Source organism: Bradyrhizobium cosmicum, from assembly GCF_032290525.1.
GTDB lineage: Bacteria > Pseudomonadota > Alphaproteobacteria > Rhizobiales > Xanthobacteraceae > Bradyrhizobium > Bradyrhizobium cosmicum_A.
Genome location: NZ_JASXTA010000013.1, coordinates 115,343 through 173,013 on the forward strand (window position 1 = coordinate 115,343; position 57,671 = coordinate 173,013).

The following is a 57,671-nucleotide window of genomic DNA, read 5'->3' on the forward strand; positions in this document are numbered from 1 at the left end:
CGGCATCGCTTCTCCTGGATCAACGAATGGAAAGAGACAGCCGATCTGCACGGGCATGCCCGTGGAATCGAGCTGATCCTGCCCGATTGGTTCTACACGGGCGTTCTCGATGAAGCGCTCGTGCTGACGATTGACCGCGCCTATTTCGATCTGACCGGTGGATTGGAGCGCTGGCTTTATCGCCTCGTCCGCAAGCACGGCGGCCGTCAGAATGGCGGTTGGAGCTTCGATCTCGTGCACTTGCATGCGAAGTCCGGGAGCCTGTCGCCGCTTAAACATTTTGCCTACGACCTGCGTCAGATCGTCCGTCGTCAGACATTGCCGGGCTATCGGCTCATCATCACGCATGATGCGAGTGGCGAAGAGCGATTGAATTTCGCACCAGTCCCAATCGGACTGTTGAGCAATCGACTGCGCAAGCGCGGCCTCGTCCTTCCCGCTGGGGATAAGCTGTGAATTCGCTCGTGCTATCAGGGACCACAACCCTCGTGCCATCGGGGACGCGATGCTCGTGCTATCGAGGACCGGAATCGGAGCTAAGGTTTTGCGGCGCCAAGACTTCCTGCTCCCGTAACTTTACTAACGTGCTGACACTAACTTGTTGTTGTGAATCAGCGCGTTGTGAACAAGCCGGTCGTGCATGCAGCGAGGATGCCTTATGCGCGGATTCTTCCATGCGCAGAACTTCTCTGCAACGCGATTCTTTTCTCCAATCTGCGCGTGCGAACGCGATCACGCGCGCTTCTTCGCGGTCGTTGGCGTCGACTTCATCGCCTGATGCGCGTCACGTCCTTTCGCGGCAGCTCGCTCGTCGAGGAGAACTCGCTAACGTCCCTGGTTGGCACGACGGCCACCACATGCCGGAATCTGGAGCATGGGCGGTCAGGCTAACCAGCGCCGTGCTTGATGGCTTCAAAGGTGTGCATGAAGCCGCCGGCAAGAAAGGTTGTGATCTCACCAACATCGCCGTTCTCTCGGGAGACGCCGCTCCGCCGTGGCGGAAGGAAAAGGCGCGCGTGGAGGCGGCCGGGTCGCGGAGGCCTTTAAGCCGCCGCAGCGACCCGGCCGCGCTTGCCGCTGGCGTCAAACTGGAAGTTCGAACCACCGATCCCGATCCTGTGCTGCAGCACGGCGGGCGCGCGCGCCACTGCCGTCGCCGCGCGCTTAAGACCCTTCTTCCTGGCCAGCCGCAGGCACCACAGCCGCAGCTTAAAAATCTTCGGAATGCGCGTGAGGATCGCAATCGCAGCCTCGTGCAGCATCGCCCGCGTCAGCTCATCGCTACATTTGGAGATGCTGCCGATCCGGTCGGCCTGCCCCGACTGATAGCGCCGTGGCGTCAGCCCGAAATGGGCGCCGACATTGGTCGTCTTCTTGATTCGCGCCCGATTATCGACGGTCGCGCGAAACGTCAGCGCCACGAGCGCGCCGACACCGGGCGCGGTCCTCATCCGTCGCACGGCGCTGTCGCTGCGCGTCGCCATCAGGACCGTACGGTGCGGTTTTGCCAGCTGCAGACGCATCGCATTGCGGGCGTCCAACAGCGGCGCGACGATCGCTTCCAATTCCTTCTTCCCGGCCAAGAGATCGCGCACCCGCGCGTCAAAACGGCCGACCGAGATCTCGCCGACCTTGAGGCCGAACGGGCGCAACAGGCCGAGGATCATGTTCTCCATGTACGGCATTCTGCCGCGCATCGTCTTGTGCCCGACCAGCAGCGCGCGCGACGTCTGTGCGCTCTCCGACTTGACATGAACCGCGCGGAACCAGCCGGTCCGCGTCGTTTGCGCGATGCCTTCGGCGTCGTTCCTGTCGGTCTTGTTCAGCATCGCATTCACCGCCGCCTTGGCGTGCCGGGTCTCGATGCAGATCACGGGCAGGCCCTTGTCGGCAAGCGCCGTGAACAACCAGGCACTGTACGAGAACGCTTCCAGGTCGACGCGCTTCAGTTGGATCCCCCATTCCGCCAGGAACAGCTCGATCGCGTCCGGATCGGTCGCGAGTTTCGCTTCCCGGACGACCTTGCCGTCGCCGTACACCACGCAAACGTTGGCCGCCTCCAGCGACACGTCGAGCCCTGCATAGAAGTCAATCATGCGCCTCCACCGCCGATCGCCGGCACGCACCGCGCGTTCCGTTCGCGGGTCGTTGCGAAGCATTTTCGCAGCAGCGCGGCCGGCGAGGGGGCACAGGTCAGTACCCCGGCTAACCTGGACTCCTTTGGATTCCTTGTAACGAATTGGAGCCATCCGGCTGCGATCCTCGGCAGCAGCAGGAGCGCTGCATCGCTTCGACAACGCCGATCATCGACGCTTCATCACGACCATTCTGCCGAAACCAAGGCTCTGACTTCGATGCGCAGGCGGCAGCGCACCCGTTGGCATGTCCAAAATTCCTTTCATGACTATGGAGTGGCCAGGTGAGCGACCTCACAACTGTTGAACTCTTGTGGCTCGAGAAGCGGATCGAGAACCGAATCCGGTTCGGCAAGCCTATATCGGAAAAGGTCATTGACCATCACAGGCGCATTCTCTCGTTTGTGCCAGGCAGCATCTTTGCGTTCGTGCGCTGGACGTCCAATGACTTCGGAACCATCCTGTCTCGCATCGACATTCTGCGCGCGATCACGCCGGGGCAGCGGTATTCGACCGTGCCTTGGGTCAGCCCCGGCGGCGAAAGCCTGCTGCGACTGGCTGGCTGGCGAAAGGTCGAGCGCGTTCTTCAGTTGATCGACGCAGTGGAATCACTCGGCATCGATCCTGCCGATGCAGCCCCCGAGTATTGGCATCACATCCACAACCGTCTTTCCGTAAACGAAACGCCACGACCTTATACGCGTGCGCGCCACCAGGCCTGGCTTCGCCGCTGCAGGATAGTATACTGATGGGACGGCTAAGGACCATTCTTGCGATGTGTGGTGCCACAACGCTCGCGCTTTGGCCGGTCAACGACACCTCGCTATCGTACATCTGGAACGCTTCTGAAAGTGTGCCGATCGGCCTCTACCGTTTGCAAGAGACCGCTCGCTTGCACATCACTGAGCTCGTGGCCGTTCGGGCACCAGAGCCGCTTGCGAGCTTCCTCGACTTCAACGGCTATTTGCCGAGCGGTCTTCCGATGCTCAAGCGCGTGCTGGCGTTGCCCGGGCAAACCGTCTGCAGAACGGGACTCACAATCGTCGTCGACAGCATCGAAATGGGCCAGGCACGGGAGCGCGACCGCCGTGGCAGGCCATTGCCGGCCTGGCAGGGTTGCCGGGTCGTCGCTGAGGACGAGGTCTTTCTCATGAACTGGCAGTCCGCGGACTCCTTTGACGGCAGATATTTCGGACCGCTCCCGACATCGACCGTCATCGGGCAAGCGGTTCCGGTGTGGACCAGGGAGGACTGACAAATGGCGGCATTGCTCCAATGGCTTGCGGTCTCTCTAGTCAGCCGATCGCACCGTCATTCCTCCATCCCGGCCCAATTGTCGGCAATCGGCGCGCGTCGCGGCCGTCTTGCGCCGTCTCAGTGCCGGCCGGGAAGAGCTCTGTCCTTGGCGGCTGTCCGCACATTGCTATCTCGAGCCGCTGCTTGCTTTTTGGGGATTCTCATGACGTTCGCAGCGCCATCAGCCGGCAGAGCGGAGGCTGGATCGCGCGCACAAGGTGCGCGCTCCTCAAGCCTGCTTCCAGGCCGTGCATACGCCGCGTTCGTGACCGAAGCCTCACATAGGTTCGACATCCCGGAGCGTTGGATCCGTGCTGTCATGCACGCCGAAAGCGGTGGTGATGCGCACTCTATGTCACCTCGGGGAGCGCTCGGGTTGATGCAAATCATGCCCGCGACCTGGGTCGAGCTGAGCGTTCGTTACGATCTCGGTATCGATCCGCTTGATCCTCACGACAACATTATGGCTGGGACAGCGTACCTTCGCGAGATGCTCGATCTTTTCGGATCGGCAGGGTTTCTCGCAGCCTACAATGCTGGACCAAAACGGTACGAGGACCACCTGGCCACCGGTCGAGCGCTTCCGGCTGAAACACAGATCTACATCGCTACACTCGCACCATTGATCGGTATTGAGCAGCGCAACAGCGGTGGTTCGTCTGCCAGACGCTTCGCCGCGTGGCAGCAAGCGCCACTCGTTGTTGTGCGGTCCAAGAGCTTATCGGCTGACACCAACTCGGCATCCGGTGTCCGCACAATGAATTCGTCGAAAGCAGCGTCTAGGGCGGGTGCAACTTTACTCGTCCCTCGCGCGACTGGCCTGTTTGTGCGGCGATCAGGCGAGGTGCAGTCCCCATGATCGCAAACGCATTTCGTCGCATGATGTCGAAGCCAGTCGCAACTTTGAGAGTGGTCGGCAGAGAGCCGGGAGTGAGCGACCGGGGAGGGCAGGGTAAAAGCCGCAAGGTGCGGCCGGTCGGTTGGGGGCAGGAATCACCAGCAAATTCAAATCACGCTGCAAACATTGCCAATGTCCGGCAAACTTTGCGACTTTCGGCAACGCGCTATTTTGGTTCAGCTTTCGACACCTTTCGGAGCAGACGATGGCCGGTAACGATGATTTCCGCATCCGTCCCGGCCGCATCCGCTCGACGCGCCCGGCTCGGACAAAACCGTTCCTGGCGCAGGCCCTCAAAGCCGCGCAGAAGGCCGGCGGCCTCTCACATGGTGGCCGCAGCCATGGCAGCACGTTTGGGCGCGGCCGCGCGGCGAGCCTTGCCGCGACCCGGCTCCTCAACAACCGCGCCCGCAGCGCCATCGTCAAGGCGCGCGTCGTGCGCCGGATGCGTTCGCCAGGCGCGCTGCGTGCCCATATTGGCTATCTCCAGCGCGACGGCGTCACCCGCGACGGAGCGCCCGGCAAGCTCTTTGACGCTAGCGGCGATGAGGCCGACGGCCGCGCCTTCGCCGAGCGTTGCGAGGACGATCGGCATCATTTCAGATTCATCGTCTCGCCCGATGATGCCACTGAGCTGGAAAGCTTACGAACCTTCACCCGCGAACTGATGGATCAGGCTTCGCGCGACCTTGGCACCAAGCTCGATTGGGTGGCGGTTGATCATTGGAACACGGAGCACCCGCATATCCACGTCCTCGTGAGGGGCCGTGGCGATGACGGCAAGGACCTTGTCATCAGCCGGGACTATATCTCGAGGGGCTTGCGCGCCCGCGCCGGGGATCTCGTCACGCGTGAACTCGGCCCGCGATCAGAGCTGGAGATCCGCCAAAACCTGGACAGGGAAGTGACGGCTGAACGTTGGACCAGACTCGATCGCGTGCTGGCCCGGGAAGCAGGGGCGGCGGACGGGGTCATTGATCTCCGGCCGGACCGGGAAGCCGCGCGCGACCCGTTGCGGGAGATCCGGATCGGAAGGATGCGCAACCTCGAGCGGCTGGGCCTGGCCGAGCCGGCCGGGCCGGCGCGCTGGGTGCTGGCGGCTGACGCGGAGCAGCGCCTGCGAGCGCTTGGCGAGCGTGGCGATATCATCAAGCGGCTGCACAAGAGCCTCACAAAGGATAGCGTCACGCGCGCATCGTCATCCTGGGCGCTCGAAGGCGAACGCCATGGCGAACCCGTGATCGGCCGCCTTATCGCACGTGGGCTTGACGATGAGCTCAGAGGCACGGCCTTCGCCGTTGTCGACGGCGTCGATGGGCGCGTGCATCACCTGAAACTCCCCGAGATCGAGGCGGCTGGTGACGGGCCAGTTGGCGGCATTGTAGAGCTGCGGCGTTTCGAGGATACGAGGGGCCGCCAGCGGATCGCGCTGGCCGTCCGCTCAGACCTCAACCTTGACCAGCAGGTGGCGGCGGAAGGGGCGACCTGGCTCGATCGCCGACTCGTCGCGCGTGAGCCGGTCGAACTCTCCCGCGCTGGTTTCGGTGCCGAGGTCCGCGACGCGCTCGACCACAGGATCGACGTGCTGGCGGAGCAGGGGCTTGCCCGCCGTGACGGCGACAAGATCACGGTTGGTCGCAACCTGATTGGCACCCTGCGCAACCGCGAGCTCGAGACCGTGGGGCGGCGCTTGGCCTCCGAAACCGGGCTGGCGCATTTGGCCGCGGAGGCAGGAGAGTCCGTTTCAGGGGTTTACAGCCGGAGGCTATCGCTCGCCTCCGGCCGCTTCGCCATGATCGACAACGGCCTCGGTTTCCAGCTCGTGCCCTGGTTACCGTCGCTGGAGCGTGAACTGGGCAGGCAGGTGAGCGGCATTGCCGGTCCTGGCGGGGTGGATTGGAGTTTCGGCCGCAAGCGCGACCTGTCGCTCTGACCCGCCGATCTCCGCGCCAACCTGCGCGCGACTACGATGCCGAGCGGATCGCCGTTGCGCTACCAGCTGGCGTTGCCGCATTGCCTCGGTCCATGTCCGCTACAAAGATTGTCTGGAGCCAACTGATCGTCGTCTCGCTGGTCGTGCTCGCCTTCCTCTGGACGGCGACCGAGTGGACGGCCTGGCGTCTGGCCTTCCAGCCGCAGCTCGGTCGCGCCTGGTTCATGATCGGGCACTGGCCAATCTATCAGCCAGCCGCGTTTTTCATCTGGTGGTTCAAATTCGACGCCTACGCGCCCGTCATCTTCATGCAGGGCGCATGCATCGCGGCTGGAGGCGGAATAGCAGCCGTTGGTGTTGCCATCTTCCTCTCGGTCTGGCGGGCCAAGGAAGCGCAGCACGTCACGACCTATGGCTCGGCGCAATGGGCGGATGCGCGGGAGATTCGGCGTGCTGGGCTTCTTGGCCCCGACGGCGTCGTGCTCGGCCGCTTTGGCCGCAACTATTTGCGACACAACGGTCCGGAACATGTGCTGTGCTTTGCTCCGACGCGCTCGGGCAAGGGCGTCGGCCTTGTCATTCCGACACTTCTGACCTGGCCGAGTTCCACCATCGTCCACGATATCAAGGGCGAGAACTTCCAGCTGACATCGGGCTGGCGCGCCCGCTTTGGCCCCGTGCTCCTGTTCGATCCGACCAATCCGGCAAGTGCCGCCTACAATCCGCTGCTCGAGATCCGCAAAGGCGACTACGAGGTGCGGGACGCCCAAAATATCGCGGACATTCTCGTCGATCCCGAAGGCGCGCTCGAGCGCCGCAACCATTGGGAGAAGACCAGCCACTCCTTGCTCGTCGGCGCGATCCTGCATGTCCTCTACGCGGAGGCCGACAAGACACTCGCCGGCGTTGCCAATTTCCTGTCAGACCCGTCGCGCCCGATTGAGGCGACGCTGAATGCAATGCTGGCGACCCCGCATCTGGGAAAGCGCGTTCATCCCGTGGTCGCCTCGGCTGCACGGGAGCTCCTCAACAAGAGCGAAAACGAACGTTCCGGCGTGCTATCGACGACGATGAGCTTCCTGGGGCTCTATCGCGATCCCGTTGTCGCGAAGGTCACCGGCCGATGTGATTGGCGCATTCGCGAGCTCGTCGACGGAGCTCGCCCCATCTCGCTCTATCTGGTGGTACCGCCCTCCGATATCGCCCGCACCAAGCCCTTGATGCGGCTCGTGCTCAACCAGATCGGACGGCGCTTGACCGAAAGCCTCGACACCAACCGCCGGCGGCAGCAGCTGCTCCTCATGCTCGATGAGTTCGCAGCACTCGGCCGGCTCGACTTCTTTGAGAGCCAGCTCGCCTTTATGGCAGGTTACGGCATCCGCAGCTTCCTGATCACCCAGAGCCTGAACCAGCTCGAGCGCGCCTATGGGCCGAACCACGCTATTCTCGACAATTGCCATATCCGGATCGCGTTCTCGACCAACGATGAGCGCACCGCCAAGCGCGTGTCGGACGCGCTCGGAACCGCGACCGAGATGCGGGCGATGAAGAACTACGCCGGGCATCGCCTCTCGCCATGGCTCGGCCACCTGATGGTAAGCCGCCAGGAGACCTCCCGGCCGCTGCTCACGCCCGGGGAAGTCATGCAGCTCTCGCCCGATGAGGCGGTCGTGATGGTCTCGGGCGTGCACCCAGTGCGCGCCCGCAAGGTTCGGTATTACGAGGATCCGCAATTCCAAAGCCGGATGTTCAAACCGTCGGGCACAGATCCAGCCGCACCGATCGCTCTGCCGGATGAGTGGTCGGGCCAAACGCCGATTCCGCCCTCCGTCGAGCTTCTCGCGACCTTAAAGCACAGAGCCCGGGATACGAATGGCGGTATTCGCCGCGAACCCGAACTGCCGCAACATGAGGAAGTGGTGATCAGCTCCCCCCTTGCCGAAGACGAGTTCGACACCGCCCCCGACGATGGCGACGCCGACGTCGTCCAGGCGCAGGCCATGAGGCGCTCGATGCAGGGTCTTGCACGTTCTGTCAGCCTCGACCCTGACGACAAAATGGGGCTTTGAGCGGTCGTCATGAAAAAGGTCCAGCTGAGCATCTACCTCGATCCCGGCATCTTCGGCAGCCTGGAGGCCCTCGCAAAACGTCACGGCAAGCCCAAGTCTCTGGTCGCCGAGGCCGCGATCTCTTCATTCCTCTCGCCGGACGACTCCGACCGGCGGGAGGCTGCCATAGCCAAGCGGCTCGACCGCATCGTACGCATGCTGGAACGACTCGAACGGAATGACGGTGTCACGCTGGAGACGATCGCATTGTTCGTCCGCTTCTGGCTGACGTCTACCCCCGCCTTGCCCGAGCAGTCGAGCCCGGCAGCGCGCGCCAAGGGCGGTGAGCGCTACGATCGCTTTGTCGAAGCTTTGGGGCGACGACTTTCTAGTGGATCGACGGTACTTAAGGAAGTGAGCATGGAATCAAGCGATCCTGGGAGTACGACGCCAGTCACAGGCGATCCCGGCTCTCATTGATCGACCGACCATCCTTTCTATTCCTACGCCAGAACACGAGCGCCGTCTCCTGTCGCTTGATATCGTTGCGCTGCTGCCTTTCTGTCGCCGCCACTACTCATCAATCCATGCGGAGCATGGGTGCTGCGGCCTTAGACGGATCACAGTCGACCACTCTGGTGGTGAAGTTCGTCGAAGAACGCGACTAAACGCAGGTTTTAAGCGAGAACATGCCGCTCATTGCACTAATCACATGCCGATCAGTGGCCATAATCGGTGCCAATGTTAGGGCGGCGGATCTTATAGCGTCGATCCTCGTTGGGACCCCTTGCAACAGAGCCGCAAGTTCAAGGAGAGATGGCAGCTTTTTGTACGAAACGCTTCAATCTGAGCTCGAGACGACACAGTGATGGAAGAAGCAAGATTGTTCGTCGCTAGTACTGTGATTGCTGAAGAGAAGGTCACCCCAAATTAACCATCGCCTCTGTACAAGGACGACACATCCAAATCATCGTTCATGACCACTCGACCTGCTTGAGCTGGCAAGCTGCGCCAAGCGCGCCGCACCATGCTCAAGCCTTCGACGGGAGCGGTGACACTAGCGAGGAAAGCGTGCTGAGCGTCTATGAGAAATAACGTTGCAAAAGCAGCGGCTTATGCGATGGTTCGGGGGCTGTCTGCAGCCAGACGCGTCTCGACCGTCCGCTTGGTGCAGCACTCCAACAAGCGCAGCTGTGTCGCGGTCACACCGGACGGACCCGAAACAATTGCTCGTCAAGGTCGTGTCGCTCCTTGTTTTTGATTGTGATGCCGGTAAAGCTAACCCCATATGGGGGGCGAATTGAGCGACGGGGGAAATCACTTCACGGCTGCGGCATCAGCTGTCGGGTATCTCTATCAAGCTCGACTGGCGCTGCTGTTGTGTATTCCTCATATGAACAGTGGTGCGGAAGTTGAGGTTTCGATCGAGCGCCTCGACGACATTTCCTTCGAGAAGGACGGCACCGCCTTCGAGCTTCTTCAAACCAAACATCACATTGATCGCGTCGCGAGCCTCAGCAATGCGAGCCCTGATCTCTGGAAAACCCTTCGGATCTGGGCCGAGGCGGCCAAGGATGATCCGTCGCTGCCGTCGCGCGCGAAATTGGCTCTTGTTACCACCGCAGCCGCTAGCGCCGAATCGGCGGCCGCTTTGCTTCGGCCGCCGGGCGCCTATCCAACTGGGGCAAAGCGAAATCCGAAATCTGCAAGCGAAATCCTGACGGAAGTCGCGCAGACGTCAGCAAACGAGGCGCTAGCGCCGGCGTTCGCGGCTTTCCTCGCGCTGGCCGAGCCAATGCAGTCTGCACTCCTCAGTGCGGTGGAGGTCCTCGACAACCAGCCCTTGATTGCCGACTTGGATGACGAACTGGAGCATGCTCTTAGGTTGGTCGCCCCCGCCGGCAAAGCGGCCGCCGCGCGTGAAGCACTCGAGGGGTGGTGGTGGCCTAGGGTCTGCGCCGCACTGGTGAAGAGCCCTTCTGAGCCCATTCCGATTGGCCTAGTGGAGGCGAAGCTCGACGACATACGGGACGCATTGAAGCGAGATGCCCTAGTCGCCGATTTCGAACATGCCGAGCCTGGTGAAGCGGAGTACGCCGAGTATGATGGCTTTCGCTTCGTACAGCAGTTGCACGTCATCGGACTCGGGGGGAACCGTCTGCGCTTTGCGAAGCGCGATTTCTATCGGGCCTTTGCGCAGCGCTCAAAATGGACACGAGAGCATGTCGTGCTCGACGACGAGGTCGGGCAGTTCGAGCAACGGTTGGTTGAGGAATGGCAGCCGCGATTTGAGGCTATGTGCGACGTTCACGGCGGTACACCCCTCGGGGAACCAACGCTCAAGCAGGATGGGCAGGCACTCTACCAATGGGTCGAAAATGACGCTCGGTTCCCGTTCCGCTCCTTGACTGCCCGGTTCTTGAACGTGGGGTCCTACCACATCCTGGCCAATGACCTTCGGGTTGGCTGGCACCGGGACTACGTCTCAATTTGCACGGAAGAGAAGTGAGATGGCCGGGCTCACGCGCTTCGAGCTGGCTTGGCGGGACAGACCGCAAGAAGAAGCGGCTCACTTCAACCCGGCGTTCTGCGGTGAATTGCTGGCTAGGATGATCAACGAGTTTCACAAGCGGGCAGGCGGCGCGATGCCACTCGCCTACGCATTCGTTGCCTTGCCGTTGGTCCTCCATCCCGGAGCGCGGAAGGCGCTCCCCGGCACGGCCAACACCGCGTTCGCTTCCTGGGCTGGCGAAAACACTACCATGCTCAGCACGCTTCCCGACCGGACAGTGCGGCTCAGGCCCGTGACGCGGGAGGCGCTCATGTTTCTCGCGCAGCTCGACGCGATCAAGGTCAGTCCGGACGGCGTGATGGTTGGGAAGCGGCCCATCAAATTGGGTACCAAGCCTTCGGCGACAACGGACGACGTTGATGCGATGCGGCGGGCCGCCGGTTTGCTGGGCCGCTGGTTCGGCAACCAGTCGGATTCCGCCGCCGTCCTGCAAACCTTGGGAGTGCGAGTTTGACCGTTCAGATCAGAGCCATCGCGATCTATTCGCACGACGGTGAGCGCCGGGACGTTCGCTTCAATCTTGGCGCGCTGAACATCGTCACCGGCGCGTCCAAGACGGGGAAGTCGGCCCTTTTGGATATTGTCGATTATTGCTGGGGCCGTTCAGAATGCACGATCGCCGAGGGCGAAATTCGGCGAGGCGTCTCCTGGTTTGCAGTGCTCTTCGACCACGACGGCGAAGGCATCTTGATCGCAAGGCGAAATCCTGGCTCAGCAGGCAAGGCCAGCGACGAAATTTACTTCGCGCGCAATGCTGATAATTTTCCGGAAACAACCGCATCGCTCGTGAAAAATTCCACCGCCGACGGGTTGCGGCAGAGGCTTTCGGCTATCCTTGGTGTGGCGGAAAACCTGTACGTGCCGGAGCCTGGCGCGACGCGTCGTCCGCTTGAGGCATCGGCCGGTCAGGCAATTTTTTTCTGCCTTCAGAACCAGGACGAAATTGCCAACCGCCGTCTACTCTTCCACCGGCAAGGTGAAGAGCGGATTCCGCAGGCCATCAAGGACACGCTTCCGTACTTCGTCGGCGCCATGGGCGAAGATCACTATCTGAAGCAAAAACGGTACGAAGACGCTCGCCGCCGATTGAGGAGCTTGGAGCGTGACTACGCTGACGCTCGGGCGCTGGCCGACGAAGCATCCGGGACGGCTCGCAACCTCCTACAGGAGGCCAAGCGCATCGGCTTGCTGCCGCTCGACGTCTTGGCTGAGTCGCTCGAGGGGGTTCGGAGCCTCCTAGGTCAAGCGGCCGCGCCGCGGTCTCTAGAGTATGCGAAGACGGACGATCCGGCGGCTGACTTGACGGATCTGGAGGATCGGCGCCGCCGCATTCGCTCTGAGCTTCAGGAGTTGCGGGACGAGATCAAGGATCTGCAACGATTGACGCGAGAGGCATCGGACTTCGAAGCCGAGGCTGGCGAGCAGCAGGCGCGACTGGCATCGATCGGCCTGGTTGGACATGGCGCGGAGGGGCATGAGACTTGTCCGCTCTGCGACAGCCAGTTGGCTGTGGCCGTGCCCTCGGTGGACGAGATTCGGCGTTCGCTCGATCGGATGGACCGTCAGCTTAGTGCCGTGCGACGGGACAATCCGCGTCTGCAGGGCCAGATCGCGGAGCTCGAAACGAAACGAACGACGCTGGAAGAGGAGTTGACGATCGTCCAGCGAGACATCACGACCCGGATCGCCGACAACGAGCGGCTTCGCATCGAGCAAGACCTGTTCACCGAGCAGGCCCGTGTGGCGGGCCGCATCGGCTACTACCTCGAGAATGCACGCACGCTGTCGGACGGCGAGGGGCTTCGCCTGCAGATCGCTAGGGTGAGAGCCGAAGTGGTCGAGTTGGAAACCGCCCTGGACCAGGAGGCGATGGAGGAGCGCTTAACGACGGCCCTCAGCTTGGTCGGACGCGACATCACCGAATACGCTAGCCGGCTTCAGCTGGAGCACGGCGAGAACAGCCTCCGCTTGGACCGAAAGAACCTCACCGTCGTCGCTGACACCGTGCACGGACCGCTGTCTCTGCCCCAAATCGGCAGCGGGGAGAACTGGGTTGGATATCACGTGGCCGCGCACTTGGCTCTCCACAAGCTCTTTCGCACACTCGATCGGCCAGTGCCGGCGTTTCTAATGCTCGACCAGCCCTCCCAAGCTCACTATCCAAAGGACAAGGACCTCGGTGAGATTTCCGGCGCTGAAGACGAGGATCAAGCGGCGGTTGCCCGCTTGTACAGGCTGCTGTTCGAATATTGCACGACCATGGCCCCCAACATGCAGGTCATCGTTGCGGACCACGTTGACCTTCTCCAGGCGTGGTTCCGAACTTCCACGGTTCAACGCTGGCGCGACGGCATAAAGCTCGTGCCGATGACGTGGCTTCGCTAATGCACTGTGTTTTGTGAGAAGGCCCAGCCGGCAATCCAACCGATTTCGATTAAGTTTAAGCAATGCATACATGCCCACCACCGATCAACGCCCTGGACCAATGGCTTGAACCCAATGGGACGGTAGAGCGGAACTACGGGCACCTGCTTCTCGAACAGAAGGGCAAGATCGACCAGGACCTCATCGACGCGTTGCGTCCGTACTTTGAGTCCGCCCACCTCGATGCGCGCGAATATTTCCATGAACAGATCGGAATATCTCTTCATCCCGACGCGGCGGGCGGGCTGCTTCCGATCAGCTATCCCAACTGCTTGCCCTCAAAAGCCCATCGCGGCCTGTTCGGTGAGGTGGTGGCCGGCCTGGTAACCGAGGCCTACCAGAACGAGTTCGTCGGCGGTCACGAATGGCGAGTACCGATCTTCCTCTTTCGCGAGCACGACGACGTCGAGAAATATCTCTGGGCGCTCCGGTTCGATCCAAACCGCACGCGCGAAATCTATGGCCGTCACGGCTCTGACTTCATCGGCATCGCCCTCAACGCTCAGGGCGAAGTTGCGCGCGTAATCGCCGGTGAAGCCAAGTGGCGCAAGTCGCTGACGGTTTCTGTCGTGAAGAGCTTGCTTCTCGGCCCTAAGGAGGAGGACGAGGACACCGGTGAAATGGTGCACAACGGACGGGGAATCTGGTTCGAGGTGAACCGGGACACGCCAGTCCCGCACGGCCTTCGGCAGTTGCAAAAGCTATTGGAGCAGCGAGATCCAGACGGGCATGCCAATGCAATCCTGTCGATCGACCGTGCGGTGTTCGGTCAGGGCCCGCTGCCCGGTCGAAGCAACTTGGTGCTTCTTGTTGGGAACGGGGCGAGACGACGCGAGGCTTTGAGCTGCCTGATCCCCTGGGAAGAAGCTCCGGCGGAGTACACGGCGCCCCACGACCTCCAAGTTGTAGAGATTATCCTCGAGTGCGGCGACGGGCTTATCGACCAACTCTACGCTACCTTGTGGGAGGACGCCTGATGCCGCAACGCGACCAAGACCGGCTCGAGGCCGCCGAGCGCGTACGGCGCGAACTCGCCATCGAAAACCAGTTGAGCCGGGCTCAGGCCAGGACCTATGTCCGTTGCCTGCAGGCGACCTGGCAGGTGCCGACGATCCTGTGGACCGAGCGCGATTCCGCGCGTCAGCTCGCCGACGCACGCCGGCTTCTGCATGCGGCGCACATCTTTCGCTCAATAGAAGGCGAGGCGTCGCAGCGCGCTATCGACTGCTATCGCCGGACCGGCGAAATCCTTGAGTGGCTCTCACGCGCCGCCGACACCATCCGGAGTGTGGTTCCTATCGAGCTACTGGCCGCAGGGGCCTATCAGCTCGGAGGGCTGCCCGCGATGGCGTTCGGACTATTGTCGCAAGTGCGCTCGGATCACGAAGGCGTTCGGCTCTACAGCGCCTTTCTGAGAGCGGACTTCGACGGTGTGTTGCGTCGCGCCGCCTTGTTCTGGCACCGCTACCCTGACCTCACGACAGCCGACGCCAGCGCGTTGCTGCTGATTGCCATGCGCAGTGAGACGCCCGACGGCGAAGCTGGCCCGACGGTTGGATGGGCGTTCAGCGTGGAGCTGGTCAGAAGTCTCGGGCTGCTCGCCGACTGTCTGCGCCGCGGTGATGACGAACGGCTCGCGGTCGCGATGGGCAAGCTCCGTGCGCTCGACGCCGTGGCAACCCGCACTTTCAGCGACGACGCCTCGCTAGTTATTACCATCATGCGGGCCGTCGCCGACAGCTTCGTCGCAGCTACTATCTACCGGCCGCTACGGGCGCTCGGCGCCCTGCGGCCTGAGCGGAGCTCGCGGCTGCTGGCTTATGCCCGCGACCAATTCAGCCGCGGCCGCGGGATCCTCTGGACCTCACAACAGCACGGCCTCCAACGCCTGCTCGAAGAAAGCTCCTTCGCGCTCTGCACCCCCACGGGTTCGGGGAAGACGTTGGTTGCGAATCTCGCCCTCATTAAGGAACTGCTGCTGCGGGAGGATGAGGGCTTGCAGGCGCCGTTGGCGCTCTACACCGTGCCGTCCCGAGCCCTCGCCGGCGAAGTCGAGGCAAAGCTGACCTCAGAACTCGGCCACGACATCACCGTCACTGGTCTTTACGGCGGGGCAGACTGGGGCATTACCGACTTCTGGCTGACCAGCGAACGGCCCGTCGTGCTGATTGTCACCGTCGAGAAAGCGGATGCGTTGATGCGCTACCTCGGCAAAATGTTGATGGCGCGCCTGCGCCTTCTCATCATCGACGAAGCCCACCAGGTCGTCCCTGAGGCCAACGAGCCTACGCGACTGAGCTTCTCCGACCACAGCAATCGATCCATTCGCCTCGAAGGGCTCGTGTCCCGAATTTTGTCTCAGCGTCCGGACGTTGTCCGGATTGCGCTCACCGCCGTAGCCGGCGGTGCCGCTGGCCCTGTCGCGCGTTGGGTCGAGGGCCGACCCGATGCCAATCCGGTCGGCGTACGCTATCGCAGCACCCGCCAGGTCATCGGAGTGCTCGAGACGGCGCCCAACACCCAAGGGGTGATCCTGCTCGATCTGATGAATGGATTGCCCCTCTACCTGCGCGGCGAGGAGGACCCTGTCTATCTCCGGCTGCAGATAGAGGTGATGCCTCAGTTGCCTGCGCAGTGGCGGAACAGCCTCAATCGATTCAACTGCCTTAACGTCCTCTGGACCGCCTTGCACCTCGCCGACGAAGATCAACGCGTCCTCATCTCGGTGGCGCAAGAGCCTGAGCAAACCATGCGCTGGTTCAAGGAGGCGCTTGAACGGACAGACTGGCAAGGCGCGGTGGGCTTTCAGCCGCCCGAAGGTCCGCTCAGGGCGCGGTTCGACGAGGCTCGAGCGGCCTGTCTAGACTATTGCGGCGCCGACTCCTTCGAGCTCTTCCTGCTCGATCGCGGGATTGCTACAAGCCATGGGCAGATGCCGCAGCGCCTGCGCCGTCTCATGGTCGATCTCATCGATCGCAAGATCTGCCCGATCACGGTCGCGACGGCGACGCTCACCGAAGGCGTCAATCTACCGTTCGATCTCATCTTCCTGACGTCACTCAAGCGCCGTTCATGGGACCCGGTTGAGGAGCAGCAAGTGATTGCGCCGCTTACCACGGCCGAGTTTCGGAACCTCGCCGGGCGCGCTGGGCGGCCGGGCGCGGCCCGCGGCATCGAAGGCATGACGCTTGTCGCGCTCCCGACCCAGATTTCCACCACAGCGGCAGCGGGGAGGGCGACCCAGCGCCGACAGCGCGCGGAATTGGCGGCGGACTATGACCGGCTGCGTGCGTCACTGGTGATCGAGGAACGGGATGCCGACGACGTGCCCGGCCCGCTCGCGCTGCTCCTCAACCACATCTGGGAACGTGCTAACCGACTCCTCGGCGTGGCTCCAGACGCTTTCCTTGATTGGCTCGAGAGGACGGCGCCGACTGTCGTCAGCGCGGACACTGGCACGGGTGCAAGCGACGGGGCGGCGAGGTTGGCCGACGCCATGGACGAACTGGATGCAATCCTTCTCACATCACTCGCAGAGATTGCCCGCGTCGATGAGGCAGCCATGACACGCGCTCGTGCCGAAGCGCAGCTCGCGGCGCTTTGGCGAACAACCTTCACCGCCGTCGCGACCGCTCAGGAACTTTGGCTTGAACAAGCCTTTGTGCGCCGAGGCGCGGGCATCATCGAACACATCTATCCGGACGCAGACGAGCGCCTTCGCCTCTATCAGTACGGTCTTCCGCCGGCAGTGGGGCGGCGCTTCGAGGCCGTAGCACGACGAATGCGGGAGCTGTTGGTCGCAGCGGACAACTACGGCTCGTCCGACCCGACGACGAGGATCGATCTATTTGAGGCGCTGGGCGACCTGGTCTCTGGGGACCGTGGCTTCGGCTTTCGAGTCCGCCGCACGGATACGGACGAGGCGATCCTGGAGCGGTGGTCTGATGTCCTCGGGTGGTGGATGAACGAGCCCGATGTGGCCGGCCCATCCCCCGAGGACCTTCGGTCGTGGCAACGCTTCGTCGCCGACAACCTGGAGTTCCGCCTAGGTGTAGCCATCGGCGCCGTCGTCGCGGAAGCCTGGGCCGACGGTGCAGAAGATGCGCTGACATTCCCCAGTCTGGCGGCTTGGAAAGAAACCACGAGCCTACCTTGGATCGGGTTCTGGGCGCGCGAGCTGCTGCGCTGGGGTACCCACGACCCGTTCGTGGCCTTCTGCCTTGCACAAGGCTTGGCTCATACCCGGGAGACGGCCGGTGCGAGGCGTCGGGAGTTCGACGCGTGGCTGGACGATGAGCAAAATGACCCTAAGAGCGAGGACCGGATCGACCCGCAGCTCTTCCTGCGTTGGCAGGCATCCATATCCCGTGCCGAGGGCGCTGCCGGCGCCGCGTCCCAAATGCGCGCGGCCCTCACCGGCACCACCGGCGCGCGCGGCAGCTACGCCGTTATACCGGTGAGACGGGATGACGGAACGGCTTGGCTTGACCCGGCTGGGTTCGAACTTGCAGTGACGCGCCCGATGGCGCGTGTTGGAACGCGTCCTTCCCGCAGCGACTTCGAGCTTGTCACCGCCGCTGGCGAACCGACGGTGAAGCGCCTATTCAGGCCGCCGGAGGCGCGGGCCAGATAGGCGGCTGAGGATCGCTGACCGCTTGGGGTCTGCTTTGCGCCCCCGAAGTCAACCGAATAGCATTCCGAGGAGCGTGACCAGCACGCTAACCTCCCTTTCCCGAATTCGCCCGGTGCAGACCTTAAGGAGTTTTCGGCCGGCGGCATCAACGACACCTTTGACCTGAATCGCCGACTGGGTGCATACGGGATTACGACCCTTATGGGCCTGATCTGGATCGTCACCGCACCCTTCGTGGGCGCCTTCGCAGACAAGATCCGACCCTCGCGTGCATTCACGCTGCTGCGGCTGCTGCTTCATCGCAACCACCCTGATGCCGCGCGCGGTGCGTACGACGGGTATCGCTGTCGGGTATGCGCTCACGTCACACTATTTGCTGGTGTGGTTGCAGCATGCGCAGATGGCCTGGATATTTCCCGTCTATGGATCTGTGATCGCGGTGCTGAGCGTGGTCGTTGATCACGTCGCAAAGAAGCGTGGTCACGTCTACATCGGCGACTGACGTTAAAGCCCTGTCGCTACGCAATTCTGGCTTCGCTTAGAGGCCAAAACGGTTTCTTGGGAGAAAACGTGAGCAACGACTTCTTCGCCGCGCGCGAGCGCATGCTGACGCGCATTGCGCAAACGCGAGATGCTTCGACAGCTGGCCTGCCACATTGGGCTCGCGCCGAGAATGGAAAATGGACGTTCACATCCGTTGGTGATTGGACCGGCGGAGCCTTCGTCGGCGAACTCTGGCTCGCCCATCTCGCCGATGCGCAGCGCTTCCCGCTATCTGACGCGCATGCCGGGCTGTGTTATTCGGCACATGGTTTGCCCCCCGATCGGCGCCGAAGGTTGACCCAGGCCAACACAGCCTCAGCCTTGTCCTCATCGGCCTTTCTTTTTGCCGGCAACTCCAAGATTCAGGCCAAAGAGGCTTGGCGAGAATGCCAGCGACAAAATGTTGGGTTGACAAATTGATAGGATTAGCATCAAGGTTGTGCATATTCATTCGAGCCTCATTCCTTTGTGATTGCCATGACAATAGGTTTCACACGGCTTCAGGAATATCTCGACGCTATCGCGCGAAAAGCCAATCTCGACCCTGCGAACAGCCGTCACGGGGTATTCTGGCACACCACCTATCTGGCGTTCATAACAGGCAATGTTCCTAACAAGCATTGCAACGGTGACGTCGTCCCCATCATCGACCCCACAAATGCGGTCAACTCCGCGTTCAATCAAATTCTGAGGGGCTCGTGGTGTGCCATGCCGCAGATGCCCAAGACTGGCCCATTTCTGACCGACGACGGCTATTTTGTTGTCCTGGCCGACGGGAGCCGCGTCGATGGCCCGGCAATTCTCGCGGATATTCAAGGCTGGCTAGCGGCCGGTGCGCCGGAGAACGGCGACGATAAAGCACCTCCGCCAGCCCCCCAAGGGTAGCCTGAACGAATACATATTGAATGACTACGGAGATTTCGATGCGCGTGTCGATTGCCATCGTGGCCATCTGCTGTGTCGCTATTTATGCCGATAGCCAGTCGAAAGCGCGGGCGGCTCCTCAGAATTTCTGCCGAACGATTCCGGATCGAGCGAACGCCTCAGATTGGCCGAGCAAGCACGCATGGGATTTGTTCGTATCGCTGAATCATCCAGCGATCGACAAATCAATTGCACGGGGCGTGGCCGATTGCTCCAGGCCTTTTGGAGATCCGGGCTCAACGTCTGTTTGGGAGACCTGGCGCAATGCGCGCACCGAAGTCTACCTGAGTGATGGGCGCGAGCCTCCACTGTGGGACGATACTTCGCTTCCTGACGAGAAAGCTGCACAAGTCCCTCCATTGCCGATCAAGCCACCGCCCGGCGGACCCGTCATATTCTTTTCTCCCGACGATGGCGTTTTTCACAACGCCGGCGGATTCGGGGAAACGAGGCTCAATCGTGCGACTTACGAGTTCGTCCGCTCGCAATGCTTGTTCAGCATCGAGGGACAGAAGCGTTATGCGGCCGCAGTGGATGCAGGCAAGAAGCCACCGATCCAGTTTCCCTCCGATGCAATCGAGGTGAAGGCGGCATGGCTTGATTTTGAGAAGCCGGAAGCGGGCAAGCCGCCGATCCCCGTTGAGAAGCGTGGAACTTACTATACCGCGGAGTTTCAGGGGAAAAAGTTCGGTCTCGTCGCGTTGCATATCCTGACCAAGGATCTGACGAACTGGTTCTGGGCGACATTCCGCCACAAGGATGCACCGACCGAAGATTTTGGCGGCCATGACCTCGACAATTACGGGCCCCCGAAAGAGGTCGCCGGCACCGTTTGGGACAACTATCGCCTCGGAGGCACACAATCCGATTTCTCCAGGCCGACGGGCGAGCCAACCATTGTCTCGGATCACTATGTAGAATTCGGCTTCCAGCGTTCATCCTGCATCACCTGTCACGCCACCGCCAGCATATCGCGAGAGATTGCGCTCTCACCGTCCGGACGGCCCTTTACGTCGTTGCCCAATGGTCAGGCCAAAGCTGTCTGCTCGATCACGCCAGGTACCGGCGATGATCTCGATTCATGCAAACAATTGATTGGCAAGGATGCTTTCAAGCCGGGTTCGGACACGCTCCTCGTCGAACGCGGTGTACCTGATCCGAATTGGTTCCAGAAAGACGGCAAGCCATTCTATCTGCAGACCGACTTCGTCTGGTCAATTCCTTTCCGGGGCCGAAGCGAGGCTGCGGCGCCGCCAAGCCGATGCAATTTTTGATGCCGGACACGACAAGGCCGAACACCAGCTGCGACCTTGTCGTGACAGGAAAGGCCCTCAAGGTCTGATCCGCTCAAGTGCATTACCCGCGTCGATCAGTCCATAGCCAACCGCGATGTTCGGGTGGCCGACTGCGGGAATGCCCTGCGCGCTACTGCCGCGCTCGACTGGCCTGGCGCTCTGTTGCAACACGTCGCGGATTCGCTCGGAGGTCAGGACAATTCCGTCCCGGCGTGCTTGTTCGAGCAATAGCGCGATCAATCCCGCCACTTGTGGAGCTGCACTGCTCGTGCCACTCGAGCAAAGCCAGCCATCATCGGCCTCCGTCTCGTCGCGGTCAGGAAAAGACGGGCCAGACAGATTGTGGTCGAGGATGCTGCCAGGCGCCGACGGCATCGTGATGTAGATTCCTGCCGGTCTCTGACCACAAAGGCCCGCAATGTCGGGAACACGGCGGCCCGGATAGAGGCTGCTGAGGTATCCGCTTGCAAAATTGCTTGCTTCAAGCGTTCCGTCCTGGGCGGAGAAGACGCCGCCAACAGAAATGACTTCGGGCATGCTGCCAGGCCACGCCTGCAAGCCATTTCCGGACGCAAACACGACGATCTTTCCTTCCCGGACGAGCGCGCGGATAGTGGCTTCGAGAATCGGGAATGATTGTTCCTTGTCCCATCCCCACGAGCCGCTGATGATATCGGCTCCAGCGTCAGATGCGGCTTCCAGAGCGTCTTGTGGAGGCTCGGTCTGCTTGAAGCCGAGAAGTGTTGCTCGCGGGGCTACGGTCAACGCATTGAATGCGATGGCGGTGCCGTGTCCGATCAGGTCCTTCTCCGGATCCGGTGCCGTTGCGCTCGCCATCGGGCGGTAGTCGAAATTGCGCGACGTGTAGAATGGATGCTTGAAAAATCCGGTGTCGACGATGGCTACCTTGACACCTTCCCCGGACACGCCTTCCGGTACGTTTAGCAACCGGCGGATGGCAGCTCCATCGAGCGTGAAGTAGTTATGGAGAGGCGGGATGTCGCTCAGTTCGGCAAAGAGTTGCGGGGGCGGCGTGAAAACGAAATGATCGATATGAGGGCTAACCGCGGAGCTGACCGTTAACGAGTCGGACGGGGCCACGTAAAGGTCGACCGCTTCCGGCGCCTGGTAGCTGACCGCGAAATTCTGTGTGGAGCGCACGCTCGTCCTTTGTGGCCGAGCCTGCACAATGAGCTGTACACCCAGAACGTCGGAAACAAGCTCGGAGTGGCCGGCAATCGTGATGCCAAAACGACCACGGCGCAGGACCTCGAAGCCGAGCCGCTTGAGGCGCCTGACAGCTCCCTCGACCGCATCGGCACGAGGCCGGAAATCCTCAATGTCGCGCTCGTGCAGCCTTCCGCGGTAAGATTGAATAAGTTCGCCCGATACGGTCTTCGGTGCCACTGTGAGAGCGACACGTTCGGCGAGGGTGCGCGCCGCCTTGCTTAGAGCTCGGTTTCCCTTGATGTGAGAACTGAGACCCGGCGCATACCATAGCGTCGGCGCGAAAGATTTCGATCGGCTGCTCGCGCGAGCCGGCTTGCCGGCATTTTTAGAGCCAGGCGCCGCTTTTTCAGCGGCCGTGACTCGACGCTTTCGGCGTGGCGGCGCCCTCTTGCTCTTGCGCGATCGTTTTGATGCCATGATGTCCAAAAGAAAATGCTTGGTCAAAACAGCGGCCGGGCTCGGAAACTGCGGGGCCAGACCACGGATCAGCAAACTCTATCCTATCGATCGGAGGACACCAAAATGTTCGCAATCTCTGGGTAATAATGCCGCAGGTTTCCCGCCCACGTTTCGCTAGTCGGGGAAGGGTGCGTTGATCGCCATTCGGAGGAAGCGGGAGCGATCGACGTCGACGACGTCGTCGCGAAGCTGGTAGGCCAGCGGCTCGCTCCCCACCCTGAGCAGGATCGAAGCTATCCTTGGGACACGGTCGCTTTGTCGCCGTCTCCCCGAACCGTCGATCTGCCCGCGAAGACGCGGATTTACAGCCCGAACATGCTCGACCATCTGTTCGGATGGACCTCGGATCTTCCCGAGTGCGACGGCATCTGTTGTTCGGCCGATGCCGGCGGGGAGGCCGTCGTCGACCGGGTGCGGACCCCCATCGCGCTGATCTGGAAGAATGTCGCGGCCGACGCGCTCAGAAAGCGGACTTGGGCGCCCATGGATTTCTTCTCGGCCGCAAGCTTTCAGGTGCCGCCAGGCGAGTTCGGACTCGTCTACGTGAGCTACAACGAAGGCGGGCGATCGGAGGTCGCCGACATAAGGGTGCAGGCTTTCGGCGAGCGCGTCCAGGACTTCGAGCACTCTGCCAAGAGTCGCATCCCTATCGCGGTTCTCTCGCGACTCTATCCTCGCCCATTGCATGAGGGCCAACCCGATCTGATAGAGAGCGGCGTGCGATACGTCAGCAGCTCCTATGGCGATCCCTCGCTATTCGAACTCTATCCGACCCGAATATTCACCTGACGCGGCAGCGGTACCCGTCGGTTTCTCGATCGATGCGATGTCCGTCGAGTAGGTCAGGTCTCCGTTGAGCCGTCCAAAAGGTCCAGATAGGTGTCGTTACCCTTGGAGGCAAGCAGATTGACAATTCTATCGACCTTCGAGGCGACGGTGCCGATCCCACTCCGCTTTCCCGTAACCAGGATGCGTCGGATCTCAGTGCCCTGAACCATCAAAGCGTAACGACCCGTGTGCGGGCTGATCGCTAAAGCATACAGGACGTCCACGACGCGCTCGACTTGTCTCCCGTCGATCGAAGCGAGGTGGCGGATGACGGTGTAGACGTCGTTGGGAGCGTAGCCGGCCGAAAGGACAGCGAGCATCTGATTCATCAACCAATCGACATCGGCGACCCACAGGAACCAAAGGCCGATCGCTCCGATCTCCTTGCGATATTGCTCCTGGTCCGTCGTGGAGGTAGCCGCTGCAAGGCGCTGCATCCAGTACGATTTCGCGCGCTCGGCATAGACCTGTTCCGAGGTGCCGATCGTCAGCCCGATCAATCGCATCGCATCGCGTCGCAGTCCGACCGAAGCAACATCCAGGAAGCGCGCCAGAAGGTGAGGAGGGAGCGTGCCCCGCAGGTGCAGTGTCAGCAGATGTTCTGCGAGACGATGATTGTGCGCGTCGCGATCCGCGTCGGGCTTCGCCAACTTTTCGATGTCGTCGGCGTAGCAGAAAGCGGTTTCTGACATCAGGGCATCGACCGGACCGCGGTCGTTCTCCAGATGGGCGCGCCAGGCCGGGTTTCGACTTGGCTCGGGAACCCGCGGCAGGAGCGACGACAACTGCCTTCTCAACCAATCGGGATCGAAATCGTACAACAGGTTGAGATACCGCCCCATGATCGTCCGCCCCACGTCGGTCGCGTCCGACAGACCCGATAGCTCCGCCTCCAGGATCGACCGAAAGTCGTGGAGGGCGCTCGCGGCGCCGTCCGTTGCGTCGATGTCGGAAGGCGCATTTTGCCTCAGCCAGCGCAGCAGCCGGACGCAAAGCTCAACCGCGGCACCTCGGATGGTCTGCTGTGCGTGGTGGAAAGGGTCGGATTTGGCCAGATCGGGATTGCCGTAGGGATCGGCGACCTGTAGCGAAATGGAGTATAGGGCTCGCGCTAAGCCGAGCAGGTCGGCTGTGTGCCGAGGAGGGATTGCGTCGGTCGTGCGCAAGCCGGCGGAGATGACGTCGATCATACCCCTGACGATGCGATAGCGATGCTGCGCGGACGGTGAACCGGAAGACGAGGGGATGTCGTGGCAAAGCCGGGCCATCAACGCGAGGAGGTCGCCCCATGAGACGGAGACGCCGTTGAAGGCCGCTTGTTCCATAGCCTCGAGGAAGCGACGAAGAATGATCGGCTCCATTTTCTCGAAGTCGAAGGCTTTCGCCGAAAAGGCGATCGGATCTTCCGCGGCGGCGATGCGAAGCTGATTCGCCAGCGCGTCGGTGGCGAAAGCATGATCGTCCTCGCTAACCTCGACCCGCCGTGTCTTCAGGAACTCGATGCAGTCTTCGATGGGGAGGGCGCGCAATTGGGCGCTGGTAAGCGGACTCTCCGCTTCTCTGTAGAGCGTGTTTCGCCAATGGTCGGGATCACCGAATTCGGCCACGCCCGCTTCCAGTTCCAGACGCAAAGCATCGGGCAAAGCGTTTCGCCAGCCCCAGACGACATCGCGGACCTCGGAAAACCGATACTCGCGTCTCTCTCGCTCCGTCGGCGGCTTGCCGTGAGTCTTGCGAAACCACTCGTCGAAACGATGGTCGTCAGGGATCGCGTAGATGAAATCGAGAATCGATTGACGGGATTGCGGATCGAGCGACCCGAACCAGACGTTCGCGATCGCAGCGTACTCCTTCCTGCACCAGTCCTGGTCGATGAATTTCTGGTCCGTTAGGTATGCGGCGGCCAAGTCGGGTAGCGCGGCAGGAGACATCGCGACGATCTTCATCGCGATGCGTTCGAACAGTCGCCCTCGGTGCGACTTCACTTCCGTAACGATGGCGAGTGGCTGCGAGCCATCGCTCTTCAGAGCCGACTCGGCGCAACGGAGAATCGCGGCGGCGATGCATGCCGGTATGTCCCGATGCGACGGGTTGTCGTCGAAGTCTCCGACAAGGTAGTTCGAATCGTCGATCGTCGAGTTTTCGTCCGAACGCCTACGGATGACGATGACTTGTTCGAGAAGTCCGCAGAAGAGAGCCAGCGCCTTCGTCGGCCCGGCCGCCGCCAGATCTTCCATGCTCTTGGGCAGGAAATGCTCGTACATCAAGTGATCGTGTAGCGTCGCGAGCCGCCCGCCGGTGTCGAAGACCTGGAAGAAAGCCGCGGCCACCTTAAGCGCGGCGTCGATCTCGCCGGCGCGCGCCAGCTTCTCGATGATGACGGGCGGAAACTGCAGAACGAGAGCGAAGTCGGGACGCAGCCATCCGGCGATCACGTCCGCGAGCAGCGCAGCTTCGTTAGTCGGCAGGGCCGCTACGACCTCCATGCCGTCGTGGTGGACGTCGGGATGAACGGATGCAGCCAGCGAACCGATCGCCTTCAGCACGATGGCTCGCGTCTGTGCGTTCTCCGACTTGGCCATCCGAAGCAGATACCGGGAGACCGGCCATTGCCCAAATCCGGTGTCGTCTTCCTCTTTGGTGAAGGACGGCTCGCCGAGGAGGCCTCTCTCCTCAAGGGCCGGCAGCCAATCCTCCGAGTTCAGACGATCGTAGAAATGCCGCTGGAGTTGGGCTGCTCCCGGAATTTCCTTCACGAAAGCGTCCATCCCGGTCTCGGGACCCATGGCCGCGATCTCCGACGCGCGCTGGAGCAACGCCGAGTACCGTTCCTGCAGGGCAGTCGCGAGGGCCCAGATCACGGCATCGAACGGCTCGGCGAAGGTGCGGCGGAACTCGTCGTCTATCCTGAGGGTCTTGTCGAAACTCCGTTGGTGGACTTGTGAGAGCGCGTCCCTGAACGACAGCCACTTCTTTGCAATCTCTCCTTCGGGATCGAGACCAAGGCGGGTAAGGATACGCTCGACCTGCCGTTTGAAGTTGAGCTGCGGTTTCAGCGCTCCGTCGGCACGTTGTCGCGCCTCTTCGTCGAAACCGATTTCCTTGAGCGACTTTCGGGCTTTCTTTCGGAGCGCCTTCTCGCTCGGATCGTCGCGTATGACGGCGTCGAAGGGAGACGCGAGAACCTGTCGGAGAAGAGCATCCAACTCCCGCAGCGCATGCGCCGCCAGCGTGCGGGTCGCATGCAGCGGCAGATCGCCTCCGACGAGCTTGCAGAAATCGACGTACCGGCTGGCGACCGCGTTGCCGAACAGCTGCCGCAGCAGCGACGTGGTTCCTGCTTGCTCCGGAGACAAGATGATGGAGGAGGGGCTCTGCTGCAAACGAACGCCGAAACTGATGAGGGCGGATCGCGACCTACAATACGAATTGAGCGGAATTTGGCCGGCGCTTCTTTCGTGCGTTACCGGAAGTGCGTATTGGCACAAGAAACGGCCTGCTACTTGACTCGTCTTCTGGTTGAGCCCAGACTTGTGGAAGTTTGAGGGGGCTTCTCTTGAGATCGGCTTGATGCTGGCGGCAATTTCACGCGCTCGTAGCCAGCCAATTCTTTTTCAAGGTATGACCCACACGTCATATTGCGGCGCTGGGCGGTACTCCTAAGCTTCCCAGGATAGAGTTTGCATGAGCGAGAATAAGATCGATTTCGCCGTGAGTGACGACGACGGCAACGGGGTGGCCGCCAGGATCTTCCTCTTCATCAGACGGGCCGATGCCGAAGTAGCGGATCCGCTGATGGGCATGTCCGATCAAAGCGGATGGGTATCATTCGTTTTGCCGCCACGCGCGGTGTTCGAATGTCTTGTCGCCAGGGCGCCAGGATACTGGACAGCCTACTGCGATGATATCGCGGATTGCGTTCCGATCACAATGAGACGCCTTCCGGATGTTGTAGAACCGGCATGGTGGTTGAATTGTCTGGGTATCGATACCAGTCGGTCCAAGCGGGGAGCCAACATCAAGATTGGGGTAGTTGATACCGGCTTTTCAAAGGGCGATGGCATCCGGCACGTTCATGAAATTGGTGGAGCGAGGCAACAAGGCGGAGACGAGTTCGAGCCGGGTCACGGGGAGCTGGTTTGCAGGGTTTTAGGCGACCGCAGCAAAAAGGCGCGCCGGTGGATGTCGGCGGCGCCCGGTGCTCAGATTTTTTTCGCCGATGCCACGCACAGTGACGAACCGGAAAAGGTCAGCGCATTAGGTGCGGCGATCGCGATCAACAAACTGCTCGACGCGAAGGTCGATCTCATTAATCTCAGTTGGGGCGAACCCTTCGAGGACGATCGGGTGCTAGACGCTATCAAAGCGGCCGACGAATTGGGCGTCGCCGTCGTCGCCGCGTCCGGCAATGATCCCAACGATCAGCAGGTCTATTTTCCCGCGCGGCACGAAAGCTGCATTGCCGTCACTGCCTTCGGAAAGACGGGCTGGGGTGAGGCCGGCAGCGTGGTGGCATATGACCAGAAGCACAGCAGGATGGTCGGAAAGGCTCCCTCCGGAGACGCAATATATTTCTGGTGCAACAGCACCTGCGGAGTGGACGTGAATGGAACTGCACCTGGAGCAGGTATTTTGGTGCAGCGCAAAAACGAAATTTATGCTGCATTATCAGGGACTTCGTTTGCGGCGCCGCTGGCCTGCGGTGCCCTGGCCGTTGCGCTTGCACAGGACAAGGAGTATTTAGATATGCCTCGTTCAAAGGATAGGACCCAACACGCAAGGAGCGTGTTCCTTAAGATGTGCGTTTCTGTCGGCTTGGACTACTCTAGTCAGGGATACGGCTCCCCCTTCGCCGCGGGAGGGCGTTAAGGCCCTTTTAGGAGAATCGGTTAAGTTGAAGGCGGGTTGGAGGTATCCATGAAAGAGAAATTGGTGGTTTGTCTCAGCTCTGATCTGATGGTGGCGAACGCCCGCGGCGCGCATCACGACATCGGCGAGATGGTGAAATCAATTCCCAGTCTGACTATCGTGTCAGGGGATCCCTCCATCGCCGTGAGTGTCGAAATCGACGATCGATACACCGAGCGCCTTCGTACAGCGGTGAACGGTCTCTGCACCGTCGGTCCGGATCAGGCATTCAGGACGCTGGGAAATCGCCGCTTGCCTTCATGGTAGGCGCCTTCCTGTAAAGCCGTCCTTCAGGGAGGTTCTTGCCGGCAACGGCAGGCCGCTCAAATCACTGTAAAGCGAGTCGGTAACAAACTGCGCGCGGATGCAACAAGCCGAGTTCGCTTGCTCGACGACAAATTCAAGCTGCCAAGAGATATCAGCCGTGGTCGCGGCGGGACCGAACGAGCTCAAGGGGTGGATTCCCGTCGTATCCTCCACTCCATCGACCATGAGCATCCGCAACGATGGTAAGTCGCGGACTGCGATACGTAGTCGGCGGCCGTCGCTTGCAGTCGCCCGCGCACTTGCCGACTTCGCAAGCTGCAAGGCTATCCAGACATCCTCTCCCGCGAGCAAAGGCGCTAGGACGTCCGCAGTATCGGTATCCTGCTTCAGGATGTGAATTGGAAGTGCGCCGCGGTTAGCGTCGAGTCCGTCCCCAACACGCCGCTGGAAGGACAGGGACCAACCCTCACCGCAGACTTCGTAGATTGAGATTTTCAGGGAAAGAGCTTTCGCAGCATCGAATCCAGCTTCGACGCGGGGATGCCTAGCACTTTTGTCAATTCCCCCTTTTCGTCCAAACTCAGTTCCGGCATAGCCTCTCTAACGGTCGCCGCCGTGCCGCGGACCACTTCCAACCCGTGGGCGAGCGTCCTGTAGGCGGAATTCAAGCGAGACCTGACGGGATTCGTCGCATTCGACCGCGCCCTGTCCGCGCGAGACCTTGCCGCAACAAAATCCTGCAATGTCTCTTCCAACCTCATGCTCGATCCCTCACCGTCGGTTGGCGTTTTCCAGATAAGCCAAGGACTGCCTGGTAGCACGAGCGTTGCAATGCGATTGGCCTCGGAGTCCTCAGGAAATATGTCAGATTCCTTGAGGCTGTGCGCCACGGCGAGATCCCAACTGGCGCGCAACATCGGAGGAGACGTGATGCGACGAGGTACTTCCGACAACGGTGTCCTACGCGCAAGGCAGAGCGCTCGCACATCCGGATGGTCGCTCCCGAGCAAGTTGAAAAGATTTTGGGTCACGGTCTCAAAATCCACCACGTTGTCTGGTTCGTCACGAAGCAAAAGATGTGCGCCCAGCAGGCCGAGCATGGGATCATCGAATTTCGCGCGTAGAACTTGATCCAACACTCCTTCCGAAAGGATCTTCCTTTTCTGGGTCAATGCATAACGGGCGACCTCCGCGAGCCAAGTCTGGCTACTTCCCGGATCGAACGATTGCTGTGGCGAGATCGAAATCGCGGCGTTCTCAATGTCGAGGGTGGCGCTATCGGACCTTCCGTAACTCGAGGTGGTCCGTTGCAGCAAGAACGCCTGGGTCTGGAGATTGTTGGTTACGAATATGGCCCGGGTGATGCCGCCAGCAAGCTGCAATCGATACGATCCAGGCGTCACCGCGGCCGACCAAGAGGCAATGGGGTCGCCATCGGCCGTGAACTTCGCGAGTTTTCCTATGTCCAGCTTCATGCTGGAGGACTCGTCGATGAACATAAGGTCGGTCGCCGGGTTGATCGGCGCGGAATCGCCGTGGCGGGACCATGCCCGCGCGATGATCAGGATCGACGCTCCTATCCCCAGAACTTGCGACAGGTTCTCGCTCGCCCATCGCGTCGTTTCCTGGTGTTTGTCCTGCGAGCGCCTCGTATTCGTCAGAGGTATGGGCGAGGAAAAATCCGTTGGAGCGTCGATCCTGACTTCCTGATCTCTGTCGAGGGCGACGATCCTCTCCTCGAGCGTCGGACCGACGCGAACCCGAACCTTGTAGATGTCCGAAGGCAACGAACTGCTCAGGTGACCTACGGCGCGAGCAACCGTATTTGCGCTGCCGTCGAGCACAGAAATCTCTGCCGGCGCCGAAGCGTCGACGGTCAGCGTGTTGAGTTTCGGCGGGTCGCTAGATGGAGACATCTTCAATCACCGGGCTGCCGTCCGCCTTTAAAGCCCCCGTCACCTCGAACGTTACTTCGGCCCCGCCATATCTTACTCTGTAGAAGCCTCGTGGCAAAGTTAGCGACCACACCGGGGGAGCCTGATTGACCGACGCGACCGTCGCAAATGCAGCCCCCTCAATCCAGATCCTTCCTCCGGGATTGCCGACGGCAATCGCGAGCGGGAAAGTGGGTGCCGCGTTCCAGCCAGCTGGCGCCGCAAGGATATCGAACGGGTCGGGGTCGTAGACCTCGGGTATTTTGGCTATCTCATCGTCATCGAGCTCTGCCGGCGATAGCGACTTCTTCATGTTGTCTTGCAGGAACAGCTTGAGCTGCGCTGTGGTGATGGCGCCGGTCTTGGGGTCGCGTGCGTCCCCTTTTAGTCCCTGCATCAGAGTAGCGGAAAATACTCCGCGCATGTCGTTTTCGAACATCTTCTCTTTCGAGATCAAACGGTCCTTAGCCGAAAAAGCATAGAAGCGGCGACGTATCTGACCTAGCGAGGCCTGCTTTATGCGGAGAAATGGAGGTGCCAATTCGACGTCATCGATCCGGGTGCGGCATGCGTCCTGAAAAAGGATGACCTCGTCGAACCATCCGCCCTCGTAGAAACGGTTGGCCCACAACATGGAGGCGACGCTATGGACGCGCTTCAGACTTGCGTTGGCCATCAACACCGCCGACTTGTCCAGCGACGGCGAAAACCCATGGCCAGAGAAGAACATCCAAAGACGTCGACCGGCCTGGTGTCCCAATCCAGCCTGATTGTTAGCTTCGGCGGCGTTGTCGATATCGGTGAAGAAGCGCTCTATCAGTTCTTTGGCCGGCCGCTCTTCGTCCGCATTGGTAGCCGCCGTAAACGCAGAGCTAGTGAGCAGCAGCGTGTTCCGACCATCCACCTGTCCGGAGGACGTAACCCAGGTATGAAACGCCTTTGCGTCGTTCTCCGCACCGAAAAGCGCGGAGATTGCGGGATATCTGTCGATACCCACGACGAGTGCGCGATCGGCCAGCGGCATCAGTATTGTTTTTTGATGAATTTCTTGTCTTCGTCTGAAAGCTTTGAATTGAAGCCCACCTCGGGTCCTCCGATCGTCCAGGAGGCTGGGATCGGATACATCATGATGGAATTCTTATCGAGTTTCGTTCCCGCGATCTCATTCGGGGGATAGGTTTCGAACATGTTGTGTTCGATCGTGGCTTCGTCCCAGTCGTTCGGTGGACCGGATAGATCCGCGATGACAGCCGGTTTATTCCATTTGATCGGCTGATCCGGATTTTGGTGTTCATGAATTAGCCCGAGCGCATGGCCGAACTCGTGCAGAATTACTCCCCTCGCATCGTCATCGGATATTCCCGGGGTTAGCCATCCGAAATTCATCGTCGGCTCGCCCTTCGGGACTTGTCGGCATGTCGTCCCGATTACAGACCAGGACCCTTCGTGCTTGAACGAGATACGAATATCGCCGTTCGCCGGTACCCAGGAGAAGTTCAGGTTCGCCATACCCGGATTGACCCATTCCGACGCAAACCTTCTCACCAGCGCCTTCTGATCGTCCGTTCCGTCAAGGAAACTGATCCGTATCTCGTCTCCCTTCTGCCACTTGCTGTCCTTGACCAACGCGGCCCTCGCGTTGCCGTCAGCAGCAGCCTTGTCCTTGAACCAGGCAAAACACCAGCGCTTCGTCTCGTCCGCCATCTCAAACCTCCCAATAAAAAATCGGATCGTGCTTTCAAAATCTCGAACTTCCCGGCGCCGATCGCTCCGGCGAGCAGCACTTGCTTCCAATCAAAGCCGGTCAGGAACCTGGATGATTGCGCATCCTGAACGCGAAATCAACGCGGAACTCTCGGAATTGGTGCGGCACGGAAAGGGCGCCGGATCGTCGCGCTTCGCCAGGAGCATGACGAACGCACCCGTTTTTGCAGTTCCGCAGCGCCTTTCGGTATTTGACCAGGAGAGGCGATTGGTTTCGGCTCGCGGTAACATCTGCGGGCGAATGGAAATTGCTGATCCCGCATGGGAGCTGAGGAGAGATAAGCTTGGGTCGTTTCAATGCGATTGCGGTCTCGCGCGGGGATGGCCTCCATCCGCTACTCCGCGAGCCGCGCGGGTTGCCGCCTCGCCGTACTCCGAAGTGGCCGTGCGGCCCGATGGAATGCTCCAGGGAGGACCGAGCCCGAGATCCCGGAAAGCGAGGTCCTCAACTCACTGCGTTCGGGACGCGGGGAAGGCCCTCCGTCAGATCGCGACTCGAACCGGACGGCGGTGTCGGTGGTTGCGCCAGGATTTGAACCTGCTTAGGGAGCGCGAGGCTTGCGCCGCTCACATCGATCGTTCAAGCCGTAGCTCAGGGGGCGTGTTTTCATTTGGAAACGGCATCTAAGCTATTGGATACAGGTCCTTTCGACCGTTTTATCCAAACGCGATTTGGAATCGTTGAATAATCAATCGGATTTTGATTCCGCCTTTTGGATGTCTGATCCGATGTGGCCTAACCAGACCAAAAGCGCTGAATTCGTCGTGCGCAAGGCTCCAGTAGGCGCACAGCAGGGCCTCCAGAATTCGGAAGACTGCGTCGAGACAATCTTAGATTAGATGGCGATCGACCACAAACGGTGCCCTTCGGCGGACTATCGTTAGGACTCTCGGTCAGCTGACCTCGATGAGAAAATCGGGCTTATGAAATAGTGGGTACCGCGATGTAGCGAACTCGTGCCCCCCGCCAGCACTTGTTTCAAATTTACCCACCGCGGAAAGAATCTCCAACACGTGCCGTCACGACAGGGGAAGGCATTTTCAGATCGGCCCGGCTACTCTTCGAGGTAGGGTCGAAAAGCACTTTTGAGCGCGAAATGCACTTTGCTTTACTGCTCAGTTCGCAAGTCTTTGATATCGCAGCAAATGCGACCGCCCTCCGAGCGCGCCAAGGGCGCGGAACGTTACGATCGCTTTGTTGAGGCGCTGGGACGGCGGCTTGCAAGCGGATCCACCGTCCTGAAAGAGGTGAGCATCGACATGCACGCCTCTGAGAAGCCCGAGTAATCAGTACGCGCGCCCTAATGCGACCTGGCAGCTCCTAGCGATGCGTGCGGCGCTGAGTCAGATAAGTCGACCCGCAGATCGGCAGCATGCCACGAAGCGCGCAAGCGATGGGCGCGTCACTCAATGCGCCCGGGCCCGCTGCAGCCCGTTAGCTGCCCGCGAATGACACAGGCTTACAGATCCCCCTCTTCTTGAGACCGCCTTGTCTTTCTTTGGCTACGCCAGACTACGACGCAGATGTCGGTGCAGTTGAAGTGACGTTCGGATTGACCCTTGTGTCAAGTCCGACATCGCTGGGGGCAATTCAGCCGTTTCGATTCCGAAATCGACGCCGCGCGTGCCGCGGTGCGCGGGCAGGTCTCGGCCGCAAATTGGGAGTGAACAAGCAGTGCAAGTCGATGGAGAGCTTGGAGGCCATTCCAACTCGATTGCGAATCAAGCCGACAGCGATGCGCAGCCGAGCCCGAACGAAGGAGCGCGAACCAAGAAGGTCACAGTTCAGCTCTCCGAGAGCATGTTTCAGCGGCTTGAAGTTGCGACCGAACGCCAGGGACTCGGCAAGAGCATGGTTGTCGAGACGGCGCTTGAACGATTCCTGAATCCTGCACCACCCATCGAAGGGCTCGTTCAGGAGGCTCTAGACCGGATAAGCGGCCAGATGGCCAGGCTCGAGCGCGAGATCGCGATCATCGCCGAGACGGTAGCCCTGCATGCGCGCTATCATCTCACCGTGACGCCGCCGATGCTGCCATCCGGGCAGCGAGAGGCCTGCCTGCTCGGGCAGCAGCGTTTCAAGGTATTGGCGGAGCAGGTCGAACGGCGGGTACGGCTCGGTCAGCCCTTGATCCAGGAAACGATCGATCGGCTGGGCAGGCGCAGCCGACCTACCAGTGAAGCTCATGGCGGTGCGTCAGAACGCGCGGCAGAAGAGCAACCGAGAAAGGAAGGTCTGTCCGCAGTCGCGGCGGATGGAAACTCCGAGCGGAGCGCTGCCGCCGTGGAGGGCGGCAGCGCTCCAAACTTTCGAAACCTGCCCAACTCCTTTTGTTAGGCCGGCCGCCAGAAGCGTGCGGAACGAGCTTGGGCCGCAAATATTGCCGGTGGCACGAGTTGAGCCAGTTCCTGTGTGGCGGCTGATCGCGTGCGTGTTTCTTCCCTTCGCGGTCGGGTACTACCTTTCGTACCTGTTCCGGACCATCAATACACTCATTGCTGGCCGCCTCGCCTCTGATCTCGGGCTTGGCGCTGCCGATATCGGGCTGCTCACGTCAATCTATTTTCTGGTCGTTATGGCGGCCCAGATTCCGATCGGCATGTTACTTGATCGCTTCGGGCCGCGCCGGGTCCAGAGCGTGCTCTTGGCTGTTGCTGCAGGGGGTGCCGCGCTCTTTGGGCTATCGACGGGATTCCTGTCGCTTCTTTTTGCTCGCGCGATTGTCGGACTTGGGAGTGCAGCAGCCCTGATGTCCGGGCTGAAGATCATTGTCCTCTGGTTTCCAAGAGAACGAATGGCCCTCATCAATGGCTATATGATCATGCTGGGCTCATTGGGGGCCGTTACCGCAACGGCTCCTGCCGAGGTGCTGCTGGACTGGATCGGATGGCGGGGTCTATTCGGCGTGCTGGGCGCCGCAAGCGCGCTTGCTGCCATTTTGATCTATCTCGTGGTTCCTGAACGAACCACTGGGCCACAGGGTAGCAGGACGCCCGCCACTCTGAAAACCGTCTACTCGGATGCGCGGTTCTGGAGAATGGCGCCCTTATCGGCGACCTGCATCGGGTCCGCTTGGGCACTGCAATCCTTATGGGCGGCGCCCTGGCTTTCCGATGTGGAGCGGCTGGATCGAACGAGACTCGTCAACGAATTGTTCGTGATGGCGGTCGCTCTGAGTCTCGGCGCTCTGGTTTTGGGCGTCCTTGCCAACTGGGTGCGTCGCCGGGTTAAGAAGAGCGAGGCTCTGTTTGGCTTGGTCGCGGCGATGTTGATTGTGGCGGAGCTTGTGCTGATCCTGCATCCGCCCTGGCCATCACTCCTGCCGTGGTGCGTGCTGTCGATGGCCGGGTCAGCCACTGCTCTGACCCACGCCATCATAGCGGACTATTTCCCGGCCGAGCTGGTTGCGCGCGCCAATGGCGGTCTGAATGTCCTGCAATTTGGCTGGGCTTTCGTCGTGCAGTACGGGACGGGACTGATTCTGGAGCAATGGCCTCTAGAGGCGGGGCATTATCCGTTAACGGCCTATCAGACCGCGTTCGGTGTGAACGTTTTGCTGCAGGTGGCAGCGCTGGTCTGGTTCGCCGCCGTCCCGTGGCTCGAGCGCCGGAAAAGGAAGGCTGGCAATTCGGTCACACGTCAACCGGCGGGAGGCTGGAACTCGGTTGAGGTCGTTATTCCACCAGCCGAGCTCGCCATCCTGGAGGCGGATGATCATGCGGAGTGGTGAAGCCCGCATGTCGCCGGGCTGATGTCCGGGGTCATGATGTTCGGCGCGTCAGAAGCGATCGTCCCGAATCTCTCTTCTTCCACGCCAGACTACGATCCGTTTGGTCCCATTTTGCCGAGCGCAGGTTCTGCTTCCGCCTCATCCAGCCGCTGATCGCTATCGGTCCCTGCAAGAAGTCGAGTTGCGCGGGGTGCGCACCTCCGCACAGCCACCCTCGATGGAATGTTTATATGGGTGTAGGCGCTTTGCGGCGTCCGAATCATCTCTCGTGCATAAATCCTGCACGTTGGTCGCGATCCATACGAATTGGCTCAATCCTTTCGTGATAACTCCTCCCCAAATTGAGTGGAAGAGAATCGATGAAGGTCTTGGTGCCGGTAAAGCGGGTGGTCGATTACAACGTCAAGGTCCGCGTCAAGAGCGATGGATCGGGCGTTGAACTCGCCAACGTCAAAATGTCGATGAACCCGTTCGACGAAATCGCGGTCGAGGAAGCGCTTCGCCTGAAGGAAGCTGGCAAGGCGACCGAGGTCGTGGTCGTTTCCATCGGACCGGCGCAGGCGTCGGAGACGATCCGCACCGGTCTTGCCATGGGCGCCGATCGCGGCATCCTGGTGAAGGCCGACGGCATCGTCGAGCCGCTCGCTGTCGCCAAGATCCTGAAGAAAATCGCTGAGGAAGAGCAGCCTGGTCTGATTATTTTGGGCAAGCAGGCGATCGACGATGACTCGAACCAGACCGGCCAGATGCTGGCCGCGCTGCTCGGTTGGTCGCAGGCGACGTTCGCCTCGAAGCTCGAGGTCGAAGGCTCTGACTTCAAGGTCACCCGCGAAGTCGATGGCGGCTTGCAGACCGTCAAGCTGAAGGGACCGGCGATCGTCACCACCGATCTCCGTCTCAACGAGCCGCGCTATGCGTCGCTGCCCAACATCATGAAGGCCAAGAAGAAGCCGATCGCGGACAAGACCGTCGCCGATTACGGCGTCGATGTCACCGCGCGCCTCGAAGTTCTGAAGACGACGGAGCCCGCGGGCCGCAAGGCCGGCGTCAAGGTGAAGGACGTCGCCGAGCTGGTGTCGAAGCTCAAGAACGAAGCCGGGGTGCTCTGATGACGACGCTGTTGATTGCCGAACACGAGCACGAGGTCCTCAAGGACTCCACCAACAAGGCGCTGACCGCAGCCTCCCAGCTTGGCGGCGACGTCCATGTGCTGGTCGCCGGCGGCGGGCAGGGCACCAAGGCTGCGGCCGAGGCGGCTTCGAAGCTCGCCGGTGTTGCCAAGGTGCTGGTCGCCGAAGGCGAGCCCTACGCGCACGATCTCGCCGAGCCGCTGGCCGCGCTGATCGTCTCGCTGGCCCCGTCCTACGATGCGATCGTCGCGCCAGCGACCTCGCGCTTCAAGAACGTGATGCCGCGCGTCGCGGCCCTGCTCGACGTCATGCAGGTCTCGGAGATCACCAAGGTGATCGCCCCCGACACCTATGAGCGCCCGATCTACGCCGGCAACGCCATCCAGACGGTGAAGTCGAAGGACGCCAAGAAGGTCATCACGGTGCGCACCTCCACCTTCGCCGCAGCGGGAGAAGGCGGCAGCGCGTCGGTCGAGAGCGTCGCGGCGGCGGCCGATCCGGGCCTGTCGTCCTTTGTCGGCGAGGAAGTCGCAAAGAGCGACCGTCCCGAGCTGACCTCGGCCAAGATCATCGTCTCCGGTGGCCGCGCCATGCAGAGCCGCGAGAACTTCGCGAAGTACATCGAGCCGCTCGCCGACAAGCTCGGGGCCGGCGTCGGCGCTTCGCGTGCCGCGGTGGATGCGGGCTATGCGCCGAACGACTGGCAGGTCGGCCAGACCGGCAAGGTCGTGGCCCCCGAGCTCTATGTCGCGGTCGGCATTTCCGGCGCGATCCAGCATCTGGCCGGCATGAAGGACTCCAAGGTGATCGTCGCGATCAACAAGGACGAGGACGCGCCGATCTTCCAGGTTGCCGATTACGGCCTGGTCGCCGACCTCTACCAGGCGGTTCCGGAGCTGACCGCCGAACTCGGCAAGCTCGGCAAGTAAGACGCGCTAAAACACCGGCCGGAGCTATAAACTCCGGCCGGTGTTTCATTTTTGAGGCGTTTTCTTTCGTGCGGGACGCGCGGAAGGCTAGGCGTGATTGCCCATCATCAAAGCCTCGCAAGCATTCTTTCCTATCTTTTCTTCTTCTACGCCAGAGTACGAACCGCGAGCGCTCTTGTTGCGATTACCTCGGTTCTGCTTTTTCTACTTGTCCCCACGCAAGGCCGCTGATGTCAGCGACCTCAAGCACGGGGGCAGTCGTGGCGATCCATTCATTTCATTCGGAAGCCGAGTTGCGCGGAGCGCGCATGCTCCGCACAGCGCTGGGGCCTGCCATCGCCGGCTTTCTGGAAGATCCGTCGATCGTTGAGGTGATGCTGAACCCCGACGGTCGGCTGTGGATCGATCGGCTCTCGAGCGGCCTTACCGATACCGGCGAAAGTCTATCGGCTGCCGACGGCGAGCGAATTGTTCGGCTGGTCGCGCACTATGTGGGCGCTGAGGTTCATGCCGGCTCGCCCCGAATCTCGGCTGAGCTGCCGGAAACGGGAGAGCGTTTCGAAGGTTTGTTGCCGCCGGTCGTCGCCGCGCCGGCTTTCGCGATCCGCAAACCCGCGGTCGCTGTCTTCAGCCTGGACGACTATGTCGCTGCCGGCACCCTGAACTTGGAGCAGGCCAACGCGCTCCGTGATGCGGTCGCTACACGCAAGAACATCCTGGTCGCGGGCGGCACATCGACGGGCAAGACGACGCTGACGAACGCGCTTCTGGCAGAGGTGGCCAAAGGTTCGGATCGCGTCGTTCTCATCGAAGATACGCGGGAGCTTCAGTGCACGGCGCCGAACCTCGTGGCGCTGCGGACCAAGGATGGCGTCATCTCGCTGTCCGAACTTGTGCGCTCGTCACTTCGTCTGCGCCCTGACCGAATCCCGATTGGCGAGGTGCGCGGGGCCGAGGCGCTCGACCTGCTCAAGGCCTGGGGGACGGGACATCCGGGCGGAATCGGCACGATCCACGCCGGCACCGCGCTTGGCGCGCTCCGCCGGCTCGAGCAGCTCATCCAGGAGGCCGTCGTCACGGTTCCGCGCGCGCTGATCGCAGAAACCATCAACGTCATCGCCGTGCTCTCTGGCCGTGGTGCCGAACGGCGTTTGAGCGAACTCGCTTCTGTCACCGGGCTTGGACCATCAGGCGACTACAGCCTTTCGAAAATCGGAGATCAATCATGAACGCACCATCCTCTCTCGGGCGAGGTTTCACATCAGTTGCAGCATTCGCTTGTCTGTACCTGGCCAGCGTGCCGGCCTGGGCCGCCGGCTCGAACATGCCCTGGGAGCAGCCCCTCAACCAGATCCTGCAATCGGTCGAAGGACCCGTGGCCAAGATCATCGCGGTCATCATCATCATCGTGACAGGTCTCTCGCTCGCGTTCGGCGACACGTCGGGCGGCTTCCGGCGGCTGATCCAGATCGTGTTTGGTCTGTCGATCGCATTTGCCGCCTCGAGCTTCTTCCTGTCGTTCTTCTCGTTCGGCGGCGGGGTGGTGATCTGATGGATGAGCCAGTCCCGGGCTTTGTCGCCCCTGTCCACCGTGCGCTGACCGAGCCGATCCTGATGGGCGGGGCACCGCGATCGGTTGCCATTCTCAACGGCACATTGGCTGCAGCACTCGGCCTCGGTCTGCGCTTGTGGCTAGCCGGTCTTCTGCTGGCGTTCATCGGCCACATGGCCGCGGTCTGGGCCGCAAAACGCGATCCGGAATTCGTCGAAGTCGTGCGCCGGCACGTTCGTGTTCCCGGTCACCTCAGCGCTTGAGAATAGTCCCATGATGAATCTTGCCGAATACCGCCATTCAAACACGCTCCTTGCTGATTTCCTGCCCTGGGCTGCTCTGGTCGACGAGGGAATTGTATTGAACAAGGACGGCTCGCTTCAGCGGACGGCGCGGTTCAGGGGGCCCGATCTCGACAGTTCCGTGCCGGCTGAGCTTGTTGCGGTCGCAAGCCGCCTGAACAATGCGCTCCGGCGTCTCGGATCGGGCTGGGCGGTTTTCGTCGAGGCGCAACGGCATTCGGCAGGGCGCTATCCGCCCGACACATTCCCGGATGTCGCATCCGCCTTGGTGGATGCGGAGCGCAAAGCGCAATTCGAGGAGGCCGGCAGCCATTATGAATCGAGCTACTACCTAACCTTCCTTTATCTACCTCCTGCAGAGAGTGCAGCTGTGGCAGAGCGTCTCCTGTACGAGGGCGGCCATCGCAGCGCGGGAGCGGATGCGCGCGAGGTGCTGAGTGGCTTCGTCGACCGGACCAACCGCGTGCTGCAGCTCGTTGAGGGCTTTATGCCGGAATGCGGCTGGCTCGATGACGAGGCAACGCTCACCTACCTGCACTCGACGGTCTCGACCAAGCGGCATCGCGTTCGGGTGCCTGAGATCCCGATGTATCTGGATGCGCTGCTTGCCGATCAGCCGCTGACAGGCGGGCTTGAGCCGATGCTGGGTGACGCGCATCTGCGTGTCCTGACCGTTGTGGGGTTTCCCACGACGACGACGCCCGGGATCCTCGATGATCTCAACCGCCTCGCATTCCCGTACCGCTGGTCCACGCGGGCGATCATGCTCGACAAGACGGATGCTCTAAAGCTCCTGACCAGGATCAGGCGGCAATGGTTTGCCAAGCGCAAGTCGATTGCCGCGATCCTGAAGGAGGTGATGACGAACGAGGCGTCCACGCTTCTGGACACGGATGCCCACAACAAGGCGATGGATGCAGATAGGGCGCTCCAGGAGCTCGGCTCGGATCAGATTGGAGAGGCCTTTGTGACGGCAACGGTCACGGTCTGGGACAGGGATCCGCACGCGGCCGACGAAAAGCTACGCCTGGTTGAAAAGGTGATCCAGGGCCGGGACTTTACCTCCATGACCGAGACAGTGAATGCCGTCGAGGCCTGGCTCGGCAGCCTTCCGGGACAGGTCTATGCAAACGTGCGCCAGCCGCCGGTGTCGACGCTAAATCTCGCCCACATGATCCCGCTCTCTGCGGTCTGGGCGGGAGAGGTGAGGGACCATCATTTGAAGGCGCCTCCACTGTTCTTCGCCAAGACGGAAGGATCGACCCCTTTCCGCTTTGCGCTCCATGTCGGCGATGTCGGACACACTCTGATCGTTGGACCGACCGGCGCAGGGAAATCGGTGCTGCTCGCACTGATGGCACTGCAGTTCCGGCGATATCCGGCCGCTCAGGTCTTTGCCTTTGACTTCGGCGGGTCGATCCGCGCGGCGGCGATCGCCATGGGAGGCGCCTGGCATGATCTTGGCGGCGCGGTTGGCGGAGACTCGGCAGAATTCGTGGCGCTCCAGCCGCTTGCGCGCATCGACGATGTTGCGGAGCGCGGTTGGGCAGCCGATTGGATTGCTTCGATTCTTGCGCGCGAGCGCATCGAGGTCACGCCCGAGACCAAGGATCATGTCTGGTCGGCCTTGACCTCGCTCGCCTCGGCGCCAGTTCGGGAGCGGACGCTGACGGGCTTGTCCGTTCTTCTGCAATCCAATGCCGTGAAGCGCGCGCTGCAACCCTATTGCCTCGGCGGGCCGTTTGAGCGGCTGCTGGATGCGGAAGGTGAGCGGCTGGGAGAGACCTCCGTCCAGGTGTTCGAGACTGACGGGTTGATCGGGACCGGTGTCGCGCCGGCGGTTCTCTCCTATTTGTTCCACCGGATTGAGGATCGGTTCGACGGCCGTCCGACCCTTCTCATCATCGATGAGGGCTGGCTTGCGCTGGACGATGCCGATTTTGCCGGCAAGCTCCGCGAATGGCTGAAGACGCTGCGCAAGAAGAACGCCTCCGTCGTGTTTGCGACCCAGTCGCTGGCCGATATCGACGGCTCCGCAATTGCGCCCGCAATTATCGAGAGCTGTCCGACAAGGATCCTGCTTCCCAATGACCGGGCGATCGAGCCGCAAATCATGGCGATCTACCGGCGCTTTGGACTGAATGACCGGCAAATCGAGATCCTCGCCCGCGCGACGCCCAAGCGCGACTACTACTGCCAGTCGCGCCGGGGCAACCGGCTGTTCGAGCTCGGCCTTGGTGAGATCGCGCTGGCTTTTGCGGCCGCGTCGTCCAAGACCGACCAGACTCTCATCGAGCGGGTTCTTGAGGAGCACGGACGAGACGATTTCGTCACCGGCTGGCTCAAGGCGCGCGACCTCGGCTGGGCCTGCAATCTCATTCCGCAGCTTGCCAAGGGAGGTGGCTTGCCATGAAACGTCTCCGTCCGCTGCTGGCAGCAAGTATCATCGCAATTAGCCTGACCCAAACGCCCCGGGAAGGAAAGGCACAGTGGATCGTGTTCGATCCCAACAACTACGTGCAAAATGTGCTGACGGCGGCGCGCGAGCTGCAGCAGATCAACAACCAGATCACCTCGCTGCAGAACCAAGCGCAGATGTTGATCAATCAGGCGAAGAACCTGGCCAGCCTGCCGTACTCGTCCTTGCAGCAGCTCGAGCAATCGATTCAGCGCACGCAGCAGCTGCTCAGTCAAGCGCAGCGCATTGCCTACGATGTCCAGCAGATCGATCGCGCGTTCTCAACAAATTATGCGCCGGCATCCGCAAGCATGTCCAATGGGCTCCTCGTCGCCAACGCCCAAACACGCTGGCAGAACGCAGTCGCCGGCCTGCAGGATACCATGCGGGTGCAAGCAACCGTCGTCGGCAATCTCGATACCAACCGCACGCAGATGTCGGCCCTGGTCACGGCGAGCCAGGGCGCGTCAGGTGCTCTGCAGGCAAGTCAGGCCGGCAACCAGCTCCTTGCGCTGCAAGCGCAGCAGCTTGCTGATCTCACCGCGACCATGGCCGCGCAGGGGCGCGCACAAGCGCTCGAAGCCGCGCAAAGAGCAAGTGCCCAGGATCAGGGCAGGGAGCAGCTGCGGCGCTTTTTGACCCAAGGTCAGGGCTATCAACCGACAACCGTGCAGATGTTCCACTGATGATGAAGAACAGATTTGAACGGCTGCCGATGGCGGTGGCAGTTAGCATCACAGTCCTGGCCGTCGCCGCCTGCGCCATTCACCTGCGCGGCGACGACAGCGCGACCCAATCTTCCGCCTCGCTCGCTGCGAAGCCCGATCCGGCGGCGGCAAAGCTCGAGCAATGCCGCACCGTCACCTACGAGCAGAGAGAGGCTCTGCTCGAATGCGAGAGGATCTGGGCGGAACGGCGCAGCCAGTTCTTGGGGAAAAGCGGATCGGTAAGCGGTTCGGGTAGCAATGCGCGCACGGCGCCATTTTCCTCGCCTGTGCCGCACAAGGACGAAAGCCGCCTGCCGTCGCTCTCACCCTCCATTCCAAGCCAAAGCGAGTGAGCAATGGGCGGCACCTCCGTCATCGACCAGTTCCTGGAAACCTTCACCCGCTATATCGATTCCGGATTCGGTCTGGTCGGGGGCGAAGTCGGCTATCTCGCCACCACCTTGGCTGCCATCGACCTCACGCTCGCGGGGCTGTTCTGGTCTTGGGGGACTGATGAAGATATTGTTGCCCGGCTCGTCAAGAAAACCTTGTTTGTCGGTGTTTTTGCCTACCTGATCGGCAGCTGGAGCAGCCTCGCCCGCATCGTCTTCGAGAGCTTTGCTGGTCTTGGCCTCAAAGCCTCGGGCACGAGTCTGTCATCGGCCGATTTTTTGCGGCCAGGCCGCATTGCGCAGGTGGGGCTCGATGCCGGCCGCCCAATCCTGGACTCGATCTCGGGGTTGATGGGTTATGTCAGCTTTTTCGAGAATTTCGTCCAGATCGCGGTCCTGCTGTTCGCCTGGATTGTGGTGCTGCTCGCCTTCTTTATTCTCGCCATCCAGCTCTTCGTCACGCTGATTGAGTTCAAGCTGACGACGCTTGCAGGTTTCGTCCTGATCCCCTTCGGTTTGTTCGGCAAGACCGCCTTTGCGGCCGAACGGGTGCTGGGCAACGTCATCTCCTCTGGCGTCAAGGTTTTGGTCCTCGCCGTCATCGTCGGCATTGGATCGACCTTATTCTCGCAGTTCACGGCAGGTTTCAGCGGCAACCAGCCGAGCATCGAGAACGCGATGGCGCTTGTCCTGGGCGCGCTCGCCTTGTTAGGCCTCGGCATTTTCGGACCTGGCATTGCCAACGGCATCGTCTCCGGAGGTCCGCAGCTTGGCGCAGGCAGCGCCGTCGGGACGGGACTTGCCGCCGGTGGAGTCGTTGCGGCTGGCGCTGGCCTCGCGTCCGGCGCTGCCGGTCTCGCCGGCGGCGCGATTGCAGGCTCGCTACGAGGTGGAAGTGCGATTGCAAGCGGCACCATGAGCGTGTTTCGGGCGGGGAGTCAGTCTGGCTCCGAGGCGGGCGCGTCCGGTGCTGCAAGTCCCTTGCGCTCGGTCGCAGCTGGTCTTGGTGGACCGGCGAGCGATGCCGGCAAGGGGGACGGGGATTCCTCGAGAGCTTCCGACAGTGCACCCGCCTGGGTTCGGCGCATGAAGCGAGCGCAGACGGTCAGTCATGGCGCATCAGCGGCAACCCACGCGATCCGTTCGGGTGATCCCGGCGGGGGCGGCGGATCTGTCGACCTCTCGCAACATGACCGCTGACTCTTCTGATCGACCAATTCCGTTTTCTCACCCGTCACTTGAGGTCTAGCAATGTTCAAACGATCGGCCGTTCACTATGGCCGCACGCCAGAGGCCGTCACCCCCTATCAACGCGCAGCCCAGGTCTGGGATGATCGCATTGGGTCTGCTCGCGTGCAGGCCAAGAACTGGCGCCTGATGGCCTTTGGCTGCCTCTTCTTATCCGCTGGTTTCGCCGGCGCCCTGGTCTGGCAATCGGCGCACGGGACGATCACGCCCTGGGTGGTCGAGGTCGACCAGTTGGGCGAAGCCAAAGCCGTCGCTCCGGCAAACGCCAGCTATCAACCGACCGATCCGCAAATAGCCTTTCACCTGGCGCGCTTCATCGAGCATGTGCGTGGCCTGCCGATGGACGCCATCGTCCTTCGCGAAAACTGGCTCCGCGCCTACGACTTTACAACCGATCGCGGCGCGGCCGCACTGAATGACCACGCACGCAACAACGATCCATTCGCCAAGCTCGGCAAGACGCAAATTGCGATCGAGGTCTCGAGCGTCATCCGGGCATCCCCTGAGAGCTTTCGCCTCGCCTGGATCGAGCGCCGCTACGACAACGGCCAGCTTGCCGCAACCGAACGGTGGAGCGCGATCGTCAGCATTATCGTGGAGATGCCGCGCGATCTCGATCGCCTCCGCAAGAATCCGCTTGGCATCTACGTCAACGCCATCAACTGGTCGAAGGAGCTGGGTTAGCAATGCCGTCAGGTCTCGTTATTGCGTCGCAGAGGGTCCGCCCGAGCCTCGCTCTGGCTCTCGTTATTGGTGTGTCCACCCTTGGCGGTTGCACCACGTTCAAGCCGCCACAAGTCAGTTACGATAGCGATGTCCCGCCGGCTCCAGATCTGCCGGCGCTTGCCGACGATCGGCCGCGGCCGCTGCATGTGCCACCGGCCTGGAAGGCGGCGCGCGGCGGCAAGAACGCGGAAGCCAAGGAGCCGATTGAACGGATTGAGACCGCGAATGACGCCGCACGTGTGCAGCCGCGAAAGGCTGGCTACTTCAATGCGGTGCAGGTGTTTTCGTACAGTCCCGGCGCTCTCTATCAGGTCTATGCCGCGCCGGGGCAGATCACCGACATCGCCTTGGAGCCCGGCGAGCAGCTGATCGGCTCGGGACCGGTCGCCGCGGGTGACACCACTCGCTGGGTGGTCGGCGACACCGAGAGCGGCAGCGGCGACACGCGACGTGTGCACATCATGGTGAAGCCGACACGACCGGCGATCGAGACCAATCTCGTCGTCAACACGGATCGGCGCACTTACCTCATCGAACTCCGCTCCCGGGAAAAGCCCTATATGCCACAGGTCGCATGGTTCTATCCGGAGGATCGGACCGCGCGTGGTCGAGCTCTGCCGCCCACACCCGTCATCCCGGACCAAGCGCAGCGCCGTTACCGCTACGCCATCGAGGGAGACAGCCCACCTTGGCGTCCTGTCAATGCCTATGACGATGGGCGCAAGGTCTACATCGAGTTTTCGCCCGGCATCGGCCAGGGCGAGATGCCGCCGCTCTTCGTGATCGGGCCTGATGGCAAGACCGAGCTCGTCAACTATCGCGCTTACGGCAATGTGCTGATCGTCGACCGGCTGTTCGCGGCCGCGGAACTGAGGCTCGGCGAGGAGCACCAGCAGAAGGTCAGGATCATCCGAACCGACTGGAGGTCGCTGTGACCGAGACTGGCCAGCCGAATGACACACCCAAGGACGCTCCTCGGGTCAAGCCGCCGGAAGATATCGCCGAAACCCTTCGGCTCCGGCCGGATCGGCCGCAAGTTACGCGCCTATCGCGCAAGGTGCTTGCGGGTGGCAGCGCCCTTTTGCTGGTGCTCATCTCTGGTGCGGTCTTCTGGGCTCTGCAGGAGAAGAGATCACGGACGCCAGCCGCCGAGGAGCTTTACGCGACCGACCACCACAATGTCGCCGATCAGCTTGCAACCTTGCCGAAGGATTATACTGAGATCCCGAAGGAGGTGCCGCGTCTTGGACCACCTTTACCCGGCGATCTTGGCCGGCCGATCGTTGCAGCACAGGGCGCGTCGACGCCCAGCCCGCTCGGTATTGACGCCGAACAGCAGCGCGCTGGTCAGGAGAGCGAGGCGGCACGCACCAGCAAGGTGTTTGCCAGCACGAACGTCCGCGCACAGGCCCCTGTCACATCGCCAAGTGAAGCCCCATCAAATGCAGCGCCATCATCCGACGAAGCATTTGGCCAGAATGGCCAGGATCGAAAACTTGCGTTCGTCAGTGCTTCCGTTGACCGTCGAACCACCAGTCCCGATCGCCTGGCAAGACCGGTCTCTCCCTTTGTGGTCCAGGCGGGAACGATCATTCCGGCTGCTCTTATCACGGGGATTCGGTCCGACCTGCCTGGGCAGATCACGGCCCAAGTCACAGAAACGGTATACGATTCCCCTACGGGGCGAGCTCGCCTTATCCCGCAAGGAGCCCGGTTGATCGGGACGTATGATAGCCAAGTCGCATTTGGCCAATCGCGCGTCCTCCTGGTGTGGACGCGCCTCATCATGCCAAATGGGCGATCGATCGTGCTGGAGCGGCAGCCGGGCGCAGATGGCGCGGGCTACTCTGGGCTTGAGGATGAAGTCGACAACCATTGGAAGGAGCTGTTGGGGGCGGCTGCGCTTTCGACGCTGCTCGCCGTCGGCACCGAGGTGAATTCCGGATCGGATACGGGTAGCACCAACAGCGACCTCATCGCTGCGCTCCGCCGCGGCGCGGGGGACTCGATGAACCAGACGGGCCAGCAGGTGGTCCGCCGCAATCTCAACATCCAGCCCACGTTGACGATCCGTCCGGGATTTCCGGTGCGGGTGATCGTCAATCGCGATCTGGTGCTCGAACCGTATAGAGGGTGAGGTACGATGGCTAAGCTTAAACTTGGAGCGCTCGAAGACGATAAGCCGATCAAGATTACGCATGAAATCCCGGCGAGCGTGCACAGGGATCTCGTGGCATACGCAGAAATCCTTGCACAAGAGAGCGGGCAGCCGATCGGGGAGCCGGCCAAGCTTATCGCTCCCATGTTGGCACGGTTTATGGCAGCGGACAGAAATTTCCGGAAGGCTCGACGGGCCCGTCAACACCCGAGCGGAGGCGAGGGATAGCGCTCAGAAAGCAAGTTCAAGAAAGCAGCCAACGCAGGATTTTCGTTGTCGTCTCGCCAGTATGCCGAAAAATCGAATCGGCTCGGACCGGCTCCGTCGCGCAATTCGCGGTAGACGAGGCCTGCATAGTTGATGCCCACGTCGGATTCCAGCACCAGGCTGATTCCTGTGTTCATCCTGATCAGGCTCTTGATGATACCGCGGCTGACGTCGTGGCGCTCGAGTTTAGGACGGTCCTCAGGCGACACGAGCTTGGAAATCAGAAGATCTTCAAACTCTTTTCCCGGATCGTAATGGCTCAGCAGGACCGTCTCGCCGCGCAGGTCAGTCCAATAGACTGTGTCGCGCGCGGTGAGGGGATGATCATGGGGTAAGGCGACCAGAACACGTTCGCTCCACAGCGGCATCACTCGGTTGTCGAGTAATGGCAGGTTCCCTGTGACGATCAGGATATCGAGAACGCCGTTGCGAAGTGCAGTCGCGAGGCGTGTTCGTGATTTCTCGATCGTCACAAGCTCGATTTGCGGGAATCGCTGCTTGAAATCCAGCAAGGACGTCTGCAGGTTGCCAATGGAAAGTGAGGTGCAGAGCCCGACACTCAGCCGGCCAGCCTCGCTGTTCCGTACAGCCCTCGCGGTCGCGATGAGAGCATCGAACTGCTCCAGAATTGTCCTTGCCAGGCGAAGAACACTGCGGCCTGGCTGCGTGGGGCGCACACCACCGCTGAAGCGCTCAAAAACCGCAATTCCCAGGTGATATTCGATCTCGCTGATTCTTCGGCTCAGACTCGATTGTTGGGTTCTCAGCAATTCCGCCGCTTGACGGAGGCTGCCACAATCAGCCGCAGCCACGAGCGATTGCAGATGTTTCAGTTCGATTGCCTTGCTGGCTTGAAGGGAGGGTGTTGATCGAGGTGGTTTGTGCATCGTAAGTCTTAAGCAGATGGGCTTTCCGCTCCAAAGCGCAGCGATGCCCCGGATTGTCCTTGCTTCCAGATTCTAGGCGGCCGCTCGGACGACTGGAGCCCAGAGCACCGGACCTGAGATGTGTCCCGCTTTGCGGATGCGATGCAACACTTCGGGCGCGACCTCTAGGTATCCAGCAATGGCCGTGGTGTTGCCGAGAGGACGAGCTTTTCCGATTTTGCGGAGCGGCCAGCCCGCGCGCCGAAGAATGCGTTCCATCCGGGCGTCAGTGACGGTAACGATTTCGGTCAGTTGAAGCGAAAGGCCGAATTCAATCATGCCCGCAAACAGCTCGTAAGTAGCGGCAGCAAGTCCACCACTTGCCTTCGGCGCATCCGGAGGAACATCGAGCGCGAATCGACTGCTCTCCCAAATCCGGTTGCTTCGTGGCGCCGGCTGGCCGTCCAGAAGGATCGGGAAGGTGTCTCTCAGCATGGTTGGGCCGGTCGAAGGCAGAAGTCGGACGCAACCCTGAATACGTCCAGCGTTCGAGCGGTTCAGGAGGTGTACGGGTCGAAGGACATCGAACTCGTCGACTTCCATCTCGCCACTGATCTCGACGTTCCAGTCCAGGCGCTGTTTGAAAACGCGATACCGGAGCCGGTGCATCTCGGCGAGATCGTCGATGAATTCGCCGTAGTACCCCGGCATGATGAGCTGCATCATTCTTGCCTCCCTGCCTTGCTTCAGGCAAGCAAGCAGAGAACGCAGGAGAGCACATCCTGTGGAGTCGCACAGGTGCTTGCAGCTCGCGGTTGATCTATTTTCGAGATTTTGACTCGGTCAACAGCACGATCGCTTGACGAAGCGAGCTGACGCCAAGCTTCGCGCGCGCGTTATCCAGGTGATATCCCGCGGTTCGCTCTGAGATGCCGAGAATGATCCCAATCTCCCCAGCTGATTTGCCGCGCGCGGACCATTCGAGACACTGGTACTCGCGAGGAGACAGCACCACCCCACCGACCATGCGATCTATCGTCCAGAAGCGTTTTGCATGTGCATGAAAAAAGGTTGCGATTAACCGCAGGCTCTGGGCGTGCTCGATCAGCGATCGTTCGAAACCAGTTCGACGATCGTCGCTTGCAAAGCTCAGCGCGGCGATCGCGCCCTTGTCATCGTGGATAGGGAATGTAAATCCGCAGCGAATCCCAAATTTGGCGGCTTCTTCGAATAGAGCGCGTTCTGCCTCCGGCCGATTTCGCGCTTCGAATCCAAGTCCCCATCGAAAGGGCTTAGGCTGGCGCATTGCCCGACGTACCACCGGATCGACGGATTCGTAGCCGCGCTGCAGATAGATGGCGGTCCATGAGGGTGGATATGTCGAGATCAGATTGGGAGCACTGCCCGGCCTATGGGTAAAAGCGAGATATGCGAAGCACGACAGTTCGAGCGCAGCGGCGACCTCGGCCATGCTCTGCTGAGCTGCGTCTCGATGCGTGCTTTCGGTCAATTGCTCAGCAAATCGTTGAAAAACTCGATCCATCGTTGATGAACCCGCGGGTCTCCCTGGTAGGCGCTCCTTGCATTACCGGAACGAGCATCGCTGCGAATGGGGCAAAACAACGAAGAAGGCGATCGATTTCGTCTTCGATCAATCTTCATCGCGAGAGCCTGCATCGTTGGGCTGAGGCGTATCGCGTCAGCCGAGTTGCTCGCGCTCACGCTGTGATATCATTACCAAGTGCGCGAACTCCGTCGTCTGTTTGAAATCCTGCAAGAGGGCGCCGAAGACCGCCGGATTGCTGCGTCCTTTGCGTTCCAAGCTGCAGCTTTGTACGGCTCTTCCAATCTGGTCGTCGCGCCGCAACTCAGTTGGACGTGCAATTACCGATGGCAGGACGAATGATCTAAGAAACTACATCATCAATTGAGCAAGCACTCAGGCCGCCGGCGCTATTGTGCTTGGAAAGACAGTGACCACCGAGCTCGGCATGTCGCACCCCGGACCGACCACGAACCCGTTTGATGCGATTCGGACCCCAGGGGCTCATCTAGCGGTTCCGCGGCCGTGTCCCGCATGGTCCCTGCAGCGCTCCGAACACAGGTCGTTGGCTCAGTAACTGCGCGATCAAAGCCGACACGGGGCGCTTAATCGTGGGGAGCGGCAGGGTTTTAGCCAAAGCCACATAGGCATCCATGCCCGCGATCTCCAGGATATGTGGCAAGTTTCGGCCGAAGTCGCCAAGCGGTCGGGCGGCGAGCCCGTCGAGATCGGCTGAGGGCAGCCTAGAGCTCTAGTCACGCGCATCCGACCGGCCGAGAACCGATGCCAAGGAGACCGGCGGGTCGAACTCAGTTCGTGCCGGGCGACACAAACTGGAAGCGCGCAGACTATTGAATGTCTGGCTCATGGGCGCAAGTAGTGGAAGTCCGCCATACGCATCGGTCACTGTTTCTGAGTGCACTGGGCGCGGTGACGGCAACCGCACCAGCCGAGGCATTGCTAACTGGAAGGCTGGCGCGGTCTATTTGAGGTGCTTGCCGCATCCAGTGCCACCACAGCCGCCGTGATCTATTTTTCGAGAGCAACACGCAGCTACGAAGAGCCCTCGAGAGATAGTCAGCCTGAAGACCGTCCGTACGGATGCGGTTCTGGAGAATTACGCCGATTTCTTCAACATGCATCGGATCCGCATGGGCTCTGCAGTCCTTGTGGGCAGCGTCTTGGCTGAGCGATGTGGAAAAGTTAGATCGAACAAGCCTTGTCACACAATTGCTCGTCACGGCGGTAGCCCCTACCATTGGCAGCATTGGCAGCATTGGCAGCATTGGCAGCATTGGCAGCATTGGCAGCATTGCTGCTCGGTGCGGTCGCCGATTCGCTGCGCCGGCATGGCAAGAACATTGAAACGTTGCTCGCGATCATAGCTGCTGTGTTCATTGCAGCCGAACTCGCGGTGATCTTGCATCCACCTTTGCTATCGCTACCGTCATGGATCATTGTGGCGGTGGTGGGATCAGCAATCGCCCTCAGCTACGCGATCACCGGAGATTACCTTCCGGCCGAATTGATCGCTGGCGCAAACAGCCTGCTCAACGTTCTGCATTTCGGGTGGGCTTTCCTGGTCCAGTACGGACGGGGTTAATTCTCAAGCAATGGCAGGAAAGGACGGACACCACCCCTCAATCGCGTATCAGACGGCGTTCAGTATCAATGTGCTGCTGCTGCTGGCCGCCCTGGTCTGGTTCATCGCCCCTTGGCTCAAAGAGTCGAACTGGAAATGTCAGATCGCCCTCGAGCGCAAGTCGACGGACCAAAGCAGGTCAGGTTCACGTCGTGATCCCAAGCGCCGGAATGGTCATCCTGGAAACCGATCAGGATGTGGAGTGGTGAACTCGGCCTTGCGCTGCCTGGCTTCCCGCTCCGTCCGTCTACAGGTGCGTCAAGAACGTCCGGCCGACTGATTGGCCGAGATGCTCCGGACAGCTGGTCGGATATGCGACATGCGTCGCGAGGTCGACAGGAATGATACGAAAAATGCGTAATATCAATGAGCGCTGGGTGGCACGCGACTTGCTATTTTTCTCGGCAGAGTCGGGTAAAGCGAGTTCGAGCAAGGACCAGTATGACCGAGAGCGCAAGTCAAGTCGGTGCGGCAAATGTGCTGAGCGTCGGTTCGCGAGCCCCCTTGATCAAAGTTGAGGACTGGCTACGTGGCCATCCGGTTACAAAGTTCGAGCCTGCGAAAGTATACATCGTCGAATTTTTGGCAACGTGGTGCGGGACATGTATCGCCGCGATGGCAAATTTGGTGATCCTGCAAGACAAATACAGGAACAATGGAGTTGAGGTGGTGGGCATCGCGGCTCACGAACAAGCTTCGACGGCAGATGAAGCGCGAGCTAGCTTGGACGCCTGGTTGACAAAGAGCGTGCCGAATCTGAACTACGCTATCGCATTCGACTGCGCGGGCGAAATGAGCAAGCGTTGGATGGATCCCAGCTTTTCTGTCGGGATTCCCACGTCATACGTGGTCGACCGTGACGGCCGCTTGGCCTTTATCGGCCATCCGACGCAACTCGATAACGCGTTGCCCAAAGTTCTGAACGGCTCCTGGGCAGTGAGCGACGAAGCCAAAGCCCTGGATGCAGAGAGGATAAACACGGGCCGACGCAGAAAGTGCGAACTATCGCAGAAGCGAGCGCCGGTAGAGTCGATCTTTGCCAGATTAGAACTCGCCATGAAGAGTAAGGATTGGGCGGCAGCCCTTTCGGCGGTTGAGGAGGCACTCGCTGCGATGCCGGACGAGGTCACCTTCCGTGGGCTTCATGCGGAATTGTTGCTTCACAACATTCGTGACATGGGGGCCGGCCTGCCGGTATTGCGCCAATTGGTTCGCGACGCGATCGACAAGAAATCGGTGGTTTGGATGAGCGTGGCCATCCGCCAACTGTTCGACCCTGCGAAAGACTACTCCGGTTTCCCAGATGCAGAGCGCTTTGCCATGGGCAAGGACCTCGCCGAACACATCCTGGCGGCGAATCCGCCCCAAGGTAGCGAGGGCGCGAAGTTCCTGTCGTACGGGGCGGTCGCTCAGTACTATTACGAGACCGGTAAAAGCGATCGCGCGACCGAACTGGTCGAGTTGGCGCTGAAGTGGCTGGATGCAGCGCCTGCCTCGGATCGTGCGGAACGGGACGTCGTGAAGGGCTCTCTCCAGGCTTTGGCGAGCTACAGGAGTGAGAAGCTCTCATATGAGGAGTGCTGTTCAGCGGCGGAAAACACGGCTCCCGAAAGACCGGAACCGAGATCGCCAACGGAGGCAGCGTCAGCAATGCTGCTTGGCATGTCTTTTCGGCCTCGTGGTTTTGCGATCGAAATCGATGCCTATGGGAATGTCGGGGCATTCAAATGAATTGAGGGCAGGAGGAGCGAGCCGGTGAACGCAGGCGAGGCCGCACCACCACAAGTTCTTTATGGCGAATGTTTTCTTAAGATTCGTCGTGCTCCGGCGCGATAGCCGCGAGGGTGCCTGTCGAAGTGAAGAATGGTCGCCGGCTGCTAAGGTTGGCGTCCTAGAAGCTGTTGGATGGCATCTTCGTACAACCAAAAAAGATAGAAATGGGTGGTGACGCTGATGCTTTCCAGCTCTCAAGGAAGCTTTCTCAAGATTCTATCGCTTCTGTCAGAGGCGATTCAGAACTTCGTTTCCCCACGACGACCAGCCGATTCGGGACAGGCTCCAATCCGCGGCAATGGACGGGGCCATCTGGAGCGGTCAGAGTCCCCTGCGCCTCGCCTCGAAGGAACACAGAGCGAAGCTATACCTTCATTGAAACCCCTCTTTGGTACCATGGCGCCGGGTCGAGCATGATGGACATTCACCGCCAGCGCCGCTCTGTCAAAGCCGCCGCCCTGTTCCAGCCATCTGACCCCTGGTACAAAGTTCTTTACATCCAGGTACTCATCGCGATCCTGATTGGCATTCTCGTTGGCTGGTTGTGGCCTGCTGTGGGGACGAGTAGCTGGGTCAAAGCGCTTGGTGACGGTTTCATCAAGCTGATCAAGATGGTGATCGCACCGATCATCTTCTGCACTGTTGTGTCCGGAATTGCGCATGTTCAGGATGCACGAAAGGTCGGCCGAGTCGGCATCAAGGCGCTGCTTTACTTCGAGATTGTATCAACCTTCGCGCTCGTCCTGGGTCTGGTAATGGGCAATCTCGTTCAGGCCGGTCATGGGCTCGCTCCCAGGGCTGATGCCGCGGCGGTAGCCAACTACGTCAAGACGGCGGAAGGCCAGAAGGCCGTCGATTTCCTCCTCAATATCATTCCCGACAGCGTAGTTGGTGCCCTGGCCCGAGGCGACGTGCTACAGGTGCTGCTGTTTGCCATCCTATTCGGGTTCTCGCTGATGGCGCTTGGGGAGCGGGGTGAGCGGATGCGCGGCCTGGTTGACGATGCTGCACACGCGGTGTTTGGTGTCATTAGGATCGTAATGAAGGCAGCGCCAATCGGAGCGTTCGGCGCGATGGCCTACACCATCGGCGAATTCGGACCCTCCGCGCTCGGTAAACTCGTCGGATTAGTTGCGCTGTTCTATGTGACAGCCGGGCTCTTCGTGATCATTGTGCTTGGCCTGATCGCGCGCTTGGTCGGCTTTTCTATTTTAAAGTTCATCGTCTACATTAAGGATGAGCTGCTGATCGTGCTCGGAACGTCGTCGTCCGAAAGCGCGCTGCCGCAGTTGATGGAAAAACTCGAACGGCTGGGCTGTTCCAAGCCGGTGGTGGGCCTAGTGGTGCCGACCGGATACTCTTTCAATTTGGATGGGACCAACATTTACATGACGTTGGCGACCTTATTCATCGCACAGGCGCTCGGGGTGGATCTCAACTTCGGCCAGCAGCTCACCATTCTGGTTGTGGCGATGCTCACCTCGAAGGGCGCAAGCGGTGTTACTGGTGCTGGCTTCGTCACGTTGGCCGCAACGTTGACGGTGGTAAGTCCTGAGCTTGTGCCGGGCATTGCGATCGTATTCTCGATCGATAAGTTCATGAGCGAGGTGCGCGCGCTTACGAACATCATCGGAAACGGCATTGCCGCGGTGTTTGTATCCTGGTGGGAAGGCGAACTCGATCATGACTTACTACACGCGCAGCTCAAGTAGATGTGCGAGCTCAGCTCGGCCCGGCGACGGCCGATACCGTCGCCAACGTAATGCTGCGGGTCAGCAAAAGTCGCAGTTCAATCCTGTTCGGGAGCGCCAGCTAAAGGTGTTGAGATTTCCAGAACTCGCTGCAATCGCGGACTAGAAAGCACTCTTCTCCTGCATTTTGCGTTGGCAATTGTCGCGCAGTAGTCGGCCGGCCTGATTTGGAAGGAATGATCCTGCAGGGGGCGCGACACTCGGGGTGGTGTACCAGACCAGCCTTTCGGATTGGTGTTTGCGGCAGCCCGCCGGCTGGCGGGTACACTATCCCGGAGCTGAGATTCTTCAAAAAATGCGGGATCTCAATCGTGCCCACGTGGGCGAACGACAGTGCTTCAGGAGAAGCGACGGAGCCTGAGCAGAAACATCGCTACCGCGAGAGGCGTAAAAACAGTAAATGCTGGATCATTGGTCATTGCTGATTTCTCGCCTCGCCGTCGGCGGGTCGGCGCGTTGAGCCAGCTCTTTTCAAATGCTTCTTCTTCTACGCTAGGCTACGAAACGGCATATTCCTTTGTTGCGGTAATACGGGACCTGCCTTTTATTTGCCTCTAGATGGCGCCGAAGTAGCCTCAGCAGCGTGGGGCAATCGTGGCGATCCATTCCTTTTGATTCAGAAGCGAACTTGCGCGGAGCGCGTATGCTGCGTACCGCGCTGGCGCCCGCCATCGCAGGATATTCGGAAGATCCGGCAATCATCGAGGTGATGCTCAATCCAATGGGCGATTGGGGATCGACCGACCGTCGAGTGGGCTTACGGATACTGTTTATCGCACCCATGTTGGAGCGGTACATGGCCGCTGACAGGAGCTTCGGGAAGGCTCGGCGGGCGCTTCAGCGTCCGACTGGAGAGTGAGGAGCTCGCGGTAGATGAGGCCGGAATAGTTGATGCCCATCTCGGATTCTAGCACCAGGCTGATTCCTGTGTTCATGCTGATGAGGCCCTTGATCATGCCGCGGCTGACTTCATGGCGCTCGATTTTAGGACGATCTTCAGGCGACACGAGTCTGGAATTCAACAGGTTTTCCAAGTCCTTTCCGGGTTCGTCATGGCTCAGCAGCACCGTCTCGCCACGCCAGCCAGTAGATAGTGTCGCGCGCGGCGATGGGATGATCATGGGGTAAGGCGACCAGAACACGCTCGCTCCGTAACGATATCGTTTTGTTGTCGAGCAACGGCAGGTCCCCTGTGACGATCAGGACATCGAGAATGCCATTGCGATGTGTCGCTGCGAGGCGAGTCCGTGATCGCTCGGCTGTCACAAGTTCGATCTGCGGAACTGCCTGTTTGAACTCTAGGAGCGGGGCTTTCAGAGTGCCTGGCGAAGCGCAGTGCAGAAGCCGACACTCAGCCGACCTAGTTCGCTGTTTTGAACGGATCTCGCGGTTGCTATGACTGCGTAGAATTCCTCCGAAATACTCCTCGCCAGACGAAGAACGTCACAGCCGGCGCGGGTTGGACGCACACCTCCGCTATGCCGCTAAAAGGGCAACACCCAAGTGGTGTTCTATCTCGGCGATTCTCCGGCTAACATTCGACTGTTGCGACCTGAGTAACTCCGCGGCTCCACGAAAGCCGCCGCAATCGGCCGCAGTAACGGCCGATCTCAGATGTTTCAGTTCAAGCGCGTGGCCGGCCTGAAGAGAAGGTCTTGATCGAAGGAAATTGTGCATTTTTAATGCTCAATCGGAGATCCCGATAGGGAGCGATGCCGCAACTGATCTTACTTCGAAAGGCCTATGCGGCCGCTCGGATCACCGGCGCCCAAAGCACCGGGCCCGCGATCCGCCCCATCTTGCGGATGCGCTCCAAGGGATGTCGGTCGATATCTCCAGGTATCCTGCTATCGCTGCGGTGTTTCCCACAGGATGAGCTTTTCCGATCGGGCGGAGGGGCCAGCCCGCACGCCGAAGAACGCGCTCCGTCCGCGCATCGGTGACAGTGACGATTTCGGTCAATTCAATAGAAAGGCCGAACTCAATCATGCCAGTGAACAGCTCGTAAGCGGCGGCAGATAGTCCGCCACTCGCTTTCGGCGCATCCGGAGGATCATCCAGCGCGAATCGGCTACTCTCCCATATCTGACAACTTCGGGGCGCCGGCTGCCCGTCGAGAAGAATCGGAAAGATGTCCCTCAGCATGGGTGAGCCGGTCGATGGTAGAAGCCGGACCAACCCTGAACACGTCCGGCCAGAGAGCGGGTCAGTCGATGCACCGGTCGAACGACATCAAACTCGTCGACTTTCATGTCGCCGCTGATCTCGACGCTCCAGTCAAGGCGCTGCTTGAAAACGCGTTACCGCAGCCGGTGCATCTGGGCAACATCGTGAACGCACTCGCCGTAGTACTCGGCGGTGCTAAGCTGAATCATACCGGACTCCCTGCTTTGCTTGGGCAGATA

Annotated in this window: 49 protein-coding genes and 3 pseudogenes (1 of these 52 cut by a window edge); 40 read left to right on the forward strand and 12 right to left on the reverse strand. The window is 60.7% G+C overall.

Features of this window, described 5'->3' with window-relative positions:
- A protein-coding gene (locus tag QSV46_RS23250; RefSeq protein ID WP_314957155.1) for a replication initiator protein A crosses the window boundary here: on the forward strand, window positions 1-456 show its 3' portion. It extends 447 nt beyond the left edge of the window; the window shows 456 of its 903 coding nt (coding positions 448-903); its start codon lies off the left edge, out of view; it ends in the stop codon at window positions 454-456.
- Between the two features lie 587 nt (window positions 457-1,043).
- On the opposite strand, the gene QSV46_RS23255 is transcribed toward QSV46_RS23250, so the two are convergent.
- The gene (locus QSV46_RS23255; RefSeq protein WP_314957157.1) at window positions 1,044-2,096 is read right to left on the reverse strand and encodes an IS110 family transposase; all 1,053 of its coding nucleotides are present in this window, start codon (window positions 2,094-2,096) and stop codon (window positions 1,044-1,046) included.
- Window positions 2,097-2,419: 323 nt separating this feature from the next.
- Between QSV46_RS23255 and QSV46_RS23260 the strand changes: the two genes are divergently transcribed.
- From QSV46_RS23260 to QSV46_RS23330, 15 genes are all read left to right on the forward strand, one after another.
- Window positions 2,420-2,884, forward strand: a complete 465-nt coding sequence (locus QSV46_RS23260; protein WP_314957159.1) for a DUF2840 domain-containing protein — start codon at window positions 2,420-2,422, stop codon at window positions 2,882-2,884.
- On the forward strand, window positions 2,884-3,390 hold the full coding sequence (locus QSV46_RS23265) for a S26 family signal peptidase (RefSeq protein ID WP_314957161.1): 507 nt from the start codon (window positions 2,884-2,886) through the stop codon (window positions 3,388-3,390). Before QSV46_RS23260 ends, QSV46_RS23265 begins: the two co-directional genes overlap by 1 nt.
- 204 nt (window positions 3,391-3,594) lie before the next feature.
- Complete coding sequence (locus QSV46_RS23270; protein WP_314957163.1) at window positions 3,595-4,290, forward strand: lytic transglycosylase domain-containing protein; 696 nt, start codon at window positions 3,595-3,597, stop codon at window positions 4,288-4,290.
- Between the two features lie 244 nt (window positions 4,291-4,534).
- Window positions 4,535-6,262: a relaxase/mobilization nuclease domain-containing protein gene (locus tag QSV46_RS23275; protein ID WP_314957165.1), complete on the forward strand. Its 1,728-nt coding sequence runs from the start codon at window positions 4,535-4,537 to the stop codon at window positions 6,260-6,262.
- A gap of 92 nt (window positions 6,263-6,354) precedes the next feature.
- Window positions 6,355-8,331 (forward strand): conjugal transfer protein TraG, encoded by a 1,977-nt coding sequence (locus tag QSV46_RS23280; RefSeq protein WP_314957167.1) that lies wholly within the window; start codon window positions 6,355-6,357, stop codon window positions 8,329-8,331.
- Window positions 8,332-8,340: 9 nt separating this feature from the next.
- Complete coding sequence (locus QSV46_RS23285) at window positions 8,341-8,790, forward strand: hypothetical protein (protein ID WP_007600304.1); 450 nt, start codon at window positions 8,341-8,343, stop codon at window positions 8,788-8,790.
- Between the two features lie 820 nt (window positions 8,791-9,610).
- A complete protein-coding gene (locus QSV46_RS23290) occupies window positions 9,611-10,819 on the forward strand; it encodes an ABC-three component system protein (RefSeq protein WP_314957171.1) in 1,209 nt (402 codons plus the stop codon).
- 1 nt (window position 10,820) lies between these two features.
- Complete coding sequence (locus QSV46_RS23295) at window positions 10,821-11,336, forward strand: three component ABC system middle component (RefSeq protein ID WP_314957174.1); 516 nt, start codon at window positions 10,821-10,823, stop codon at window positions 11,334-11,336.
- Entirely contained in the window at window positions 11,333-13,267 is a 1,935-nt protein-coding gene (locus QSV46_RS23300; RefSeq protein ID WP_314957176.1) for a DUF3732 domain-containing protein, read from the forward strand. The genes QSV46_RS23295 and QSV46_RS23300 overlap by 4 nt, the downstream gene beginning before the upstream one ends.
- 62 nt (window positions 13,268-13,329) lie before the next feature.
- The gene (locus QSV46_RS23305; protein ID WP_314957178.1) at window positions 13,330-14,283 is read left to right on the forward strand and encodes an aminotransferase; all 954 of its coding nucleotides are present in this window, start codon (window positions 13,330-13,332) and stop codon (window positions 14,281-14,283) included.
- A complete protein-coding gene (locus QSV46_RS23310) occupies window positions 14,283-17,939 on the forward strand; it encodes a DEAD/DEAH box helicase (RefSeq protein ID WP_314957180.1) in 3,657 nt (1,218 codons plus the stop codon). The genes QSV46_RS23305 and QSV46_RS23310 overlap by 1 nt, the downstream gene beginning before the upstream one ends.
- A gap of 268 nt (window positions 17,940-18,207) precedes the next feature.
- A complete protein-coding gene (locus QSV46_RS23315; RefSeq protein ID WP_314957182.1) occupies window positions 18,208-18,441 on the forward strand; it encodes a hypothetical protein in 234 nt (77 codons plus the stop codon).
- A 68-nt stretch (window positions 18,442-18,509) separates the two neighbouring features.
- Window positions 18,510-18,902 (forward strand): hypothetical protein, encoded by a 393-nt coding sequence (locus tag QSV46_RS23320; protein WP_314957183.1) that lies wholly within the window; start codon window positions 18,510-18,512, stop codon window positions 18,900-18,902.
- A 57-nt stretch (window positions 18,903-18,959) separates the two neighbouring features.
- On the forward strand, window positions 18,960-19,367 hold the full coding sequence (locus QSV46_RS23325; RefSeq protein WP_314957185.1) for a hypothetical protein: 408 nt from the start codon (window positions 18,960-18,962) through the stop codon (window positions 19,365-19,367).
- A 38-nt stretch (window positions 19,368-19,405) separates the two neighbouring features.
- Window positions 19,406-20,680, forward strand: coding sequence for a hypothetical protein (locus tag QSV46_RS23330; protein WP_314957187.1), 1,275 nt, complete (start codon window positions 19,406-19,408; stop codon window positions 20,678-20,680).
- Between the two features lie 57 nt (window positions 20,681-20,737).
- Here the strand turns inward: QSV46_RS23330 and QSV46_RS23335 are convergent, their stop codons facing one another.
- The gene (locus tag QSV46_RS23335) at window positions 20,738-22,423 is read right to left on the reverse strand and encodes a S8 family serine peptidase (protein WP_314957189.1); all 1,686 of its coding nucleotides are present in this window, start codon (window positions 22,421-22,423) and stop codon (window positions 20,738-20,740) included.
- Window positions 22,424-22,705: 282 nt separating this feature from the next.
- On the opposite strand from QSV46_RS23335, the gene QSV46_RS23340 reads away from it, so the two are divergent.
- Window positions 22,706-23,179: a hypothetical protein gene (locus QSV46_RS23340; protein ID WP_314957192.1), complete on the forward strand. Its 474-nt coding sequence runs from the start codon at window positions 22,706-22,708 to the stop codon at window positions 23,177-23,179.
- A 53-nt stretch (window positions 23,180-23,232) separates the two neighbouring features.
- Here the strand turns inward: QSV46_RS23340 and QSV46_RS23345 are convergent, their stop codons facing one another.
- Window positions 23,233-26,601 carry a hypothetical protein gene (locus QSV46_RS23345; RefSeq protein WP_314957194.1) on the reverse strand — a complete coding sequence of 1,123 codons (3,369 nt, stop codon included), beginning with the start codon at window positions 26,599-26,601 and terminating at the stop codon, window positions 23,233-23,235.
- Window positions 26,602-26,902: 301 nt separating this feature from the next.
- On the opposite strand from QSV46_RS23345, the gene QSV46_RS23350 reads away from it, so the two are divergent.
- Both QSV46_RS23350 and QSV46_RS23355 read left to right on the forward strand, forming a co-directional pair.
- Window positions 26,903-28,087, forward strand: a complete 1,185-nt coding sequence (locus tag QSV46_RS23350) for a S8/S53 family peptidase (protein WP_314957196.1) — start codon at window positions 26,903-26,905, stop codon at window positions 28,085-28,087.
- Window positions 28,088-28,135: 48 nt separating this feature from the next.
- Window positions 28,136-28,393: a hypothetical protein gene (locus tag QSV46_RS23355; RefSeq protein WP_144030583.1), complete on the forward strand. Its 258-nt coding sequence runs from the start codon at window positions 28,136-28,138 to the stop codon at window positions 28,391-28,393.
- A gap of 494 nt (window positions 28,394-28,887) precedes the next feature.
- Here QSV46_RS23355 and QSV46_RS23360 read toward each other — a convergent pair whose 3' ends face one another.
- Genes QSV46_RS23360 through QSV46_RS23370 form a run of 3 tightly spaced genes read right to left on the reverse strand, consistent with a single transcriptional unit; the run spans window position 28,888 to window position 32,031 of the window.
- Complete coding sequence (locus QSV46_RS23360; RefSeq protein ID WP_314957201.1) at window positions 28,888-30,309, reverse strand: hypothetical protein; 1,422 nt, start codon at window positions 30,307-30,309, stop codon at window positions 28,888-28,890.
- The gene (locus QSV46_RS23365; protein ID WP_314957205.1) at window positions 30,296-31,351 is read right to left on the reverse strand and encodes a caspase family protein; all 1,056 of its coding nucleotides are present in this window, start codon (window positions 31,349-31,351) and stop codon (window positions 30,296-30,298) included. The genes QSV46_RS23360 and QSV46_RS23365 overlap by 14 nt, the downstream gene beginning before the upstream one ends.
- Window positions 31,351-32,031, reverse strand: a complete 681-nt coding sequence (locus QSV46_RS23370) for a M12 family metallopeptidase (protein WP_085398556.1) — start codon at window positions 32,029-32,031, stop codon at window positions 31,351-31,353. The genes QSV46_RS23365 and QSV46_RS23370 overlap by 1 nt, the downstream gene beginning before the upstream one ends.
- 1,215 nt (window positions 32,032-33,246) lie before the next feature.
- Here QSV46_RS23370 and QSV46_RS23375 point away from each other — a divergent pair.
- The 16 genes and pseudogenes from QSV46_RS23375 to QSV46_RS23450 form a co-directional block, all read left to right on the forward strand.
- Window positions 33,247-33,378: pseudogene (locus tag QSV46_RS23375) on the forward strand (CopG family transcriptional regulator); the annotation flags it as partial.
- A 388-nt stretch (window positions 33,379-33,766) separates the two neighbouring features.
- On the forward strand, window positions 33,767-34,429 hold the full coding sequence (locus QSV46_RS23380; protein ID WP_314957211.1) for a hypothetical protein: 663 nt from the start codon (window positions 33,767-33,769) through the stop codon (window positions 34,427-34,429).
- Between the two features lie 73 nt (window positions 34,430-34,502).
- Entirely contained in the window at window positions 34,503-35,822 is a 1,320-nt protein-coding gene (locus QSV46_RS23385; RefSeq protein ID WP_314957215.1) for an MFS transporter, read from the forward strand.
- Window positions 35,823-36,181: 359 nt separating this feature from the next.
- Window positions 36,182-36,931: an electron transfer flavoprotein subunit beta/FixA family protein gene (locus QSV46_RS23390; protein ID WP_247321098.1), complete on the forward strand. Its 750-nt coding sequence runs from the start codon at window positions 36,182-36,184 to the stop codon at window positions 36,929-36,931.
- Window positions 36,931-37,881, forward strand: coding sequence for an electron transfer flavoprotein subunit alpha/FixB family protein (locus QSV46_RS23395; protein WP_314957225.1), 951 nt, complete (start codon window positions 36,931-36,933; stop codon window positions 37,879-37,881). The genes QSV46_RS23390 and QSV46_RS23395 overlap by 1 nt, the downstream gene beginning before the upstream one ends.
- Window positions 37,882-38,189: 308 nt before the next feature.
- Window positions 38,190-39,110, forward strand: a complete 921-nt coding sequence (gene trbB / locus QSV46_RS23400; RefSeq protein WP_314957418.1) for a P-type conjugative transfer ATPase TrbB — start codon at window positions 38,190-38,192, stop codon at window positions 39,108-39,110.
- Window positions 39,107-39,433, forward strand: a complete 327-nt coding sequence (locus QSV46_RS23405; protein WP_259219315.1) for a TrbC/VirB2 family protein — start codon at window positions 39,107-39,109, stop codon at window positions 39,431-39,433. The genes trbB and QSV46_RS23405 overlap by 4 nt, the downstream gene beginning before the upstream one ends.
- Window positions 39,433-39,696, forward strand: a complete 264-nt coding sequence (locus QSV46_RS23410) for a VirB3 family type IV secretion system protein (RefSeq protein ID WP_007600323.1) — start codon at window positions 39,433-39,435, stop codon at window positions 39,694-39,696. Before QSV46_RS23405 ends, QSV46_RS23410 begins: the two co-directional genes overlap by 1 nt.
- 10 nt (window positions 39,697-39,706) lie before the next feature.
- The gene (gene trbE / locus QSV46_RS23415) at window positions 39,707-42,148 is read left to right on the forward strand and encodes a conjugal transfer protein TrbE (protein WP_314957236.1); all 2,442 of its coding nucleotides are present in this window, start codon (window positions 39,707-39,709) and stop codon (window positions 42,146-42,148) included.
- The gene (trbJ, locus tag QSV46_RS23420; RefSeq protein ID WP_314957238.1) at window positions 42,145-42,879 is read left to right on the forward strand and encodes a P-type conjugative transfer protein TrbJ; all 735 of its coding nucleotides are present in this window, start codon (window positions 42,145-42,147) and stop codon (window positions 42,877-42,879) included. The genes trbE and trbJ overlap by 4 nt, the downstream gene beginning before the upstream one ends.
- On the forward strand, window positions 42,879-43,253 hold the full coding sequence (gene trbK-alt, locus QSV46_RS23425; protein ID WP_314957241.1) for a putative entry exclusion protein TrbK-alt: 375 nt from the start codon (window positions 42,879-42,881) through the stop codon (window positions 43,251-43,253). The genes trbJ and trbK-alt overlap by 1 nt, the downstream gene beginning before the upstream one ends.
- 3 nt (window positions 43,254-43,256) lie before the next feature.
- The gene (gene trbL / locus QSV46_RS23430) at window positions 43,257-44,492 is read left to right on the forward strand and encodes a P-type conjugative transfer protein TrbL (RefSeq protein WP_314957244.1); all 1,236 of its coding nucleotides are present in this window, start codon (window positions 43,257-43,259) and stop codon (window positions 44,490-44,492) included.
- A gap of 51 nt (window positions 44,493-44,543) precedes the next feature.
- The gene (trbF, locus tag QSV46_RS23435; protein WP_314957247.1) at window positions 44,544-45,224 is read left to right on the forward strand and encodes a conjugal transfer protein TrbF; all 681 of its coding nucleotides are present in this window, start codon (window positions 44,544-44,546) and stop codon (window positions 45,222-45,224) included.
- Between the two features lie 2 nt (window positions 45,225-45,226).
- Complete coding sequence (gene trbG / locus QSV46_RS23440) at window positions 45,227-46,201, forward strand: P-type conjugative transfer protein TrbG (RefSeq protein ID WP_314957248.1); 975 nt, start codon at window positions 45,227-45,229, stop codon at window positions 46,199-46,201.
- On the forward strand, window positions 46,198-47,403 hold the full coding sequence (locus QSV46_RS23445; protein WP_314957250.1) for a TrbI/VirB10 family protein: 1,206 nt from the start codon (window positions 46,198-46,200) through the stop codon (window positions 47,401-47,403). The genes trbG and QSV46_RS23445 overlap by 4 nt, the downstream gene beginning before the upstream one ends.
- Window positions 47,404-47,409: 6 nt before the next feature.
- Complete coding sequence (locus QSV46_RS23450) at window positions 47,410-47,652, forward strand: DUF2274 domain-containing protein (RefSeq protein ID WP_231189382.1); 243 nt, start codon at window positions 47,410-47,412, stop codon at window positions 47,650-47,652.
- Here QSV46_RS23450 and QSV46_RS23455 read toward each other — a convergent pair.
- From QSV46_RS23455 to QSV46_RS23465, 3 genes are all read right to left on the reverse strand, one after another.
- Window positions 47,625-48,578: a LysR family transcriptional regulator gene (locus tag QSV46_RS23455; protein WP_314957258.1), complete on the reverse strand. Its 954-nt coding sequence runs from the start codon at window positions 48,576-48,578 to the stop codon at window positions 47,625-47,627. The two genes, QSV46_RS23450 and QSV46_RS23455, sit on opposite strands and share 28 nt — an antisense overlap.
- Window positions 48,579-48,650: 72 nt before the next feature.
- A complete protein-coding gene (locus QSV46_RS23460; protein ID WP_314957261.1) occupies window positions 48,651-49,283 on the reverse strand; it encodes an acyl-homoserine-lactone synthase in 633 nt (210 codons plus the stop codon).
- A 94-nt stretch (window positions 49,284-49,377) separates the two neighbouring features.
- Entirely contained in the window at window positions 49,378-50,100 is a 723-nt protein-coding gene (locus QSV46_RS23465) for a LuxR family transcriptional regulator (protein ID WP_314957263.1), read from the reverse strand.
- A 1,258-nt stretch (window positions 50,101-51,358) separates the two neighbouring features.
- Here QSV46_RS23465 and QSV46_RS23470 point away from each other — a divergent pair.
- From QSV46_RS23470 to QSV46_RS23490, 5 genes and pseudogenes are all read left to right on the forward strand, one after another.
- Complete coding sequence (locus tag QSV46_RS23470; RefSeq protein ID WP_314957266.1) at window positions 51,359-51,703, forward strand: hypothetical protein; 345 nt, start codon at window positions 51,359-51,361, stop codon at window positions 51,701-51,703.
- A 480-nt stretch (window positions 51,704-52,183) separates the two neighbouring features.
- Window positions 52,184-53,473: a TlpA disulfide reductase family protein gene (locus tag QSV46_RS23475; RefSeq protein ID WP_409997199.1), complete on the forward strand. Its 1,290-nt coding sequence runs from the start codon at window positions 52,184-52,186 to the stop codon at window positions 53,471-53,473.
- A 458-nt stretch (window positions 53,474-53,931) separates the two neighbouring features.
- Window positions 53,932-55,227, forward strand: coding sequence for a C4-dicarboxylate transporter DctA (gene dctA / locus QSV46_RS23480; RefSeq protein WP_314957420.1), 1,296 nt, complete (start codon window positions 53,932-53,934; stop codon window positions 55,225-55,227).
- Window positions 55,228-55,909: 682 nt separating this feature from the next.
- Window positions 55,910-56,034 (forward strand): annotated as a pseudogene (locus tag QSV46_RS23485) (P-type conjugative transfer ATPase TrbB); the annotation flags it as partial.
- A gap of 28 nt (window positions 56,035-56,062) precedes the next feature.
- Window positions 56,063-56,125 (forward strand): hypothetical protein, encoded by a 63-nt coding sequence (locus tag QSV46_RS23490; RefSeq protein WP_314957423.1) that lies wholly within the window; start codon window positions 56,063-56,065, stop codon window positions 56,123-56,125.
- Between the two features lie 191 nt (window positions 56,126-56,316).
- On the opposite strand, the gene QSV46_RS23495 is transcribed toward QSV46_RS23490, so the two are convergent.
- From QSV46_RS23495 to QSV46_RS23505, 3 genes and pseudogenes are all read right to left on the reverse strand, one after another.
- Window positions 56,317-56,532 (reverse strand): hypothetical protein, encoded by a 216-nt coding sequence (locus tag QSV46_RS23495; protein WP_314957269.1) that lies wholly within the window; start codon window positions 56,530-56,532, stop codon window positions 56,317-56,319.
- 210 nt (window positions 56,533-56,742) lie between these two features.
- Window positions 56,743-56,943: a LysR family transcriptional regulator gene (locus QSV46_RS23500; protein ID WP_314957272.1), complete on the reverse strand. Its 201-nt coding sequence runs from the start codon at window positions 56,941-56,943 to the stop codon at window positions 56,743-56,745.
- A 64-nt stretch (window positions 56,944-57,007) separates the two neighbouring features.
- A pseudogene (locus QSV46_RS23505) lies at window positions 57,008-57,641 on the reverse strand (acyl-homoserine-lactone synthase).
- Between the last annotated feature and the right edge of the window lie 30 nt (window positions 57,642-57,671).

What these genes read in the sequence shown, in the direction of transcription:
- QSV46_RS23455 (WP_314957258.1), bottom strand. Translation starts at nt 48,578, where the DNA reads ATGCACAAACCACCTCGATCAACACCCTCCCTTCAAGCCAGCAAGGCA.
- QSV46_RS23305 (WP_314957178.1), top strand. Translation starts at nt 13,330, where the DNA reads ATGCATACATGCCCACCACCGATCAACGCCCTGGACCAATGGCTTGAA.
- QSV46_RS23295 (WP_314957174.1), top strand. Translation starts at nt 10,821, where the DNA reads ATGGCCGGGCTCACGCGCTTCGAGCTGGCTTGGCGGGACAGACCGCAA.
- trbG (WP_314957248.1), top strand. Translation starts at nt 45,227, where the DNA reads ATGCCGTCAGGTCTCGTTATTGCGTCGCAGAGGGTCCGCCCGAGCCTC.
- trbB (WP_314957418.1), top strand. Translation starts at nt 38,190, where the DNA reads ATGCTCCGCACAGCGCTGGGGCCTGCCATCGCCGGCTTTCTGGAAGAT.
- QSV46_RS23330 (WP_314957187.1), top strand. Translation starts at nt 19,406, where the DNA reads ATGCGCGTGTCGATTGCCATCGTGGCCATCTGCTGTGTCGCTATTTAT.
- QSV46_RS23325 (WP_314957185.1), top strand. Translation starts at nt 18,960, where the DNA reads ATGACAATAGGTTTCACACGGCTTCAGGAATATCTCGACGCTATCGCG.
- QSV46_RS23365 (WP_314957205.1), bottom strand. Translation starts at nt 31,351, where the DNA reads ATGCCGCTGGCCGATCGCGCACTCGTCGTGGGTATCGACAGATATCCC.
- trbE (WP_314957236.1), top strand. Translation starts at nt 39,707, where the DNA reads ATGATGAATCTTGCCGAATACCGCCATTCAAACACGCTCCTTGCTGAT.
- trbF (WP_314957247.1), top strand. Translation starts at nt 44,544, where the DNA reads ATGTTCAAACGATCGGCCGTTCACTATGGCCGCACGCCAGAGGCCGTC.
- QSV46_RS23475 (WP_409997199.1), top strand. Translation starts at nt 52,184, where the DNA reads ATGACCGAGAGCGCAAGTCAAGTCGGTGCGGCAAATGTGCTGAGCGTC.
- QSV46_RS23285 (WP_007600304.1), top strand. Translation starts at nt 8,341, where the DNA reads ATGAAAAAGGTCCAGCTGAGCATCTACCTCGATCCCGGCATCTTCGGC.
- QSV46_RS23265 (WP_314957161.1), top strand. Translation starts at nt 2,884, where the DNA reads ATGGGACGGCTAAGGACCATTCTTGCGATGTGTGGTGCCACAACGCTC.
- trbL (WP_314957244.1), top strand. Translation starts at nt 43,257, where the DNA reads ATGGGCGGCACCTCCGTCATCGACCAGTTCCTGGAAACCTTCACCCGC.
- QSV46_RS23360 (WP_314957201.1), bottom strand. Translation starts at nt 30,309, where the DNA reads ATGTCTCCATCTAGCGACCCGCCGAAACTCAACACGCTGACCGTCGAC.
- QSV46_RS23255 (WP_314957157.1), bottom strand. Translation starts at nt 2,096, where the DNA reads ATGATTGACTTCTATGCAGGGCTCGACGTGTCGCTGGAGGCGGCCAAC.
- dctA (WP_314957420.1), top strand. Translation starts at nt 53,932, where the DNA reads ATGGACATTCACCGCCAGCGCCGCTCTGTCAAAGCCGCCGCCCTGTTC.
- QSV46_RS23355 (WP_144030583.1), top strand. Translation starts at nt 28,136, where the DNA reads ATGAAAGAGAAATTGGTGGTTTGTCTCAGCTCTGATCTGATGGTGGCG.
- QSV46_RS23500 (WP_314957272.1), bottom strand. Translation starts at nt 56,943, where the DNA reads ATGCACAATTTCCTTCGATCAAGACCTTCTCTTCAGGCCGGCCACGCG.
- QSV46_RS23310 (WP_314957180.1), top strand. Translation starts at nt 14,283, where the DNA reads ATGCCGCAACGCGACCAAGACCGGCTCGAGGCCGCCGAGCGCGTACGG.
- QSV46_RS23390 (WP_247321098.1), top strand. Translation starts at nt 36,182, where the DNA reads ATGAAGGTCTTGGTGCCGGTAAAGCGGGTGGTCGATTACAACGTCAAG.
- QSV46_RS23350 (WP_314957196.1), top strand. Translation starts at nt 26,903, where the DNA reads ATGAGCGAGAATAAGATCGATTTCGCCGTGAGTGACGACGACGGCAAC.
- trbJ (WP_314957238.1), top strand. Translation starts at nt 42,145, where the DNA reads ATGAAACGTCTCCGTCCGCTGCTGGCAGCAAGTATCATCGCAATTAGC.
- QSV46_RS23405 (WP_259219315.1), top strand. Translation starts at nt 39,107, where the DNA reads ATGAACGCACCATCCTCTCTCGGGCGAGGTTTCACATCAGTTGCAGCA.
- QSV46_RS23340 (WP_314957192.1), top strand. Translation starts at nt 22,706, where the DNA reads ATGCTCGACCATCTGTTCGGATGGACCTCGGATCTTCCCGAGTGCGAC.
- QSV46_RS23410 (WP_007600323.1), top strand. Translation starts at nt 39,433, where the DNA reads ATGGATGAGCCAGTCCCGGGCTTTGTCGCCCCTGTCCACCGTGCGCTG.
- QSV46_RS23280 (WP_314957167.1), top strand. Translation starts at nt 6,355, where the DNA reads ATGTCCGCTACAAAGATTGTCTGGAGCCAACTGATCGTCGTCTCGCTG.
- QSV46_RS23370 (WP_085398556.1), bottom strand. Translation starts at nt 32,031, where the DNA reads ATGGCGGACGAGACGAAGCGCTGGTGTTTTGCCTGGTTCAAGGACAAG.
- QSV46_RS23460 (WP_314957261.1), bottom strand. Translation starts at nt 49,283, where the DNA reads ATGATGCAGCTCATCATGCCGGGGTACTACGGCGAATTCATCGACGAT.
- QSV46_RS23450 (WP_231189382.1), top strand. Translation starts at nt 47,410, where the DNA reads ATGGCTAAGCTTAAACTTGGAGCGCTCGAAGACGATAAGCCGATCAAG.
- QSV46_RS23270 (WP_314957163.1), top strand. Translation starts at nt 3,595, where the DNA reads ATGACGTTCGCAGCGCCATCAGCCGGCAGAGCGGAGGCTGGATCGCGC.
- QSV46_RS23465 (WP_314957263.1), bottom strand. Translation starts at nt 50,100, where the DNA reads ATGGATCGAGTTTTTCAACGATTTGCTGAGCAATTGACCGAAAGCACG.
- trbK-alt (WP_314957241.1), top strand. Translation starts at nt 42,879, where the DNA reads ATGATGAAGAACAGATTTGAACGGCTGCCGATGGCGGTGGCAGTTAGC.
- QSV46_RS23275 (WP_314957165.1), top strand. Translation starts at nt 4,535, where the DNA reads ATGGCCGGTAACGATGATTTCCGCATCCGTCCCGGCCGCATCCGCTCG.
- QSV46_RS23395 (WP_314957225.1), top strand. Translation starts at nt 36,931, where the DNA reads ATGACGACGCTGTTGATTGCCGAACACGAGCACGAGGTCCTCAAGGAC.